The organism is Streptomyces sp. NPDC000348, assembly GCF_042898795.1.
GTDB lineage: Bacteria > Actinomycetota > Actinomycetes > Streptomycetales > Streptomycetaceae > Streptomyces.
On the sequence record NZ_JBIAZD010000010.1, the window covers coordinates 1 to 57,198 of the forward strand.

A 57,198-nucleotide genomic window follows, 5' to 3' on the forward strand; every position below is an offset into this window, starting at 1 on the left:
AACCTCGTCCCAGCTGATGCTGGAGACGGGGTATCAACATATCTGGCGTTGACTTTTGGCACGCTGTTGAGTTCTCAAGGAACGGACGCTTCCTTCGTACTCACCCTCTCGGGCTTTCCTCCGGGCGCTTCCCTTCGGTGTCTCCGACTCTATCAGCCTTTTTCCGTCTCCCTGACCACCGTCTCGCAGGCATGCAAGAGGTGACCCAAAGATAGGATCTGACAAGTTGGATTACTGCTGGGAGAGGGGCTTCTGCTCACGCCGCTCGTTCCCAAGCAGGGGTACAACCCTACACGGGGTCGCGGAGCGCACGCAAATCGATTAGAGTGATGGTCTAGACCTCTCGTCTAGACCACTGATCCGGACCTGCCCTCCGGAACCGGTACGTTGCATGACATACGCTGCTGAACAGCGCGCCGGAGACAGGCAGTGACGGCGGCGTACGTACAGATCTCCACGCCTGGGAGGCTTCCCATGACCACCGTGACGTCCCCGCTTGCAGGGCGGGCCATCGGACTGGCGTCCGTGCCCGACCCCGTCTTCTCCGGGGCCATGGTCGGCCCGGGTACGGCGATCGACCCCGCACGGGAGCCCTCCGAGGCCGTCTCTCCCGTCGACGGTGTGATCGTCTCCTTGCACCCGCACGCGTTCGTCGTCGTCGACGAGAACGGACACGGCGTGCTCACCCACCTCGGTATCGACACCGTGCAGCTCAACGGCGAGGGCTTCGAGCTGCTCGTCAACAAGGGGGACACCGTGTCGCGGGGCCAGGGCATCGTCCGCTGGAACCCGGCCGCCGTCGAAGCCGCCGGCAAGTCCCCGGTGTGCCCGGTCGTTGCCTTGGAGGCCACGGCGGACTCACTCTCCGAGCTTCGTGACGGCGGCGATGTGAAGGCCGGCGACACCCTCTTCCTCTGGAAGTGACACGGCGCCGTCCCATGACGGCAACCAGGACGACCAACGCGGCGGCGGAGCCCGCCGCTCTACCGGAGACGGGTGAGATGGAGACAACGCTGCGAGGCGTCGGTGTCAGCCACGGTGTGGCGATCGGCGAGGTACGGCACATGGGTACGGCGGTGCTCGAGCCGCCGGCCAAGCAGATCCCGGCGGAGGAGGCGGAGCGCGAGCAAGGGCGCGCCCGCAAGGCCGTGGAGGCGGTCGCCGCTGATCTGATGGCGCGCGGCAACCTCGCCGGGGGCGAAGCCCAGGCGGTTCTCGAGGCTCAGGCCATGATGGCTCAGGACCCCGAGCTGATGGTCGACGTGGAACGGCGCATCGCCGTCGGCAGCACCGCTGAGCGTGCGGTGTACGACGCGTTCGCCGCGTACCGCGAGCTGCTCGCGAATGCCGGCGAGTACCTGGCGGGCCGCGTGGCCGACCTCGACGACGTGCGGAACCGCATCGTCGCGCGGCTGCTCGGGGTGCCGATGCCGGGTGTGCCGGACAGTGACGAACCGTATGTCCTCGTGGCCCGTGATCTCGCGCCGGCGGACACGGCGCTGCTCGACCCGACGCTGGTCCTCGGCTTCGTGACCGAGGAGGGCGGCCCCACCAGCCACAGCGCGATCCTGGCCCGTGCTCTCGGTGTCCCGGCCGTGGTCGCCCTACCGGGTGCCGGTGAACTCGCCGAGGGCACGCTGATAGCGGTCGACGGCAGCACTGGGGAGGTCTTCGTGGACCCGAGCGAGGAGAAGAAGGACCGGCTCGAGGCGGCGGCGGCCGAGCGCAAGGCGGCGCTGGCGGCGTCGACCGGGCCCGGTGCGACCGCCGACGGTCACCAGGTGCCGCTGCTGGCCAACATCGGTGGTCCGGCGGATGTGGCGGCCGCCGTGGAGGCGGGCGCGGAGGGCGTCGGTCTCTTCCGTACCGAGTTCCTGTTCCTGGACGACGACAAGAAGGCTCCTTCCGAGGAGAAGCAGGTCGCGGCCTACCGTCAAGTGCTCGAGGCGTTCCCCGAGGGCCGTGTCGTGGTGCGGGTGCTGGACGCGGGCGCGGACAAGCCGCTGGACTTCCTCACTCCGGCGGACGAGCCGAACCCGGCGCTGGGCGTGCGCGGGCTGCGGACGCTGCTCGACCACCCCGAGGTGCTGCGTACGCAGCTGACGGCGCTGGCCAGGGCCGCCGAAGGGCTGCCCGTCCATCTCGAGGTCATGGCCCCGATGGTGGCGGACCGGGCCGATGCCAGGGCTTTCGCTGACGCCTGCCGGGAGGCGGGGCTGCGGGCGAAGTTCGGCGCGATGGTCGAGATCCCGTCGGCCGCGCTGCGGGCGCGCTCGGTGCTGCAGGAGGTGGAGTTCCTGTCGGTGGGCACCAACGACCTGGCTCAGTACACGTTCGCCGCGGACCGCCAGGTGGGTGCGGTCTCCCGGCTGCAGGATCCGTGGCAGCCCGCGCTGCTCGACCTGGTGGCACTGTCCGCCGAGGCGGCGAAGGCCGAGGGCAAGAGCTGTGGGGTCTGCGGTGAGGCCGCTTCCGACCCGCTGCTCGCGTGTGTGCTGACCGGTCTGGGGGTCACCTCTCTCTCCATGGGGGCGGCGTCCATTCCATATGTGCGCGCGTCGCTGGCGAAGTTCACGCTGGCGCAGTGTGAGCGGGCCGCGGCGGCGGCCCGGGCGGCGGACAGCGCCGCGGATGCACGTGACGCCGCCCAGGCGGTGCTGTCGGGCGAGTAGCCGGACCGGGCCGACGGCGATCGGTGTCCCCGAGGGGTGTTCCACCTGGAGGTGGGGCGCCCCTCGGGTGTTTCCGGCTCAGTGGCGGTGGGCCGGGCCAGGTCCCTCGCCGAGGTCGGGCGGCTCGCAGTAGTCGACATTGGACTCCGGGGAGATGAGGTCTCCGGACTCGGCGTCGGTGCAGTAGGCGTCGAAGACCTCGCCGGCGGTGAGGGGTTCGAGGCCGTGGGCGCGCAGTCGCCAGCCGTGGACGCGGTCGGGACTGCCGGGTTCGCTCGTCCGCATGACCAGTCCGCCGGGGTTCTCGGTGGCGAGGCCGACGGCCAGGACGGTGGTGAATTCGAGGGCTTCGGACTCGTCGAGTTCCATACGGCCGGCGATGTCGTCGGCGTGCAGGACGGCGATGAGCGTTTCGGGTGGTCCGGAGACGCTGCACACGAGGTGCCGCTCGCCGGGTGGGGCCGTGTCGAGGATGCGGACGAGGAGGTGCGAGGCGCGGATGAAGGCGGCACGGCCCAGGTCCTCGCCGCACGAGGCGCAGGCGCCGAGGCGGGCGAGGAGTGTGGCCGCGTACTCCCAGGTGGCGTGGCGGACGGCCTCGTTGACGAGGGTGGGCAGGAGGTCGGCCAGTGGGCGGCCGTCGTAGAGAACTGAGGGGCCGGTGGACGCGAGGGCGGCCGTGAACTGTGTGCGGCTGGTGTGGCTGTCGGGGTCGAGGCCCGCTTCCGCGCAGTACTCGGCGTAGTCCTCGGGGTCGAAGAGGGCCACCGTGGTGTGGCTGCCCTGCAGCGCGCGCGTCCTGAGGACGGCTTCCATGTGTTTGAGGTAGGTGGTGTGGTCGTCGAAGATGAAGCTGTCGTAGCGCCGCATGGCGCGGAAGTCGTGCTCGTCGGCCAGCAGGCCGACGGTGCCGGCGACTTCGCGGCGCAGGGCGCGTCGCAAGATTCGGTGGTCGGTGTACGCCATGTCTCCCCCTGTGCACAGTCGATCAATGCTCACTCACAGTAATCGGCGGCACTGACAACGGCGTCCGGCCGGGCGGGCCGAAGGGGGAGCCGGTCTCCTTCGCGGGACGGAGTCAGCCGCGCTTGCGGGCGATCTCCTCGTAGAAGGCGAGCAGGTCGAGGTTGTCGATGGAACCCGGGTTGACCGCCTTCTCCAACGGGGTTCCCTGGAGGAGACGCTTGACCGGAACCTCGATGCGTTTGCCGGTGAGGGTGTGCGGGACGCCGGGGACCTCGATGATCTCGTCGGGGACGTGACGCGGTGACAGGTGTTCGCGGATGGTCCGCTTGATGCGGCCGCGCAGGTCCTCATCGAGGGTGACTCCGGGTGCCAGGTGGACGAACAGGGGCATCCAGTAGCCGCCGTCGGGCTGTTCGATGCCGATGACGAGGGATTCCCTGATCTCGGGGAGGCGTTCCACGGCTTCGTAGATGTCGGCCGATCCCATGCGGACGCCCTGGCGGTTGAGCGTGGAGTCGGAGCGGCCGTGGATGACGACGGAGCCCCGGGAGGTGATGGTGATCCAGTCGCCGTGCCGCCAGACGCCGGGGTAGGTGTCGAAGTAGCTGTCGTGGTAGCGGGTGCCGTCGGGGTCGTTCCAGAAGCGGATCGGCATGGAGGGCATCGGGTTGGTGACCACGAGTTCGCCGACCTCGTCGGTCAGGGGATTGCCGTCGGCGTCCCAGGACTGCAGGTCCGTGCCCAGGCCGGGGGCCTGGAGCTCGCCGATGTGGACGGGGAGGGTCGGTACGGCTCCGGCGAAACAGGAGCACACGTCCGTCCCGCCGCTGACGGAGGCGATCCACAGGTCGGCCCCGCCGGCGGCGAACTCGTCGTGCAGCCAGCGGAAGCCGTCGGGGGGCAGGGGGGAGCCGGTGGTCGCGACGCACTTGACCGCGGAGAGGTCGAAGTCGCGCGAGGGGTGCACGCCGGCTTTGCGGCATGCCATGACGTAGGCGGCGGAGGTGCCGTAGAGGGTGGCGCCGGTGCGTTCGGCGATGCGCCACTGGGCGCCCGTGTCCGGGTGGCCGGGGCTGCCGTCGTACAGGACGATCGTCGTTCCGGTCAGGAGGCCGGAGACGAGGAAGTTCCACATCATCCAGCCGGTGGAGGTGTACCAGAAGAAGCGGTCCTCGGGGCCCAGGTCGCAGTGGAGTCCGAGTTGCTTGAGGTGTTCGACGAGGATGCCGCCCTGGGACTGGACGATCGCCTTGGGCAGTCCGGTGGTGCCGGAGGAGTAGAGCACCCACAGGGGGTGGTCGAAGGGCACCTGCTCGAAGACCGGTTCGGTGTCCGCGGCGGTGAGGGCGGACCAGTCCAGCACGCCGTCGGGGGCCTCGGTGCCGAGCAGGGGGATGTGCACGACGGCGCGCAGGGTGGGCAGTTCGCGGCGCAGCTCGGCGACGACGTCGCGTCGGTCGTGTTCCTTGCCGCCGTAGCGGTAGCCGTCGACGGTGAACAGGACGACGGGTTCGACCTGCTGGAAGCGGTCGAGGACGCTGCGGGCGCCGAAGTCGGGTGCGCAGGAGGTCCACACGCCGCCCACGGCAGCCGTGGCGAGGAGGGCGACGACGGCCTGCGGGATGTTCGGGAGGTATCCGCTGACGCGGTCTCCGGGGCGTACGCCGAGGGAGCGCAGCCCGGCCGCCAGGGAGCCGACCTGGCGGCTCAGCTCGGCCCAGGTGACGGGGCGCGGATCATGGGTTTCGTCGACGTACAGCAGGGCCGCTTCGTCCGCGCGGGAGACGGTCGCGCGCAGTGCGTGCTCGGCGTAGTTCAGCGTGGCTCCGGGGAACCACTGGGCGCCGGGCATCGAGCGGTCGCCCAGCACGCGCGTGAAGGGAGTCGAGAAGCGGACGTCGAACCACTCCGTGACCGCTTTCCAGAAGGTTTCCAGCTCGTCCACGGACCAGCGGTGGAGTGCCGCGTAGCCGCCCTCGGCGGGGGCGCCGTGGTGTTCGGCGGCCCACGTCTGGAACGTGGTGATCCGTGCCTGGGCGATCTGGTCCCGGCTCGGCTGCCAGAGCGGCTGGGGGTTCACGGTCGACATGGGGCGGCTCCCGGACTGTGCGCGTCGTGTGCGTCCTCCGCGCACGGGCTGGGGTGTGCGCGTGACGCGGCTGACAGGGACGATGCCATGTGATCGACTTCCGCACCAGGGCGTCCCCCACACAGTCCGTGTCGTGAAGATGTGGTCCGATCACGGGTGAACGGCAGTTGAACGACCCGCATGGTGAGCGCGGTCAATGGCAGGGTGATCAGCATGGACGGTCGTGACCTGGTGCGTTCGGTGAGATCGGTTGGTTCGATGGGGGCGGCTCAGGGGTTGCGTACCGTACGGGCAGCGTGGCGCAGGCGGCGGGCCGACGCCACCGGGCTGCCGCCGTGGGGGCCGGTGCGGGCGCGGGTGCCCGGGACCGTGCGGGAGGTGGAGCCGGGGCTCGGTGGCGGACTGCTCAGGTTCGACCGCTCGGAGTTGCGGATCTTCGTGGCGGTGAACGGGGTGGTCTTCTGGAGCTGGGACGGGGCGGCTCCGGAGCCGTCGTACGCGCTGGCCGGCCGCTGTCCCGATCCGGACCCGCGGGCCGCGCTGGAGCCGGACAAGGACGGTGGCTGGCGGGTGGTGGCCGAGCGGGTGACGGTGGTGGTCTCGCGGCACGGCGCGGTGGAGGTGCTCACCCCGGGGGGTGTGATGCTGCGGCGTGATCTGCCGCCGCGGTGGTGGGAGCCGGTGGGCGGTGGTGCCGCACGCTGGATGCAGCGGTCGGAGGTGCCGGCCGACGCGCGTTTCTTCGGGCTCGGAGGGCGTGCGTCGGGTCCCCGGCTGCGGGACGGCACGTACCGGTTGTGGAATGCCGCGCCCGGTCGTGCTGCCGGCCCCGGGGACTGTCCGCCGTCCGTCACGATGCCGGTGCAGATGGTGGTGGCGGACGCGGGCACGCATCTGGTGTTCCACGACAGCTCGTGGGACGGCACCGTGACGCTGCGGGAGGGCGAGGAGGGGGCCGGTTCCGGACACGACCGGGCCGGGACGAGTGAGCTGCGCATGGACGGCGGCCCGCTGCGCTGCTGGGTGATGGTGGGGGCTCCCGCGCGAGTGCTGCTCGCCTGGGCCTCCCTCACCGGTGCGCCGGTGCTGCCGCCCGCGTGGGCGCTCGGTCACCACCACGCGCGGGGGGTGTCCGGCGGCGAGGAGGAGGTGCGGCGGATCGTCGCGGGGCACCGGGAGCACGGGCTGCCGCTCGACGCCGTGCACCTCGGCGTCGGCCACTTCGATGCCCGTCAGGTGTTCACCGTGGACCAGGAGCGGTTCCCCAAGCTGCCGGTTCTCGCGGACGAGCTGCGGCGCGAGGGGATCAGGCTGGTGTCGGTCGTCGGCCCGGCGGTCGGCGCGGCGCCCGGCACCGCCGTGTACGACGAGGGGGTGGAGCGGGACGCGTTCGTGCGGGACGCCTCCGGGGCAGTCGTGGAAGGGGTCGGGTGGGCCGGCGAGGTGGTCTTTCCGGATTTCACGCACCCGCGCGTGCGCGCGTGGTGGGGCGGTCTGTACACGGAGCGGCTGGCACAGGGGTTCGCGGGTTTCTGGCACAGCATGGACGAGCCGACGTCCTTCACGGCCTTCGGCGAGCCGACGCTGCCCCGGTCGGCGCGCCACGCGCTGGACGGGCGCGGAGGCGACCATCGCGAAGCGCACAACGTGTACGGGCTGTGCATGGCCCGGGCGGCGTACGAGGGACTGCGGGAGCGGGCTCCCCAGGAGCGGCCGTTGGTGTTCTCCCGTTCCGGGTGGGCCGGTGTGCAGCGTCACGGCGGGGTGTGGTCGGGCGAGGTGATGACGGGGTGGCCCGGGGTGCGGGCGGCCTTGTCGCTGGTGCTGGGGCTGGGCCTGTGCGGTGTTCCCTACGCGGGCCCGGACATCGGCGGCTTCGACGGGGAGGCGTCGCCCGAGCTGTATCTGCGCGGACTCCAGTTGGGGGCCTATCTTCCGTTCTTCCGCACCCGTGGCGGTGGGCGCGCGGGCCGGGGGGAGCCGTGGGATCTCGGCGCGGACGTTCTCGGGCACGCGCGCGCGGCGCTCGTCGAACGCCGGCGGCTGCTGCCGTACTTCATGACGCTGGCGCATCTGGCCCGGCGTACCGGAGCGCCGTACGTGCGGCCGTTGTGGTGGTCGGCGCCCGAGGAACGCGCGTTGCGTGGCTGCGAGGACGCCTTTCTGCTCGGCGACTGTCTGCTGGTGGCGCCGGTGCTCGCTCCGGGTGTGGACCGGCGGGCCGTCCGGCTGCCGCGCGGGCGGTGGTACGACACGGCGACGGGGCGGGCGTACGACGGGCCGGCCCGGGTGTGGGTGGACGCGCCGCTGGAGCGGATTCCGGTGTTCGCGCGCGGAGGCGCCGTTCTTCCGGTGCTGGGGGAGGACGGCGGCCCGGAGCTGGAGGTGTGGGCACCGGCCCGGGGGCGGACCGGGGGCGGGCTGGTCGTACCGGATTCCGGCGAGGGGTGGGAGGAGCAGGAGATCGAGCGTTACACGGTGCGGTGGTCGGGTCCGCGGGTCGTCGTCGAGCGGGAGGGCGAGGACGGCGGTGTGGAGCCGTCCTGCCCGGTGCGCGTCCGCGGGGCGGGCACGGGCGGGGGTCAGATGTAGCGGCCCTCGAACCAGGCCCGTGCGGCCAGGGTGTGCAGGGGGAACGCGAGTTCCTCCGGGCTGCGCAGCAGGTGGCGGTCCTCGGTCTCGTCGGTGGCGGTGAAGGGCGGCAGGTCTTCCGCGGGGCGTTCCGGGAGGAGCCCGAACAGCAGCAGGTGTCCGTCGGGGGAGCTCATGGCGTCGGCGAGCCGTACGTCGCGGCTCGCCGCGTCGATGCCGGTTTCCTCCTTGAGCTCACGGACGACGGCCTGGCGCCAGTCCTCCCGGTCGTCCAGGTAGCCGCCGGGCAGGGCCGTGCGCCCGCGTGCGGGCGCGATGGTGCGGGTGATGACGACGAGGCCGGTGCCCTGGGTGTCGTAGACGGGCTGGAGGGCGACCGCGACCGGCAGCGGGTTGCGGTAGGCGACGGTGCCGCAGGACGGGCAGGTGCGGGGCCAGCCGGAGACGCCCTCTCCGAAGGCCGTGCCGCAGCTCGAACAGTGGGAGTCCGGCGCGGAGTTGGGAGCCATGGCATGAGTTTCGGACACGCGCGGACTGTATCCGATCACGGTGGGGGTGTCTTGGGGGGCCGGTCAGTTGTGGCCGGTGAGTGACCTCCGGGACACCGGGAAGTCGAAGTAGGTGTCCGGGTGGGCCTCCGGCTTGAAGGTGTAGTGCCACCATTCCTCGGCGAGGTTCACGAAGCCGAGGTCCTCCAGGGTGCTCTTGAGGAGCAGCCGGTGGGCGCGTTGTTCGCCCTGGACACGTGGGTCGAGGGTGTGGCTGAGGGTGTCGAAGCAGTCGTAGCCGGTGCCCATGTCGACGGAGGTGTCGGGGAACCGCTCGTCCTCGGGGGCGAAGCAGGGGGTGAGGGGCTGTCCGGGGCGGTAGGGCCTTGTCGGCTCCGTGGGGAGTTCCACGAGGGTGAGGTCCACGGTCGAGCCACGGCTGTGACCGGATTTCTCCGCGATGTAGCCGTCGGCGAACAACCGGGCCTTGTCGACGTTCGGGTAGAACTCGGCCTTCATCCTCTGGTCGTCGAGGTTCTCGGCCCAGCGCACGAAGTGGTCCACCGCACGCTGTGGCCGGTAGCAGTCGTACACCTTCAGGGAGTAGCCCTGGCGCAGCAGCTTCCGCTGCGCCGTGTGGAGGGCCTCGGCGGCGGGACGGGTGAGGATGCACAGCGGCTGCCGGTAGCCGTCGATGGGCTCGCCGACGAAGTTGTGCGGGGTGAAGTAACGGATCTCCTGGATGATCGTCGGGTCCACGCTGTTCAGCGCCACGAAGTCGCGGGGTGCCTTGGGTTCGGGCTTCGCCCGGGCGGTGGCGGAGGCGGCTGTCGTGGCGAGCAGGGCGGCGACCGCGGTGACCAGACCGCGTACCGCGAGGGAGAGTCGTGTCATGTCTCCTGCATCTATCAGGAGTCGGCTCTTCCGGGGAAGGGCCCGCCCCTTGGCCGCCGCGCGCCCGCGCCACCGCGGAGGTGGTGCTCCCGGCCGGGTGGCCGAGAACCGTTGCGGCCGGTGGCCTTGACGCCCCCGAGTGCCGGTGAACACTTCCCGGTGCCGGCCGACATCACCGTACGTCCCGGCGCATTCCGGTGCGCCGCCGCTGGGGTCCTCCTGCGGCGGCGCGGCCCACTCCCCCGCGGGACGGCACGCGCGTCACGGACGCCGGGCGGGGCACGGATCCTCCCTGCAAGCGGCTGAAGTCGCCGGACGGGGGCACGACGAAGAAGAACCCGCTGATGCAGCCGGACGGAGGAGGGCGACGGCTGACCACGCGCGCGTGGTGCGTCGTTCTCCGGGTCCGAGGCCCGGGCTCGGTCGGTGGGAGCACGGGCCGCGGACCTGTCGGCGTATCAGGTGCCGACCGTCTGGCGTCGCTGTGCGCTCCGGGCCATGGCGTGCTGGACGACGCCGACGAGGGTCTCCTTGACCGACTCGCGGTCCCGCGCGTCGCACATCAGCAGCGGTACGTGGTCGTCGAGGTCGAGGGCGCGGCGGACGTCGTCGGCCGGGTAGCGCGCCGCTCCGTCGAAGCAGTTGACGCCGACGAGGAACGGGATGGCCCGTCGCTCGAAGTAGTCGATGGCCGCGAAGCAGTCCTCCAGGCGCCGGGTGTCGGCGAGGACGACGGCTCCGAGGGCGCCCTCGGACAACTCGTCCCACATGAACCAGAACCGCTCCTGGCCGGGCGTGCCGAAGAGGTAGAGCACCAGGTCCTCGCGGAGCGTGATGCGGCCGAAGTCCATGGCCACGGTGGTGGTGTTCTTGGCCTCCACACCGGAGGTGTCGTCGACCGGGCGCCCGGCCTCGGTGAGGAGTTCCTCGGTGCGCAGCGGCCTGATCTCGCTGACCGCGCCGACGAGCGTGGTCTTGCCCACGCCGAAGCCGCCGGCCACCAGGATCTTGAGCGTGACGGGCTCGACCGGGGGCTTGCCGCGCTCAGAACGCCCGAAGATCATCGATCTCTTCTCCTGCTTGATGGGGGTCGGGCGGCGGGCCGTATCCCCCGCCGCCGGGGGTTTCGACGACGAGTACGTCGCCGGGTCCGACGTCCGCCGAGTCGCTTCCGGCGAGCCGGGTGACCGTGCCGTCCGCTCGTTCGATCCGGTGGGCGCCCGGTGCGCCGGGTTCGCCTCCGGCCATGCCGTACGGGGGGACCCTGCGGTGCTGGGACAGTGTGGAGACCGTCATGGGTTCCAGGAAGCGGATGCGGCGCACGGCTCCGTCCCCGCCGCGCCACCGTCCGGCGCCGCCGCTGCCGCGGCGGACCGCGAACTCCTCGAGGCGCACCGGAAGGCGCCACTCCAGGATCTCGGGGTCGGTGAGCCGCGAGTTGGTCATGTGGGTCTGTACGACGGACGCTCCCGGGAAGCCGTCCCCGGCGCCCGAGCCGGAGGCGACGGTTTCGTAGTACTGGTGGCGGGCGTTGCCGAAAGTGATGTTGTTCATGGTGCCGGAGCCCTCCGCCTGGACGCCGAGGGCCGCGTAGAGGGCGCCGGTAATGGACTGGGACGTCTCCACGTTGCCCGCGACGACGGCGGCGGGCGGCTCGGGAGCCAGCATGGAACCCGGCGGCACGATGACGTCCAGCGGGCGCAGACAGCCGTCGTTGAGCGGGATGTCGTCGGCGACCAGGGTGCGGAAGACGTACAGGACGGCCGCGTTGACGACGGAGTAGGGGGCGTTGAAGTTGGTGGGCAACTGGGCGGAGGTGCCGGTGAAGTCGATGGTCGCGCGGCGGTTCTCACGGTCCACCCGGACGCGTACGCGGATGACGGCGCCCGAGTCGGTCTCATAGGCGTAGGCGCCGTCGTCGAGGGCGTCGATGACGCGGCGCACCGCCTCTTCGGCGTTGTCCTGGACATGCTTCATGTAGGCCTGGACGACGTCGAGGCCGAAGTTCTCGATCATGCGGCCGACCTCGTCGACGCCCTTGTGGTTGGCGGCGATCTGGGCGCGCAGGTCGGCGAGGTTGGTCTTCGGGTTGCGGGAGGGGTGGGGTGCCCCGGTGAGGAGGCGGAGGGTCTCCTCCTCGCGGAAGCGGCCGTCCTCGGAGAGCAGCCAGTTGTCGAAGAGGACGCCCTCCTCGTCGATGGTGCGGCTGTCGGCCGGCATGGAGCCGGGGGCGATGCCGCCGATCTCGGCGTGATGGCCGCGTGAGGCGACGTAGAAGAGGACCTCCCGGTCACTCTCCGTGTCTCCGGAGGGTCCGGCGCCGAAGACCGGCGTGATCACGGTGACGTCGGGCAGATGGGTGCCGCCGTGGTACGGGTCGTTGACGGCGTAGGCGTCCCCGGGGCGCATGGCCGGGCCGCGGCGCCGGATGACCTCCTTGACGCTCGTGCCCATCGAGCCCAGGTGGACGGGGATGTGCGGGGCGTTGGCCACCAGGTTTCCGTCGGGGTCGAAGAGGGCGCAGGAGAAGTCCAGGCGTTCCTTGATGTTGACGGACTGGGCGGTGGACTCGAGGCGGGCACCCATCTGTTCGGCGATGGACATGAAGAGGTTGTTGAAGACCTCGAGCAGCACGGGGTCGGCTTTTGTGTCGGCTCGGGAACTCTGCGTAACCGCGACGCGTTCCATGACCAGATGCCCGTCGTCGGTCGCCGCGGCCCGCCAGCCGTCGTCGACGACGGTCGTCGCTCCGGACTCGGTGATGATCGCGGGGCCGGTGACGGATTCGCCGGGGGGAAGGTCCTCGCGGCGGTGGAGGGCCGCGTCGCGCCAGGTGCCGCCGGTGTGGAGGCGGACGGTCCGCGGGGCGGCGGTGCGGTGTCGCGGGGTGCCTTCGTAGGGAGCGAGGGCGGAGAGATCGGGGGGTTCGGTGATGCCGGTGGCTTCGACGGAGAGGGCTTCGACGACGATCGGGCGGTCGAGCGTGAAGGAGTACGTGGCGCGATGACGTTCTTCGAAGGCGTGCCGCATCGTGCCGGGCTCGGTCAGCTCGACGGTGAGGGCGGTGTCGGTGCCGTCGTAGCGGAGCTGGGCGCGGCGGGTGACCTCGATGCGCTCCTCGGGGACGTCCTCGGCGAGGAGCTCCGCGCGGGCCGCCGCCTCGAGATCGTCGGCGGTCTTGTGGACGCGGGGCATGGAGGACGGTTCCAGGGGGGCCTCGACGGAGCGTTCCCGCATGGCCGTGGTGTCGGCGAGGCCGATGCCGAGCGCGGACAGGACGCCGGCCATGGGCGGGACGAGGACGGTGCGAATTCCGAGGGAGTCGGCGACCATGCACGCGTGCTGTCCGCCCGCTCCGCCGAAGGTGGTGAGGGCGTACCGGGTGACGTCGTGGCCTTTCTGCACGGAGATCCGCTTCACCGCGCCGGCGATGTCGGCGACGGCGATCCGCAGGTAGCCCTCGGCGACCTGCTCGGGGGTGCGGTCGTCGCCGGTCTGCCCGCGGATCTCACCGGCGAGGGCGGTGAAGCGGTCGCGGACGAGCGCGTCGTCGAGGGGCCGGTCGCCGTCCGGGCCGAACACCGCAGGGAAGTGGGCGGGCTGGATACGGCCGAGCATGACGTTGGCGTCGGTGACCGTGAGCGGGCCGCCGCGCCGGTAGCAGGCGGGTCCCGGGTCGGCGCCCGCCGAGTCCGGCCCCACGCGGTAGCGGGAGCCGTCGAAGTGGAGGACCGAGCCGCCGCCGGCGGCGACGGTGTGGATGTCCAGCATGGGTGCGCGCAGCCGGACTCCGGCGATCTGCGTGGTGAAGACGCGTTCGTACTCGCCCGCGAAGTGCGAGACGTCGGTGGAGGTGCCGCCCATGTCGAAGCCGATGACGCGGTCGAAGCCGGCGAGCTGCGACATGCGGGCCATGCCGACGATGCCGCCGGCCGGCCCGGACAGAATGGCGTCCTTGCCGCGGAACTGGCCGGCCTCGGTGAGGCCTCCGTTGGACTGCATGAACATCAGCCGTACGCCGTCGAGCTCGTCCGCGACATGGCGGACGTAGCGGCGCAGCACGGGCGAGAGGTAGGCGTCCACGACGGCGGTGTCGCCACGCGGGACGAGCTTCATCAGGGGGCTGACCTCGCTGGACAGCGAGATCTGCGGGAAGCCGATGCGGGCGGCGAGTTCCCCGACCGCTTGTTCGTGGGCGGGGTGGAGATGGCTGTGCACGCAGACCACGGCGACGGCCCGGATGCCGTCGTCGTGGGCCTGTCGCAGCGGTCCGGTGAGGGCGTCCAGGTCGGGGGCGCGCAGGACGGTGCCGTCGGCGGCGATGCGTTCGTCCACCTCGACGACCCGTTCGTGCAGCAGCTCGGGCAGGTCGATACGGCGGGCGAAGATGTGCGGGCGGTTCTGGTAGGCGATGCGCAGCGCGTCGCGGAAGCCGCGGGTGACGACCAGCAGGGTCCGTTCGCCCTTGCGTTCGAGGAGGGCGTTGGTGGCGACGGTGGTCCCCATGCGCACGGCGTCCACGGGATCGTCGGACCCGGCCAGCAGTGCGCGGACGCCCACGACCGCCGCGTCGGTGCCGCGTGTTCCCCCGCTCCCGCGGTGCCCGGTGTGTTCCGGAGCCGGATTGTCGGAGAGCACCTTGTGCGTCAGCAGCCGGCCGTCGGGGCGCCTCGCGACGATGTCGGTGAAGGTGCCGCCTCGGTCGACCCAGAACTGCCAGCCTGTCACGTCAGTATCCCGCTTCCGCGCCGGTCACAGCGCCCGGAGGCCGTTGATCACGTCGCGCAGAATACTCTCGTCCGGCAGCTCGGCCGGGGGTACCGGCCGGTTCACATGGACCAATTCCGATTCCACGAGATCTCCGACGAGGACCCGGACCACTCCGATCGGCAGATCGAGTTCGGCGGAGAGTTCGGCGACCGTCTGCGAGGTGTCGCGGCACAGTTCGACGATGTCCACATGTTCCGGGGAGAGCGTGGGATCGGCTTCCGGATCGTCCGCGTGCGGCTCCGTGACGACCACCGCGATCAGGTCGAGGCGGTGCTGGACCGCACTGGTGGTGCGGCCCCGCGTCATGGCGTACGGACGGACGACCGGTCCGGCCTCGTCGTCGAACCAGTGGCTTCTACCCTGACCGTCAGCGCTCATGTCCTTCCACTACCCGCCCGAGGGCAGATCGGTGCGCGGTGCGGCGCCCAGATGCACACCGACCCGCTTCACGAGAAGCGTCATCTCGTAGGCGACCTGTCCGACGTCCGAGTCGGCGTCCGCGAGGACGGCGAGGCAGCTGCCGTCGCCGGCGGCGGTGACGAAGAGGAAGGCCTCGTCGAGTTCGACGACGGTCTGACGGACGTCGCCGGCCTCGAAGTGGCGGCCCACGCCCTTGGCGAGGCTGTGGAAGCCGGAGGCGACCGCGGCCAGATGTTCGCTGTCCTCCCGGGTGAGGTCCTTCGACGCGCCCGTGGCCAGGCCGTCGCCGGAGAGCACGATCGCCTTGCGGATGCTGGCGACGCGGTCCACCAGGTCGTCGAGGAGCCAGTTCAGCTCCCCCTTGTCGGTCGTGGTGTGGCCGGTGGCCCTCGGTGCGGTCATCGACCGTCCCCCTCTGTCGTTCGTCGTGGTGCTGTGCCGCTGTCGGCTTCGTCGCCGGCTGCGTTCTCCTCGCGGCCGCGCTGCCAGCCGCGCTGGAGCGAGGCCATACGGTTGCGGACTTCGTCGGCGTCCCGTTCAACGGGCCGGGCCCTGTCCTCGTTCCGAGGTTCGGCGTTGCGCTTGAGCTGCGGGGCGAGGCTGGCCTGCCGGACGCGCCGGGGCAGCGATCCGCCGCCGGGTCGTACGGCGCCGGTGTCCGCGCCGCCCGCGGCCGGTGAGGAGTCGTCGGGGCCGCTCGCCCCATGGGCGGGGCGGCGGGTGCGCCGGGGAAGGCCGGCAGGAGGCTCCGGCGGGCCGTTGCGCACGGGGCTTGAGGGCGTCGGAGTGTCGCTCCGGTCCCCGGCTCCGGCCCTGGGCCGGGAGGGGTCGGGGCCCCGCCTGCGGGCGGGCAACGGGGGCAGTGACTCCGCGTCCGGTTGTTCGCGCTCGGTGGCGGAGGAGAGCCGTTCGGTCCGGCGGCGTGCGGGGAGCGGGGACAGCGCCTCCATACCCGGGCGGCCTGGGCCCCGGCGTCCCGAGGAGTCCTCGTCGCGGCGGTGGGCCGGCAGCGGAGACGCCGCTTCCAGCTCGGGCCGGGTGGGCGCGGCGGACGCGCCCTCCTCGTCCGTGCGCTCCGCACGGGTGCGCGCGTCGCGGACCGGGCGTCCGTGGGAGCTGACCAGCTTGGGTCCTCCCCTGCGGACCAGGGGGACCGGGGCGCTCCGGTCGTCCCCGCCCCGGTCCGTTCCCTCGGGCGTGCCGGAGGTCTGCCGATGGGACTCGGGGCCGGGCCGCTCCTCCTGGGCGCCGGTGCGGGGGCGGAAGGGGCCGCCGCGCCGGCTGTCCTCGTCGCCCGGGGCGCCGGGGAAGCCGTCGAGTCCGTTCAGGTCGACGGGGGCTTCCAGTTCGACCGGTCCGTCCAGCAGCGAGGCGGGGAGCCGGGGCAGCTGGACGGGCACCTGGGAGAGCGCGGCGCGGCGGCTCTCCTCCGGTTCGCGGTCCGTGGAGCGCTGGGAGCGGTCGAGGCGGAAGCCGACGCCGTTGGTGTCCGGAACGTCGTCCGTCAGCAGCGCGTCGGGGATGAAGACGACCGCTGTGGTACCGCCGTACGGGGAGGGCTGCAGCGAGACCCGGACGTTCTGGCGCTGGGCGAGGCGGCTGACCACGAACAGTCCGAGCCGGTCGGTGTCGGAGAGCTCGAACTCAGGGGTCTCGGCGAGTCTGAGGTTGGCGTCCAGAAGCGCGTCGGCCGCCATGCCGAGTCCGCGGTCGTGGATCTCCAGGGTGAAACCGTTGGCCACACGCTCACCGAGGACCTGGACGGCGGTGTGCGGCGGGGAGAACACCGTGGCGTTCTCCAGCAGTTCGGCCACGAGGTGGGTGAGGTCGGCGACGGCCGGACCGGTGACGGCGACCCTGGGCAGCCTGCGGACCTCGATGCGCTCGTAGTCCTCGACCTCGGCGACGGAGGCGCGTACGACGTCCATGAGCTGGACGGGTTTGCGCCACTGCCGGGAGGGAGCGGCGCCGGACAGGATCACCAGGCCCTCGGCGTGCCGGCGCATGCGGGTGGTGAGGTGGTCCAGCCGGAACAGGTCGGCGAGTTCCTCGGTGTCCTCGGTCCGGCGTTCCATGGTGTCCAGCAGGGTGAGCTGTTTGTGCAGCAGGACCTGGCTGCGGCGGGCGAGGTTGACGAACACCTCGGAGACACCGGCGCGCAGTTCGGCCTGTTTGACGGCGGCCTCCACGGCGGCGCGCTGGAGGGTGTTGAGGGCCCGGCCGACCTCCCCCAGCTCGTTCTTGTCGTACTCCAGACGCGGAACCTCGGTCTCCACGTCGACCTGTTCGCCCGCCGAGAGGCGGCGCATCACGCTGGGCAGCCGCACGCCGGACGCCTCGTGGGCCTCCAGGCGCAGCTGCCGCAGGTCCCGGACGAGTCCGCGGCCCACGCGTACGGAGAGGACGAGGGAGACCAGGAGGGCGATCAGTCCGAGGACACCGGCGATGACGGCCTGGGTGATGACGCCCATGGCGACGGGACGGACGCGGTCCTGGTAGCGGTCGGCGGCCCGGTCGTTGAGGGTGCCGAGTTCGGAGAGCACCTTGCCTGCTGCGATGTCCCAGCTCTTGGCCGTGATCCCGCGGGGCGCCCTGGCACCCGAGGAGACGACGGCCTCCTCGCCCACGCGCAGCGGGGCGGACGCGGCGTTCTTCCAGAAGGTCTCGTAGAGGTCGCGCTCGGACGCGGGCAGCTGCGGCAGTCCGGCGTCGTACATCAGGGTGCGCTGGGCCACGAGGTCCGAGATGTCCCGCACTTCGGCCCGGGACAGTTCGCCGACGATCAGGGCGGAGCCGAGCAGGGCGTCCTCGCGGGAGAGCAGCTCGCGGGCGCGGGCGAGACCGACGAGGGCGCGGTACTGCTTGTCAAGCTCGACGTCGTCGACCACATGCAGATTGGCCAGCAGGATGTAGCACGGGTCGACCAGCCGGTTATAGAGGTCGAGGGCCTGAGAACGGTTGACCGTGCCGTCCTCGACGCTGCGGCGCAGGGACTCTATGCCCTCGAAGGAGTCCAGCACCGCGCTCAGTTCGCCGGAGTCTCCGTGCATGGCCTCGCGCACATCGGCGTTCGCCGCGTTCCTGCGGACGTCGGCGACCGCCTCGTCGGTGGCGGTGCGACTGCGCCGGAGTGCGGCGAGGCCGTCGGAGGCGCGGGGGTCGGCGAGATAGACGAGGGTCTGCCGGCGCTCCTGCTGAAGGACGCGGACGGTGTCCTCGACGGGGTAGCCGACATCCTCCATCACCGACGACACGTCGAACAGATGGCTTGCCTCGCGGCCCGTGAGCACCGTGGTGAAGGCCCAGATCGTCGTCAGGGACACCAGCGGCACGAGGAGCAGCGCCACGATCTTCCGGCGGATGGACTTCCCGCGAAAGCGCATGGCCTCCCCCAGCTCGGCCCCCGGCCGGCCGGGGGCACACACGTGCGTCAACAAACGGCGCGAGCCTACTACCGGGCCGGGGTGAACTCTAAGAGCCGTCCGGAAGCTGTAGTTCCGCGCCAGGGGCGGGAGATGGCGAGTTGTCCGGGCATTGCGGGAGATTGCCTCCCGGAATCGGGGGTGCGTCCCTCGGGCCGATCTCCCGGACGCGCGGGCAGGGTTGGCCGATTCCTTTCCCGGTCGGGAATCTTCGCGGCACGCCGTTCGTCCTTCTCTGTGGGAAATGGGGGCGGAATCGGCCACAAGAGCCGTGTTCCGCATCTGGGCGGCGTAGAAGAGCGCAAGCCGGGCAGCCACTGGAGAACCGGGTCTTCGGACAGGAGCGAGCGGTCTGCTGGCGGTGGGGAGTGACACGTTGATGGGCACGGCGGAGCGGCGCGAGGCGCCCGAGGAGGGCGCGGCGGCGCAGGTGACGACGCGGTCGGACGCCGGGGCGCCCGAACCCGGTGCAGCCGCGTCCGGGGGCGGGACGGACGGCGAACGCGGCGGCTTCGGCGGGAGGGCCTCCTACCGGCCGCTGTGGGTCGAGGAGCCGGCCCGGCGGCGCCGGTTGCCGGACCCGGTGCGGACGGCGGCCGTGCGGGCGGTGCTCGTCATCTCGGTGACGCTGATTCAGGCCATGGTGGCCCTCCTGTGCACGCTGGCCGGGTCCTGGCTGGCGTTCCCCATGGTCATCAGCAGTGTCGTCAGTACGATCCTGGCGACCTGGGGAGTCCTGGACGTCTGGGTGACCCGCCAGGTCTGGAATCAGCGCAATGGCGTGGTGTCCGCGCCCAGCAGCACCGCGCGGGCCCTGCGGCGCGAGCGACGCCGCGCCCGCCGTCAGCAGCGGGCCGCCCAGCGGGCGCAGGCGCGAATACGCCGGCGGGGCGGAGCCGGGCAGCTGTCGCACCCCTGACGGCGCACCCACCGGAACACGGGCTCTCGGTAGGCTCAGGGCGCGCGTGTCGCGCCTACGGGCGCCGCGCGCACCAGTTCCCGGGCGGGTGCCCGTCGCAGCGAGGGCGGCCGGCATCGGCCCGCACCGGGCCGACAGATGGTGAGAGCCGAGCCATGACCGGCGAGCGGAAACAGCCCGGGAAGAACGGGAGGGGCACGACGAGTGCCGTGCAGTCGGTGGACCGTGCGGTGAGCGTGCTGGAGATCCTGGCACGGCACGGCGAGGCGGGTGTCACGGAGATCGCCGGTGAACTGGGCGTGCACAAGTCCACGGCCTTCCGGCTGCTCGGTGTCCTGGAGAACCGCGGGCTGGTGTCCCAGACGAAGGACCGCGGCAAGTACCACCTGGGTGCCGGTGTGCTGCGTCTCGCGGGGGCGGCTGCCGTGCGGCTGGACATCTCGCAGGAGGGTGTCCCGGTGTGCCGGGAACTCGCCGACGAGCTGGGCGAGACGGTGAACATAGCGGTGCTGGACGACGATGCCGCCGTCAACATCATGCAGGCCCGGGGTACGGCGTCGGTCACCGCGCAGAACTGGCTCGGCAGGCGCACTCCGCTGCACGCCACCGCCGGCGGCAAGGTGTTCCTGGCCCACCTGCCACCCGCGGTTCGTGAGGGCCACCTCGCGCGCCCGCTGCTCCGGTTCACGGAACGGACGGTCACCACGGCATCGGAGTTGCGCGGTGAGCTGGAGACGGTGACCGGGCGCGGGTACGCCGCCACGCTCGAGGAGCTGGAGCTGGGGCTCGCAGCCGTCGCGGCGCCGGTCCGCTCGCACGACGGCACGGTGATCGCAGCGATCAGCGTCTCGGGGCCGGTGTACCGGCTGCGTGCGGACCGGCTGCCCGAGCTGGGCAGCCGGACGGCGACGGCGGCGGCCGAGCTGTCCCGGCGCATGGGCTACGGCTTCTGAGCCGCCTCCGGGGCGACGCCTGATCAGCCGCTCGCCGCCGCGGGCCGTTTGAACATGCGGGTCGCCGTGATCTCGCTGTGCGCCTCCTCGGCCGGGTCCTGCTGGGGAAGTCCCGGCCGGAGGTGCTCCTCCACACTGATGTACTTCAGGCCGGCCCGCAGGTCGGCGTCGTTCCGCAACCGGATGACCAGTGGGAACTCCGCGAGCGCCGTCGTGTCGAACAGACCGGTGGTGTAGAGGAGCTGGACGCCGAGCGCGTCGGCGACCGCGCGCTGGAGCTCCAGGAGGTACGTGGCGTTGGCGCGGCCGATGGGGTTGTCCAGGAACAGCGTGCCGGCATGGCGGTGCCTGTCCCGGCCGCGGTCGTTGGAGCGCAGCGCGGCCATCGTGCAGTACAGGGCGATGGCCGCGGTGAGCAGCTGGCCGCCGGAGAACACGTCGCCCATCTGGCCGACGGGTACGCGTTCGGCGCGCAGTACCGCGTCGGGCTTGAGGATCTCGACGGCGACGCCCTTCGGCTGGAGGGCGGCGGCGACCCCGCGCAGCAGCAGGGACATGCCGTCGCGCCGCAGGTCGGAGTTCTTCTTGACGGCCGCCCGGGTCGCCTCGTCGACGACCTCGCCGAGCCGCTCGGTGAGGGTGGCCTGGTCGGGTTCCTCGAAGCGGATGCGCAGGAACTCCTGTCCGGACCACTCGCCGAGGCCTTCCGGCAGCCGGGACAGCCGCTGAGCGGAGCGGAGGGTGGCGAGGGCGGACTCGACCAGGCCCCGCAGCCGGTCCACGATCGAGTCGCGGTTGCGCTCCAGCTGCTCCAGCTCGTCGGTGAGGACCCGCAGCCGGGGTGCGAAGGCGTCCGCCCACTTCTGGGCGTGCTCGGGCAGCGCGGAGGCGGGCAGCTCACGGATCTGCTGGCGCGCGGGCGTGCGAACCTGCTCGTAGCGCGTGGAGTTGGCGTGGCGGACGAGGATGTCGCTCGCCTCGCGCACGGCGGACTCGGCGGCGGACAGGTCGGCGGCGCAGCCGCGCAGCGAGCGGCGGGACTCGGCGGCGGACTGCCGGGCCTCGTCCAGACCACCCGGGTAGGGCTCGGGCTGCTCCTGCTCCTCCTCGGGGGCGTGTTCGCGCAGCAGGTCGCGGAGCATGGCGGCGATCTCGTCGAAGCCGCCGGCCGCCTCCTCGGCGGCGCGGTGCGCGTCGAGGAGTTCGGCGTGGGCCTCCTGGGCCTGGCTCAGGGCCTCGCTGCGGGAGGCGAGTTCGGTGGTGGCGGTGCGCAGGAGGGCCTGTGCGTGCTCGGCGTCACGCGGCACCAGGTCCTCGGGGAGCCCGGTGTGCGCCTCGCCGTCCTCGGGCGCGAGCCGTTCGGCCTCGCCGCGCAGCCGTCCGAGCTGCTCGCTCGCACTGGACATGCGGGTCTCCAGGAGCTGCACCAGCTCATCGGCGCGGGCGGCGGCGGCCTGCCGGCTGGGTCCGTCGGCGCCGTCGGGCGACTGGAGCAACTGCTCGGCGCGGGTGCGGACCTTGTTGCTGAGCCGGTCCAGCTCGGCGCGGGCAGCGCTCTCGTCGCTCTCCGCACGGGCCTGTTCGGCGCGCAGATCGGCGCCGACGCCGACTTTCTCGTACACCTGGGAGGCGGCGCGGTAGGCCTCGCGCAGAGCGGGCAGGGACGCCTGCGGCGCTCCGGTGCCGTCCTCGGGCACGTCGTCGGGGGCGCCCGCGATCTCGGAGCGCTCGGCGCGCAGCGCGCGGGCGGTGCGCCGGGCGTCGTCGGCGGCACGCTGGGCGCCGCGCCGGTCCTCGTCGGCGGCGCGCGCCCGTTCCAGACAGGTCTGGGCGCGGGCTTCCGCCTCGGTCGCGTCGTCGGCGAGTTCGCGCAGCTTGACCTGCCAGCCGGCCCGTTCGCGCAGCCGGAAGGCGAGTCCGGCGAGGGCGTCGGCCGCGCGCCGGGCCTTCTGCGCGGCTTCCTGCCGCTCGTCACGGACGCCGACGGCCTCGGCGGCGGCCTCCTCGGCCTCCGCCCTCACGGTGCGCGCCTCGGTCAGCTCGGCCTCGGACTCCTCGGCGAACGCCCGCGCCTCGTGGGCCGTACCGGCCAGCTCCGTGAGCCGCCCGGCGGGGCAGCCGGTGCGCCAGGAGGCGAGCCGCGCGGCCAGCTCACGGTCCTTGCCGAGCCGGGCGGCGAGCGCGCGGATCTCCTCGTCCCGCTCGGCCGCCCGGGCGCGCAGCGCCTGCCGCTCCTCGTCGGCGGCGTACTCGTCGTGCATGGCCGGGTTCGGTGGTACGAGGAAGACGTCCCCGGTGTCCGTGCCCGGCGCGGGGGTGGGGGCGAGCAGGGCGGCGGCGGTGCCGACGGCGACGGCGGACCGGGGCAGCAGGGCGGCGTCGCTCAGTGCCTCGCGGGCACGGAGGTGGGAGTCCGGGTCGGTGATGATGACACCGTCGACCAGCTCGGGGCGGGCGGCCAGCACGCGCGCGTGGTCGGCGGGGTCGACGGCCTGGGCCAGGTAGCGCCACCCCGGGAGTGCCGGGATGCCGTGCTCGCCCAGGAACTCGACCGTCGCCAGCACGTCCGGGCCGGGCGGCAGCAGCCCGCCGTCGCCGAGGGCGCCGAGGATGCGGGCGTCGTCCGCGGCGGCGGTGCGCAGGTCGAACAGCTGCCGTTCGGCGGAGGAGACCGCGTCGTCGAGCAGTTCGCGCAGTTCGTCGGCGAAGCGGTCGAGTTCCTCGGCGGTCAGGACGCCCTCGCCGGAGGAGGGCCCGGCCTCGGAGCCGCCCGCGGCGCGGTCCGTGTCCGTGCGCTGTCCCGGCACACCGGCCGGCCGCCGGCCGGAAGCCCCCGGCAGGCTCAGCAGTTCCGCCAGCCGTTGTTCGGCGGCGAGGGCCTCGGCCGTGCGGCGCTCACCCTCGTGGGCGCGCTCGGCCGCCGTGGCCGCGTCCGCCGCGCGGGCCGCGGTGAGTTCCGCGCGGCTCTCGGCGGCGGCCGCCTCCCGCGCGTGTTCGGTGGCCCGGCGGGCCGCCTCACGGGCGGTGTCCCAGGCGGCGACCGCCGTCTTCTCGGCGTCGCTGGCCGCGAGGGCGGCCCTGGCGGGGTCTGCGTCCGGGGCGCTGTCGTCGAGCCAGCCGGCCCGCACGGCCTCGGCGGTCTCCTGCTCGACCTCGGTGAGCCGCTGCCGCAGGTGCCCGACCTCGCTGCGGGCCCGCTGCGCCTCGGTGGCGGCGGTGGTGGAGTCGCGGTAGGCGCCGTCGCTGACCTCCTGGAGGGCGGCGGACCGCTCCTCCTCCTCGTTGGCGAGGTTCTCGGCGTTCTGCGCGGCCACGTGCAGGGCGCGTACCAGGTCGACGGCGGCCTTGGCGCGCGCGGCCAGCGCGGGGGCCGCGTCCCGCTCGGCCTCCTGGATCGCGGCGGAGACCCGGGCGACGCGGTCGGCGGCGGCACGGTGGCGCAGTACGGCCTCGGCGGCCTGCCAGGCCGCGTACAGGGTGCGCGCGTCGGCGAGTTCGCGCTTCTGGGCGGCGGCGGACTTCTCGGCGGCGGCGAGCGCCAGGGAGGCGTGCCGGTAGGCGAGTTCGGCGGAGATCAGCGCGCTGTGCCCGCGTGCCGACTCCGCGTGGGTGACGGCGTGCGCGGCGGCGGTGACCCGCCCGGCCAGGTCGGCCGCGCGGACGCGTTCCCGGGCGCCGCGTGCGGAGAGCCGGCGGGCCAGGGTGCGGGTGCGGCGCTCGGCGGCGGTGTGGATCTCCCGTGCCCGGGTGCGGGTCTCGGCGGCCTCGACGATCCGGCCCAGCAGATCGACGGACCCGGCGGTGAAGTCGCGTTCGGCGATCAGCTCGGCGCGCCGGCCCAGCTTGTTGCCGAAGCCGCCGACCAGGTCGGCGAGTCCGTCGGTGTCCCGGGTGTCGGTGACGGCGCGCAGCAGCAGGTCGGTGAAGTCGGAGTCCTTCTTGACCGCGAAGAGGCCGGCGGCCTCGCCCTCGTCGGCGTTCATCTCCCGCTGGTAGCGGAAGAGCTCGGGGTCGAGTCCCAGGTCGCCGAGGTGTTCGGTCCAGCGCTCGTGGGTCTCCTCCCAGTGCACCTCCAGGTGGGGGTAGTTCTTGCCGGCCTCCGTGAGGGCGTCCCGGAAGCCCTTCATGGTGCGGCGGCGTCCCCGCGCGCCCGACTGGCCCTCGACGGGCGGCCGTACGGCCGTGGACTCGGCGACGGGGAGGTTGTCCAGGCTGAGGCCGGGGCCGGGCCGGAAGGAGTACCAGGCCTCGGCGAACTTCCTCGGGTCGTTGGAGACCTGGCGGCCCCGCCACTCGCTGGCCTTGCCGACGACGACGCACTCGCCGGTCTGCACGTGCTGCCACTCCAGCGCCACATGGCCGCAGTCGTCGGCGAGCAGGAACTTGCGCAGCACACCGGAGCTGGCGCCGCCGAGGGTGTTGCGGTGGCCCGGGAGCATCACGGAGAAGATCAGCTTCAGCAGGACCGACTTGCCGCCGCCGTTCTCCAGGAAGAGCACCCCGGCGGGTGCGGGCCGGCGCGGCGGGCCGACGGGCTCCTCCTCGAAGAACTCCGCCTGCGTCGGCGCGGGCTCCGGCACGACCCCGCCGACACCGCGCAGGTCGAGCACGGTGTCGGCGTAGCGCGCACCGGCCGGCCCGATGGAGTAGAGGCGGACCCGGGACAGCTCGTACATGGCGGACTCTCGTGAGGCTTCGTGAGACGGGGGTTCAGGCGGAGTGGAACGGCAGGCCGGCGTCGGCGACCAGCTCGAGGTCGTCGCCGTCCTCGGGCGGCAGCAGGGTGGGTGTCCCGTCGGTGACCGGGACGACGCCCAGCTCCAGCAGTTCGGCCATGGCGGCGCCGCCCGCCATGTCCCGGACCTGGAGCTGATAGCGGGCCGTGGTGCGGTACGTGCCGCCGTTGTCGTCGCCGGTGCGCTGCAGGAAGCCGGAGTCGGTGAGGAAGCCGACGGCCTTGGCGACGATGCCGGTGGTCGATCCCGCGAGCCGGCGCGCGTCCTTGGTGGCGCCGGTCGAGCTGCGTCTGGACCAGATCCGCCACGCGGCCTCCAGGCCGGGGGCGTCGCTGGCCGGGTCGGTGTTCTCGCCCTGCTCCGCGGCGCGCTCCTCCAGCCGGTGGCAGGCCTGGCGGACGAAGGCGTCGACGCCGTTGACCGTGACGCGCCCGATGTAGCCGTCGTCGGCGAGGTCCTCGGGGCGCGGGAAGGCCATGGCGGCGACGGCGAGGTGGGCGAGCCCGTGCAGGAACCGGTCGCCGCCGTCGGCGGAGGTGCGGCGCGCGTAGTCGCCCATGCGGACGGCGAAGACGGAGTCCTCGGCGGCGGTGACGGCCATGCCGGCGCGCGGGGACACTTCCAGCACGATCAGTCCGAGGCCGGTGGCCACGGCGTCGGCGAGCCGCGCGAACGGCGGGTCCTCGCGGTAGCGGCGCAGCAGGTCGGCGTACTCCTGGTCGCGGGCGGGCTGGAGCTTGGGCTGGAGGCCGAAGGCGACGAGCCGTGCCGCGTCGGCGGCGTCGGCGGGCGTGACGGCGGCGCTCGCCGGTGCGGCCGCGGCCTCCGGCTCACTCCACTCGACGTGCTCGGTCACGGTCGGGGCTCCTTGCTCTGGGACATCTCGGTGCGGGCTTCTTCCTCCGTCATGCCGCCTCCGACCGGTCCGCGGCCATCCCCGCCGCGTCCAGCAGGGCCGTGCCGACGATGAGGTCGGCGCCGCCGAACTCGGGGTCGTCGAGGTCGGTTCCGTCGTCCACGGCGAACAGCAGCTTCCGCTCGCCCTGGCGGTAGGCGGTGCCGACCGGAGGGCTGGCGGCGTGGATGGCCAGCAGGGCGACCAGGTAGGGAAGTTCGGGGTCCCGGCGGCGGGCGTCGGCGAGCAGTCCGGACAGCCGGCGCGGTGCGTCGGCCGGCAGGTCCAGCAGCTCCGTGGCGGCCGCCAGCTGCTCCTCGCTGAAGCGGCTGTCGTCGGGCGTGGCGATCAGGTCGGGCTCGGGCATCTCGGCACCGAGGTGTTCCCGCTCCACGGGCGGTGTCAGCAGGATCTCGACGAGATCGGCGACCCGGACGGACACCGGGGTGCGCAGTCCGGTGCCGTGGGCGAAGAAGGCGTCGGTGACCCGGGCCGCCCGCTCCACCGGCAGCGGCAGCAGGGGCGCGAGGAGGTGGCCGTAGAGGTCGGTGCCCGAGGCCGACGTGGGGGTGGCGAAGGCCTGCCGGTCCTGTTCGGCGCGGAACAGCGGGCCGGCCTCCAGCAGCCGGGACTGCAGCTGCGTGTGGCGCCGGATGCAGTCCTTGACGATGTCCACCAGCTCGGCCGCCCGGCGCTTGTGCTCGGGTTCCTCGGTCTCGTCGCGGGCCCTGCGGATGTTGGTGAGGATCGCGTTCTCGTGGCGGTAGCGGTCCGCCACGTGGTCCAGGGCCTCGGCGATCAGGTCGGGCACGGCGCTCAGCCAGTCCACCGCGCGGACGTTGCGGCGGGTGGCGTCCAGGGCCCGGCGCAGGGTCTCGGAGTACTGCACGGTCCGGTAGCGGGCCTGCTCGGCGGCGAGCTGGGCGTCGGCGAGCCTGCCCCGGCTGATCAGCACCTCCAGCTTGACCTCGGCGGCGATCTGCGCGCTGGTGACGTCGGTGTCCAGGGCGCCGACCAGGACGTTGACGGCCTCGTCGGTCGTTCGCAGGTACACCGTGCCGCCGGGGCCGGGGACCTCCTCGATCAGCTTGAAGTCGTAGTCGCGGCGCACATAGGTGCCGTCCGCGCCGAACACGCCGTACACCGCGCGGAAGCCGCGGTCGACGCTGCCGACGTTGATCAGGTTCTCCAGGACCCAGCGGGCCACCCGCTCGTGCTCGGCGGCGGGGCGGCGCGGGGCCTGGGCGGCGATGCGCGGGACGAGCCGGGTGACCACCTGGTCGTGGTCCGCGCCCGTGTCGAAGTCCATGTTCAGGGTGACGAGGTCGATGGCCGCGAGGGCGATCTCCGCCATGCCGTACACCGAGTACTCGCCGGCGAGATTGGCCTTGCGCACATCGAGGTCGTGCAGCGGCGCGGTGCACGCGAGCGCGCGCAGCCGCCGCGCCAGCCCTTCGTCGGCGGCCGGGCCCGGCGCGGGCCGCGGCCCCGCGCTGAGCTGGGGCGGAACGCTGTCCGTCGATGCAGGCGAAGTCACGGTGCACAGACTAGGTCCTCGGTCCGACAACCACCCAAACGACCGTGTTCTGCCCCGGCGCGACGGTCGTCACACCGCCGGCCGGCCGTCCTCGCCGTCCCCGCCGACCCTCCGCCGGTACACCTCGACGACCCGTTCCAGCGAGACCTCGAGGTAAGCCGCCAGCAACGCCTCGGCCTTGTCGCGGTCCCCGTCCTGCAAGGCCTGAAGAATCCCGACATTGCGGGCGATGTACGGTTCGTGCAGCCGCTGTGGCTCGTCCACGACGTGGAAGGCGAGCCGCAGTTCGGCGAAGACGCTGCGCATCAGCTCGTCCGTGCGCTCACTGGCGGCGAGGGCCACCAGTTCCCGGTGGAAGTGGATGTTGGCCGTACCCACGCCTTTCCAGTCACCTTCGCGCGCCGCCGCGCGCCCCTGTTCCACCATCTCGGCGAGCGCGCCGAGCGCGTAGGGCGGGTCGCCGAGCCCGCGCACGACGGCGCACTCGACGAGCCGGCGGGTGCGGTAGATGTCCTCGACGTCCTCGACGGTCAGCACGCGGACGAACACGCCCCGGTTCAGCTCGTGGACGAGCAGCCGTTCGTGCGTGAGCAGCCGGAACGCCTCGCGCAGCGTGTTGCGGGAGACGCCGAGCGCACCGCCGATGCCGTCCTCCGACAGCCGCGTTCCGGGCGGGAAGTACCCCTCGGCGATGCGGCTCCTGAGGATGTCCGCGACCCGCTCGGCGGTGCTGGTACGGCCCAACAGGGCACGGTCGTCGGCCAGTCCGTTCAGCTGCTCTGCCATGCCGGAATTCAACCGCACGCAAAAGGACGGGACAACACGGGTATTGAAGGATCGTTCAACGATCCTCTACCTTGCTGGGCAGTGGCACGGCTCACTCCTTCCCGCACCCTCCGTCCTCCCTCTGCGAGGTGCCCATGAGCACGCCCCCTCCACCGAGAGCCCTGACCGGCACCCCACGCCCCGCACCGCCCGGACAAGCCTCCGACGACGGGGCGTTCGGCTGGCTGCGCGCACTGGGGCCGCGCGGCCGACGCGCCTTCGGCGGCGCGTTCGGCGGCTATGCCCTGGACTCGTACGACTACTTCACGCTGCCGCTGACGATGGTCGCGCTGTCGGCGTACTTCGGTCTGAACAGCGGCCAGACCGGCCTGCTCACGACCGTCACCCTGGTGGTCTCCGCGGTCGGCGGCGCCCTCGCCGGCGTGCTGGCGGACCGCGTCGGCCGGGTCAGGGCACTGCTGCTGACCGTGATCACGTACGCGGTGTTCACCGTGGCCTGCGGCTTCGCGCCCACCTACGAGACGCTGCTGGTGTTCCGCGCGCTGCAGGGCCTCGGCTTCGGCGGTGAGTGGGCGGTCGGCGCGATCCTGGTCGCCGAGTACGCGAGCGCCCGGCACCGCGGCCGCACCCTCGGCGCGGTCCAGAGCTCCTGGGCCGTGGGCTGGGCGCTGGCCGTGATCGTGTACACGATGATCTTCTCGCTGGCCGACGACGACCTGGCCTGGCGCGTGATGTTCTGGACCGGCGCGCTGCCGGCGCTGCTCGTGGTGTGGGTGCGGCGCAGTGTGCGGGACGCGCCCGGGGCGGCCGCCGCGCGGGAGAAGAGCGCGCAGAAGGGGTCGTTCGGGGCGATCTTCCGGCGGAGCCGGCCGGGATCGCCGGGTCTGCTGCGCACCACGCTCTTCGCCGTGCTGCTCTCCACCGGCGTCCAGGGCGGTTACTACACCCTCGCCACCTGGGTGCCGACCTATCTGAAGACGGAGCGCGACCTGTCGGTCGTCGGCACCGGCGGCTATCTGGCGTTCCTGATCTCGGGTGCCTTCGCCGGCTATCTGACCGGCGGCCACCTCACCGACCGGCTGGGCCGCCGGCGCAACATCTGGCTGTTCGCGCTGCTGTCCGCGTTCTGCATCCTGGCGTACGCGAACATCCCGAGCGGCGCCGACACCGTGCTCCTCGGGCTCGGTTTCCCGCTCGGGTTCTGCATGTCGGCGATCTTCAGCGGCTTCGGTTCCTATCTGAGCGAGCTGTACCCGACGCCGGTGCGCGGTACGGGGCAGGGCTTCACGTACAACACCGGACGTGCCGTGGGCGCCGTCTTCCCCACGACGGTCGGCTTCCTGGCCGACGGCTGGGGCGTGGGCGGGGCGCTGGTCTTCGGCGCGGTCGGCTACGGCATCGCGGCGCTGGCGCTGCTGGGGCTGCCGGAGACGCGCGGGAAGGAGCTGGAGTGAACCGCACCGACGACCGTGCGCCGGCCGTGGTGGACGACCGCCCCGTGCCCCTCGTCGACGACCGCGCGCACGGGTGGAGTCCGCGAACGGCGCGCGCCCGCTTCCGGGAGGGGCTGGCCGGCCCCACGGCCGGCGTGGCCGCGGGGCACACGCAGGCCAATCTGATCTCGGTGCCCGCCGACTGGGCGTACGACATGCTGCTGTTCTGCCAGCGCAACCCCAAGCCCTGCCCGGTCCTGGACGTCACCGACGCCGGGTCCACGACCACCGTCCTCGCCGCGGACGCGGACCTGCGGACCGATCTGCCGCGCTACCGCGTGTGGGAGCACGGCGAGCTGGTGGACGAGCCGACGGACGTGCGGGCGTACTGGCGCGGTGACCTGGTGTCGTTCCTGATCGGCTGCAGCTTCACGTTCGAGTGGGCGCTGACGGCGGCGGGCGTTCCGGTCCGGCACGTCGAGCAGGGCCGCAACGTTCCCATGTACGTGACCAGTTGGCAGTGCCGTCCGGCGGGGCGGCTGCGCGGGCCGATGGTGGTGTCCATGCGGCCGGTGCCGCCGGCGCACCTCGCCGCGGCGATCCGGGAGAGCAGTCTGCTGCCGGCGGTGCACGGCGGGCCCGTGCACTGCGGCGACCCCTCCGGGCTGGGCATCGGCGACCTCGGCAGCCCGGACTTCGGCGACCCGGTGGACCTCGAGCCGGACGACATCCCGGTGTTCTGGGCCTGCGGGGTGACCCCGCAGGCGGCCGTCATGGCCTCCCGTCCGCCGTTCGCCATCACGCACGCACCGGGACGGATGTTCCTCAGCGACGCCCGCGACGAGCAGTTCCGCGTGGCCTGACCGACCTGCGCGGCACGAGCAGGAGAAACGAAGGATCCATGACCTCGATCGATCTGAACGCCGACCTCGGCGAGGGCTTCGGCCGCTGGCGGCTCACCGACGACGAGCGGCTGTTGTCCGTGGTGACCAGTGCCAACGTGGCGTGCGGTTTCCACGCCGGGGACGCGGCCACCATGCGCCGGGTGTGCGAGCTCGCGGCCGGGCGCGGGGTGCGGATCGGCGCCCAGGTCTCCTACCGGGACCTGGCCGGGTTCGGGCGGCGCGCGATGGACGTGCCGCCCGCAGAGCTGGCGGCCGAGGTCGCCTACCAGATCGGCGCCCTGGAGGTCTTCGCCCGCGCGGCGGGCTCCCGCGTGGCGTACGTCAAACCGCACGGGGCGCTGTACAACCGGGTGGTGCGCGACGAGGAGCAGGCCGGCGCGGTCGTGGACGGGGTGCTCCTGGCGGACGCCACGCTGCCCGTGCTCGGCCTGCCCGGCTCCCGGCTGCTGGAACTGGCCCGGAAGGCGGGGCTGCCGGTGGTCACGGAGGCGTTCGCCGACCGGGCGTACACCGACGGGGGGACGCTGGTGCCACGCCGTCAGGAGGGAGCCGTGGTCACCGACCCGGAGTCGGTGGTGGCCCGCTCGGTGGACCTGGCCCGCCGCGGGGAGGTCGACGCGCACTCGGGACGGCGTATCGCGGTGCGGGCGCGCTCCCTGTGCCTGCACGGTGACACGCCCGGCGCGGTGGACCTGGCGCGACGGGTGCGCGACGCGCTGGAGGCGTCCGGGGTCCGGGTGGAGGCCTTCGCATGAGGGTGCTGTCCGTCGGCGAGGACGCCCTGCTCGTCGAGGTCTCCTCGGGCGACGAGGCCCAGGCGCTCCACGCGGAGCTGCTGCGGCGCCGCGCGGAGGGCTCGCTGCCGGTCGGCGAGATCGTCCCGGCGGCGCGCACGGTGCTGCTCGACGGCCTGTCCGATCCGGCCCAGCTGGCCGCCGAGCTGACCTCCCGCGAGCTGCCGCCCGTGCCCCCGCGGGCGCGGGAGACGGTCGAGATCCCGGTGCGCTACGACGGCCCGGACCTCGCGGACGTCGCCGCGCACTGGGGCGTCTGCGCGCGGGAGGCGGCCCGTGTCCACGCGGGCACCGAATTCCGCGTCGCGTTCTGCGGATTCGCGCCGGGCTTCGGCTACCTCACCGGTCTGCCGGCGCGCTACGACGTGCCCCGCCGGGCCACTCCGCGCACCTCGGTCCCGGCCGGCTCGGTGGCGCTGGCGGGTCCTTACACGGGCGTGTACCCGCGGTCCTCGCCGGGCGGCTGGCAGCTGATCGGCACGACCGACCTCGTGCTGTGGGACCACGCGCGCGTGCCCGCGGCGCTGCTCTCCCCCGGCACGCGGGTGCGCTTCGTCCCGGTGGCCGCGACGGGGCCCGCGGCATGACGGACCGTGCGCTCGCCGTCGTCCGCGCGGGAGCCCTCACCACCGTGCAGGACCGGGGCCGCCCGGGGCACGCCCACCTCGGTGTGCCCCGCTCCGGGGCGCTGGACGGGCCCGCGGCGGCGCTCGCCAACCGGTTGACCGGCAACCGGCCGGACGCCGCCGTCCTGGAGACGACCCTCGACGGCTGCTCCCTGCGGCCCCGTTCCCCGGTCACCGTGGCGGTCACCGGGGCTCCCTGTCCGGTCACCGTGGACGGCCGGCCGGCCGCCTGGGGTGCGCCGGTGCGCGTGCGGGCCGGATCCGTGCTGGACGTCGGGGCGGCGGCCTTCGGAGTGCGCGCCTATGTGGCCGTCTCCGGTGGGATCGCCGTCGAACCGGTGCTCGGCAGCCGCTCCACGGACCTGCTCTCCGGTCTCGGCCCGGCCCCCCTCACGGACGGTGCCGTGCTCCCCCTCGGCACTCCGCCGGAGGGCCACGCGCGCGTGGACGTCGCCCCGCAGCCGGCGCCCCCGGGCGAGCTCGTGCTGCGGGTGACGCCGGGCCCGCGCGACGACTGGTTCACCCCGGCCGCCGTACGGCTGTTCACGTCCGGCACCTATCGCGTGTCGCCGGCGAGCAACCGCATCGGGCTGCGCACGGCCGGGCCGGCCCTGGAACGGGCCCGGCGGGACGAACTCCCCAGCGAGGGCATGGTGCTGGGCGCGGTCCAGGTGCCGCCCGACGGGACGCCGGTGGTCTTCCTGGCCGACCATCCGACCACCGGGGGCTACCCGGTGATCGCGGTCGTCCGCCCCGTCGACCTCCCGGCCGCCGCGCAGGCACGCCCCGGCACGCCGGTCCGCTTCGTCGCCGTACGCCGCCGACGCTCCTAGGTCCTGCCGTCACCTTCCCTTCGTCGCCCGCAGGGCGGCCCTGCGGCGCCATCCGCCGCCGGCCCGGTCCCCGGCCCCCTCGGCCGGCGAGTCCCCGTGGGCCACGAACCGCAGCGGGGTCACGAGAGCCCCCGGGACACCATCGGCCGTGTTGGAGGCACCCCCCTGCCCGCCGCCTCCGGCACCGTCACCGTCGCGTCGTGCGCCGCGAGGAACGCCGTCACCGCCGGCCCCCATCCGAAACGCTCCGCACGCGCGCGTGCCGCCTCGCGCCGGTCCGTCTCCGCGCGCTCCAGCAGCAGTTCGACGGCGTCCGCGAAGGCCTCCCCGCGGTTCCCGGCGACCGCGCCCGCCGTGCCGATCACCTCCGGAAGCGCCGAGGACGCGCTCACCACCACGGGCGTGCCGCACGCCATCGCCTCCAGTGCGGCGAGCCCGAAGGTCTCGGCGGGCCCCGGGGCCAGGCACACGTCGGCGGACGCCTGAAGTGCGCCCAGCGTCCTGCGGTCGCGCACGTGCCCCAGGAAGGTCACCGGCAGCCCGCGTTCCCGCGCGCGCTGTTCGAGCCGCGCCCGCAGCGGCCCGTCCCCGGCGACCAGCAGCACCGTCCGCCGCCCGCGCCGCAGCAGCGCCTCCAGCGCGTCCAGCGCGGTCCCCGGCCGTTTCTCCGGGGACAGCCTGGAGCACATCACGAGCAACGTCTCCGGCACGCGCGCGTACCGGGCACGCACTCCCGGGTCACGCAGCGCGGGGTGCCGTTCCCCCAGGTCGACGCCCAGCGGGGCCCGTACGACGTTGCGAGCCCCGATGCGCGTGAACTCCCGCTCGGCGAACCCGGTGGTGCACACCACGCGCGCGTACGTGTACGCGGTGCGGGTGTTGAGGGCGTCCGCGGTACGCCGGGCGGCCCGCTCCGGCAGTCCCCAGGTGCGCAGCACCCCGTCGGCGGTCTCGTGGGAGACCATGACCGCCGGGACGCGGGCCCGCCGGGCCCACCGGCCGGTCCAGCGCAGGGTCGTGCGGTCGGACACCTCGAGCCGGTCGGGGGCGAGATCCTGGAGCAGGCCGGCGATCCGCCGCCTGTCGGTGAGGACGCGGTAGCCGCCGGTGCCGGGCAGCAGCGGGCCCCGGAGGGTGATCACCCGTCCCTGCTCGGTCTCGTGGTCGCTCTCCCGTTCGCCGGGGACGATCAGCACGGGCCGGTGCCCCGCACCCAGGTAGCCCCTGCCGAGCTCCCGCAGGGCGGTGCGCAGACCTCCGGACGCGGGCGCCACGAAGTTCGCCAGCCGCACGATCCGCAGCGATGCGCTCATGCCGCCACCGCCGTCCTGCGCCCGGCGAGCACATCGGCGTAGTACCCGATCAGCCGGTCGCCGACGGCCGCCCAGGTGCGTTCCTCGACCGCCGCTCGCCCGGCCGCCCCGTACGCGGCCCGCAGGGCGGGATCGGCGGCCACGGACCACACCGCGTCGCGTACGGCGGCGGCGTCGCACGGCGGGACGAGCAGCCCGGTGCGGCCGTGCGCGACCAGGTCCAGCGGGCCGCCCGCCGCGGGCGCGACCACGGGCACCCCGCTCGCCATCGCCTCCTGCACGGTCTGGCAGAAGGTCTCGAACGGTCCGGTGTGCACGAAGACGTCCAGCGAGGCGAAGATCCGTGCGAGCTCCTCGCCGGTGCGGCGGCCGAGGAAGGCCGCGCCGGGCAGCGCCCGTTCCAGCGCCGGCCGGCTGGGCCCGTCGCCGACGACCACGACCCGCACTCCGGGCAGCGCGCAGGCGGCGGCCAGGAGCTCGACCCGCTTCTCCGGGGCGAGCCGGCCGAGGTAGCCGACGACGAGCTCGCCGTTCGGGGCGAGGCTGCGGCGCAGTGCCTCGTCGCGGAGGCCGGGCCGGAAGCGGGCGGTGTCCACGCCGCGCGGCCACAGCCGGACCCGGGGCACGCCGTGCGCCCGGAGGTCCCGCAGGGCGGCGCCGGACGGGGCCAGGGTGAGGTCGGCGGCCGTGTGCACGGAGCGGATGCGCCGCCAGGCCGCCGCCTCGCCGGCGCCCATGTACGTACGGGCGTATCCGGCGAGGTCGGTCTGGTAGACGGCGACGGCGGGCAGACCCAGGCGGGCGGCGGCCGCCATGCCGCGCACGCCGAGGACGAAGGGGCCGGCCAGGTGGACGACGTCGGCCCGGTGCCCGGCGATCGCGGCGGCCGGGCGCCGGCTGGGCAGGGCGACGCGGACCTGGGGGTAGCCGGGCAGCGGGAAGGAGGGGACGCGGACGACGGGGCAGGGCGCCCCGCCGTCGGGATCGCCGGCCGCGACGGCGGGGGCGACGACGAGGGGGGCGTGACCGCGGTCGACGAGGTGTCGGGCGGTCTGGAGCGCGCAGTGGGCCACGCCGTTCACATCGGGGGGAAAGGACTCGGTCACGATGACGACACGCATACCGGTGTTGTCGCCGCGCCGGACGTGGTCACGTCAAAGTGGATCTTTCCTGGCGGGGAACGCGCCATGAGCGTTGCCTCCCCCACCCGTGCGGGCCGGACGGCATCCACCCGCACCCGGCCCGCGGGGCGTCCGCCGTTCGCACCGCCCGCGCGGAAGGGGTCACACGGCGGGCTCCTCGGGACCGATCCGGCTGCGTACGGCGGTCTGCACCTCGGCCTCCTCGGCCGGGTCCGCGGCGAGCCGGCGCAGGCGCTCGACGACCCGGGCGTCCCCGGTCTCGGCGTGCCGGGCGGCGATCTCGCGGGTGGACTCCTCGCAGTCCCACAGGCACTCGACGGCGAAGCCGGTGCCGTAGGAGGGGTCGGTCACGGCGAGGGCACGGGCGGCACGGCCCCGCAGATGGGACGAGGCGGTCTCGCGGTAGACGTGGCGGAGCACGGGGGCGGCGCAGGCGATGCCCAGGCGTCCGGCGCCGTCGACGAGGGTCCACAGGGTCGGCGCGTCGGGGCCCTCGCCCCGTACCGCCTCCCTCAGCGCCGCGAGGACCAGGTCACGGTCCTGGACGCCGCCCCGGCAGGCGAGGACACGGCCGGCGGCGGCGCCCAGCGGATCGGGCCGGCGGGCCCAGCCGCGCGCCCGGTCGACGGCGGCGAGACTGCGCATGCGTTCGAAGGCGTCGACGGCGGCCTCCACGACGGCCGTCGAGCCGGTGGCCACGGCGCCCTCGATCAGGCCGAGGGCGTCGGGGTCGTTGCCGTCGGCGAGATACCGCAGGGCGGTGCACCGGGCTCCCTCGGCGCCGTCCCGGGCGGCCCGGACGATCTCGGGCCGGTCCTCGGGGCCCGCCACGGCGGTGAGGCAGCGGGCGGCCGGCACATGGAGCGCGGCGCCGCGCTCGACACCCTGCTGCGCCCACTCGAAGACCGCCCGCACGCTCCAGCCGGGACGGGGCCCGGTGGGGCGCATCTGCCGCTGCCAGCGGTCGAAGGACCCGGCCTCCCGGGCGGCGCGCACGCGCCTGGCGACGGACTCGCGGGGATCGTCGGCCCACAGGCGCCAGGGCCGTGGTTCGAAGGCGTCACGGACGGTGGCGGCGAGCTCCGCCTCGCCCTCGGCGTCGGTGGCGAACCGCGCGAGGACCGGGGCGGCGAGGGCGCGCAGGCCCGCGTCGTCGTCCCGGAGGGCCAGCTCGTCCAGGGCCCAGGCCCAGTTGGTGCCGTGGGCGGCGTACCTGCGCAGCAGGTCGAGGGCGTCCCGCCTGCCGTAGGAGGCGAGGTGCCCGAGGACCGAGAGGGCGAGTCCGGTGCGGGACTCGTCGGTGTCGAGGACGTCCTCGGGATCGAGGAGATGGGCCTCGATCGCGTCCAGTTCGCCGTGCAGGTCGAGGTAGAGGCGGGCGTAGTAGAGGGAGCGGTTCTCCACCTGCCAGTCGTGGCGCGGGTCGCGCAGCACACAGTGGTTCAGCGCCGCGAGCGCTTCGGAGCGCGGGGCGGTGAGCGCGTGCAGCGTGCCGTCGCCACGGCCCCGCTGGAGCAGGCCGAGCAGCGTACCGCTGGGCGCTATGACCGGATCGAACATGGGAAACAGCCTCACATCAAGCGTCGACGCAACCGGGGACGTGCATTACCTGGCCGCGTGACAACACGTCGGTGCGCCCGCCGTTTCCTGCTTGCTGTAGACCATTTCCCTCTGCCTCTCGTCGGTGGCCCATGCGGACCGCATCACGGCCCGCGCGGTGCGGCAACACCTGCCCAGCCATCGCGTCCGTGAATCACGTCGTCATGATGACCCGGCGGTCACATCTACCGCGACCGAAATTTCGGCGGCCCTGTACCGCCTCCCCCGTTTTCCGTGTCGTCGCTGGTCAGAGCGTTTCGCTCAGCGCTCGCCGAACAGATCGAGCAGTTCCGTGCGGCCGAACATCCGGGCCGTGTCGACGGCCGAGGGGGTGCCCGCGGACGGGTCCGCGCCCCCCTTCAGGAGGGCCTGGATCACCTCGGCCTCACCCTTGAAGACCGCTCCCGCGAGTGGTGTCTGGCCCCGGTCGTTGACGCGGTCGGCGTCGGCGCCGCGCTCCAGCAGCGCGCGCACCGCCTCGGCGTGACCGTGGTACGCGGCGAGCATCACCAGGGAGTCGCCCCGGTCGTTGGTGAGGTCGGCCGGCACGCCCGCGTCGACGTAGGCCACGAGCTCCCCGGTCCGGCCGCGCCGGGCCAGGTCGAAGATCTTGGTCGCCAGCTCCACGACCTCGGGGTCGGGGGCTTCAGTCATCGCCGGACCGCCTCTCACTGCACGTGCTTCACGCATCGGGGACAGGACGTACGTCTGCGAGCGGTGCAGAGCCGTACGGGTGAATCGCCAGGGTACTGGCTCGCCGGACACATGACCCGTCACGCCCGAGGCAATGATCACGGCAGACCCATGCGGGTTAAAAGACGAGAATCGACCCAGTTGCACCTTTTATCGTATAGATACATTCTGTGAGCCTGGAAGTACTCATGGTGACTGTCCCCGCGAACCAGGAGAACTCACATGATCATCTCGATCTCATGCGTGGTACTGCTCGGCATCGTCGTCTTCATCTTCTTCCGCAAGGACGGGCTGAAGGCGTCGCACGCCCTGGTGGCCATGCTCTTCGGCTTCTATCTGGCCAGTACGGCCATCGCACCCAGCATCAAGGCGGGCGGCGAGAGCCTGGCCGGCCTCCTGGGCGGATTCAAGTTCTGATCCGCCCGGCACCGCACCGCCCACCCGTACGCACCCTCTGGAGACAGCAGTGGCCCGGCGCCCACTCCCCCGCATTCTGAGCAACGGCGGCGCACAGCTCGCCCGGAGCCGGGAGCTGGCCAGGACAGCGGCCGACAGCGCCACCGACGTCCTCCACCCGCTGATCACCATCACGCGCGGTCTGCGCCGGCTGGCCTCGGCCGGGCGGCGCAGGTGGGCCGACACGCCCAGGGACCGGCGCGGCGCGCTGCTCTTCCTGATCACGTCGGTCCTGCTGGTCGTGGCGCTCGCGCCGTACGGTCCGCTGCTCGCCGTCATCACCCTGATGGCCACGGCGGCCTGGCAGGGCCGGGACCGCGCCCCGTCGGCGCCCGCCGGACCCGACGCGTCACAGCTCCAGCGCCTGACGTCGCTCTACGAGGCCCTGGTGCCGTACTTCTCCGCCGCCGAGGACCCCGAACCGCTCTACGCCCACGGCGGCGACTGGGGGAAGGTCTTCTCCGAGTACGAGTTCGACTCCACCGGCCGGGTCACGCACCTGGTGATCGGCTATCCCGCCTACTTCACCGACGGCGAGCCGGAGTCACGGGCACGGATCGAGCACCTGCTCGGCGCGAAGTCGGGACGCGGCCGCGAATACCACTTCACGTGGGACGAGGAGGCCAACCAGCTCACGGTCCGCGTCCTCGCCCCCCTGCCCACCGACATCACCGCCCAGCCCTTCGTCACGGCCCCCGGTGAGACGGTCCTCGGCTTCACCGACCCCACGGGGGTGCAGCGGACGCTGCCGCTCACCCACGGCGTCCACGGCGAGGGACAGCGTGATGTCCCGCCCGTCGTCTGGCGCACCGGCATCCGTTCCACCGAGCCCCATCTGCTCGTGGTCGGCCAGCCGGGCAGCGGCACCTCGACGCTGCTGCGCTCGATCGCCCTGCAGGCCCTCCACCACGGCGACGTGGTGATCGTCGACGGGGGCGGCACCGGGGAGTACGCCTGCCTGACCGGCCGGGACGGCGTGCTCGCCGTGGAGTGCGCGCTGACGGGGGCGCTGACGAGCCTGGAGTGGGCCGCGCACGAGACGGAGCGCCGGCTGGTCGCGGCCAACCGCGCGCACCAGGCGGGCGACCCGCCGCCCGAGGACACCAGGCGTCCCCTGTGGCTGCTGCTGGACAGGCCGAGCACGTTCACGCACCTGGCCGCCGCGGACGGCCGCGAGGATCCCCAGTCGCTGCTCCAGGTTCCGCTGCGGCACGGCCGCCCGGCGAACGTCACCGTGGTCGTCGCCGAGCAGTTCGACGGCCTGGAGGGCCTCAGCGATCCGGTACGGCAGCACACGCGCGCGCGTGTCGTCCTCGGGCCCGCGACGGCGGAGCAGCTGGGGGCCGTCCTGGGGGCGCCGCCGCACACCACGCCGGTCGACCGGGTCCCGCCGGGGCGCGGGTACGCCCGGCTGGGCTCGGGACCGGTGCACCGTCTCCAGGTTCCGGCGACGCCGGACCCGTACGACGACGCGACCAGCGACGCGGAGCGGCAGGCGGTGCTCGACCTGCTGCCGCCCCGGACGACACCCGCGGACGAGGAGCCGGAGCGGCTGGGGGCGGGGGTGGCGGAGGCCGTGCGCCTCGACAAGACGAGGGGGGAGAAGGTGGCCGCGACGGCGGCCGGCGCCGGGACCGGAGAGCCGGCCGGGGCGCCCTCCGAAGCCGTCGGCGCCGAGGCGGCGGTGGCGGAGCCCACCACCTGACCCACCACCTGACCCACCACCTGGCCGACCGCCGGCGCCCAGGGCCGAACCGGCGCCGGCACCCTGGTCACGCCACGAACGTGCGGGGGGTCTCCGCGCCGGACGTGCCGCCGGTCTCGACGACGCGGGCCGCTGCGGCCAGGCGTGCCGCCGCCTCCTCCGCCACCGCGCCGCCCACCGTGAAGGGCAGCCGCACGTAGCCCTCGAACGCTCCGTCGACGCCGAAGCGGGGGCCGGACGGCACCCGTACGCCGACCCGTTCGCCCGCCTCGGCCAGGCGCGAGCCGGAGAGGCCGCCGGTGCGCACCCACAGCGTGAGCCCGCCCCGCGGTACCTCGAACTCCCAGTCGGGCAGCTCCCGCCGTACCGCGGTCACCAGCTCGTCCCGGTTCCGCCGGGCCTGGGCGCGCCGCACCTCCACCGCCTCTTCCCAGCCACCGGTGCCGAACAGCCAGTTCACGGCGAGCTGTTCCAGCACGGGGGTGCCCAGATCGGCGTACGCGCGCGCGGCGACGAGGCTGCGGATCACATCGGGGGCCGCGCGGACCCAGCCGATGCGCATGCCCGCCCAGAAGGCCTTGCTCGCCGAGCCGACCGTGATCACCGCGGACCCGGCCGGGTCGAAGGCGCACACCGGGCGCGGCATCTCCACGTCCGCGTCGAGCCACAGCTCGCTCATCGTCTCGTCGGCGACCAGCACCGTGCCCGCGGAGCGCGCCGCGTCGACCAGGCGGCGGCGCTGGTCCTCGTCGGCGAGCGCGCCGGTCGGGTTGTGGAAGTCGGCGACGACGTACGCGATACGGGGTGCCGCCTCGCGCAGCACCTGGCGCCAGCGGTCCATGTCCCAGCCGGTCAGCCCCTCGGCCATGACGACGGGGACGAGCCGGGCGCCGGCCTCCCGCATCAGCTGGAGGATGTTGGCGTAGGACGGCGACTCGACGGCGATGCGCTCGCCGCGTCCCCCGAAGAGGTGACAGATGGCGTCGATGGCGCCCATGGCGCCGGTCGTCACCATGATCTGCTCGGGCATGGTCGGGATGCCCCGCGCGGTGTAGCGGTCCGCGATCATCGAGCGCAGTGCGGGCAGCCCGGCGGGATAGTCGCCATGGGTGTGCGCGTACGGCGGGAGCTCCTCCAGCGCGCCCCGGACGGCCCGGGTGAGCCAGGGCTCGGGCGCGGGCAGCGCGGCGCAGCCGAGGTCGATCACCGAGCCGAGGGCCTCGGGCGGCAGCGGTTCCAGTCCCCGCGCGGGCACCGGGTTGCCGGCCGGGACCGCGGTCCAGCTGCCCGCGCCGCGCCGTGACTCCAGGAACCCCTCGGTGCGCAGCGCCTCGTAGGCGGCGGCGACAGTGGTGCGGCTGACGGAGAGCGCGAGGGCCAGCTCCCGCTCGGCGGGCAGCCGCGCGGCCACCGGTACGCGTCCTTCCAGCACCAGCAGGCGGACGCCGTCGGCGAGCGCGCGGTAGGCGGGCGGGCGGCGGGTCCCGGGACCGGCCGGGCGGTCCTGCTGGGAGGTGAGCAGCCGGGCGAGCTGCGCCGCCCCCACTGCGGAGGTCCACTGCGCCATGAGAATCAGTCCACCTTCCCCGGATTGGCCATGGATGACATCACCGGCCAAGCCACAGGGTGTCATGCGTCGGTCCACTTCCACCACAGGGGGGCACGTTTTGGCCAGGTACTCGTCCCGGCACGGGCATCTCGCACGGCGGCTGTTCCAGCTGTACGCGGGGCTGGCGCTGTACGGCGCGAGTTCGGCGCTGCTGGTGCGGTCGGGGCTCGGCCTCGAACCGTGGAACGTGCTGCACCAGGGCCTGTCCGAGCGGACGGGGCTGTCGATGGGCGTGGTGCTCACCCTGGTGGGCGCGGCGGTGCTGCTGCTGTGGATCCCGCTGCGCCAGCGGCCGGGCCTGGGCACCGTCTCCAACGTGCTGGTGATCGGCGCGGCGATGGACGCGGCCCTGGCCGTGGTCCCCGACGCGCACGCCGTGGCCGTACGCGTACCGCTGATGGCGGCGGGCGTCGTGCTCAACGGTGCGGCGACCGGACTGTACATCGCGGCGCGCTTCGGCCCGGGTCCGCGCGACGGACTGATGACGGGCCTGCACCGGCGCACCGGGGTGTCGGTCCGTCTGGTCCGCACGGCCATCGAGGTCACCGTCGTCGTCACCGGCTTCGTCCTCGGCGGCACGGTGGGCGTCGGCACCTTGCTGTACGCGGTGACGATCGGCCCGCTCGCCCAGCTGTTCCTCCGGGTCTTCGCCGTCCCCCCGGCATCCGACGGCAGCACGGTCGTCGCCGCACATCAACCACGGCGCGCGATACTGCGTCCGTGACCCCGCGGATACGCCATCCCTACCTCGATCACCCCGGCCCGATCGCCTTCGCCCACCGGGGCGGGGCGGCGGACGGCCTGGAGAACACCGTCCGGCAGTTCCGGTGCGCCGTCGAGGCGGGCTACCGGTACCTCGAGACCGACGTCCACGCCACGCGCGACGGCCGGCTCGTCGCCTTCCACGACGCGACCCTCGACCGGGTGACGGACGGCGCGGGCCGGATCGCCGACCTGCCGTGGCGGGACGTGGCGCACGCGCGCGTGGCGGGCGAGGAGCCGGTCCCCCTGTTCGAGGAGCTTCTGGAGACCTTCCCCGAGGTGCGCTGGAACGTCGACGTGAAGGCCGAACCGGCCCTCCTGCCGTTCCTGGACCTGGTCGGGCGTACCGACTCCTGGGACCGGATCTGCCTCGGCTCGTTCTCGGAGGCCCGGGTGGTGCGGGCGCAGCGGCTGGCCGGCCCGCGGCTGGCCACCTCCTACGGCACCCGGGGCGTGCTGAACCTGCGGCTGCGGTCCTGGGGACTGCCGGCCGCGGTGCGCCGGTCGGCCGTCGCCGCCCAGGTCCCCGAACAGCAGTCGGGCATCCAGGTGGTCGACCACCGGTTCGTGCGGGCCGCCCACGCGCACGGGCTGCAGGTGCACGTGTGGACGGTCAACGAGGCCGAACGGATGCACCGGCTCCTGGACCTCGGGGTGGATGGCATCATGACCGATCACATCGGCACACTGCGCAAGGTCATGGAGGACCGCGGCACCTGGGTCTGAGACCCCGTGCCCGACCGCCTCCGCGCGCTCACGGGGAAGCGAGGGCACGGGTGGACACCGACACCGTGCGGTCACCGGCGCCGGACGAGGCCGCCGACCGGCGGCGCGAGCAGCGCGGCTGGTACTTCTACGACTGGGCGTGCTCCGTGTACTCCACGAGCGTGCTCACCGTGTTCCTCGGCCCCTACCTGACGTCGGTCGCCGAGTCGGCGGCGGACGCGGACGGGTTCGTCCACCCGCTGGGCATACCGGTGCGCGCGGGGTCCTTCTTCGCCTACGCGGTCTCCCTGTCGGTGATCGTGGCCGTGCTGGTGATGCCGCTGGTGGGCGCCGCCGCCGACCGCACCGGCCGCAAGAAGCCGCTGCTCGCGGCCGCCGCCTACACCGGGGCCGCGGCCACCGCGGGCATGTTCTTCCTGGACGGCGAGCGCTATCTCCTCGGCGGCGCGCTGCTGGTGGTGGCGAACGCGGCGCAGTCGGTCGCGATGATGCTCTACAACTCCTACCTCCCGCAGATCGCCCCGCCCGGGGAACGCGACGCGGTCTCCTCGCGCGGATGGGCCTTCGGATACGCGGCCGGGTCCCTGGTCCTCGTCGCGAACCTCGTCCTCTACACCGGCCACGACGGCTTCGGCGTCTCCGAGGGCATGGCGGTGCGCATCTGCCTGGCGTCGGCCGGCCTGTGGTGGGGCGCCTTCGCGCTGGTCCCGCTGCGCCGGCTGCGCGACCGCCGTGCCCCCGCGCGGGAGGCGGCCCTGCCGGGCTTCCGGCAGCTCGCGGCGACCGTCCGCGACATGCGCCGGCACCCGCTGACGCTGGCGTTCCTGCTGGCGTACCTCGTCTACAACGACGGCATCCAGACGGTGATCACCCAGGCCTCGGTGTACGGCTCGAAGGAACTGGGGCTCGGACAGTCGACGCTCATCGTGGCCGTGCTGCTGGTCCAGGTGCTGGCGGTGGCGGGCGCGCTGGCGCTGGGCCTGCTGGCCCGGCGGTACGGCGCGAAGCGCGCGATCCTCGGCTCCCTGGTCGCCTGGACCCTCACCCTGGCCGCCGGGTACTTCCTGCCCGCCGGGGCCCCCGTGTGGTTCTTCGTGCTGGCGGCCGGCATCGGTCTGGTCCTCGGCGGCAGCCAGGCGCTGTCCCGCTCGCTCTTCTCCCATCTCGTGCCGCCCGGCAAGGAGGCCGAGTACTTCTCCGCGTACGAGGTGAGCGACCGCGGGACGAGCTGGCTCGGGCCGCTGCTGTTCGGCCTCACCTACCAGCTGACGGGCAGCTACCGGGACGCGATCATCTCCCTGGTGGGCTTCTTCGTCCTGGGATTCGTGCTGCTCGCGCGGGTTCCGGTACGGCGGGCGATCACCGAAGCGGGCAACCCGGTTCCCGAAAGGATTTAGCACTCGGCGCGAAAGGGCTGTAGTGTACGCGTTTGGCCTGCCAGGCGTACCGTTACTGCGCGTCAAAGATGCCGAACGCTGAGTCGTATCTCCTTATGGATGTGACAAACCGGACGCCGGGGGGTACTGCACTGGTTGACAAGGCCGCGGCCACGACGGCGACGCATGACCCGGATCGGGGCTCCGGACGGGAATCTTTACCGCCGACCGGACGTTGACCGGATGACGACGACAGCGACACCTGTCCTGTGGGCGACAAGCCCGGGAGGCACGATTCATGAGTGAGCGAGCTCTTCGCGGCACGCGCCTCGTGGTGACCAGCTACGAGACGGACCGCGGCATCGACCTGGCCCCGCGCCAGGCCGTGGAGTACGCATGCGAGAAGGGGCACCGCTTCGAGATGCCCTTCTCGGTCGAGGCGGAGATCCCGCCGGAGTGGGAGTGCAAGGTCTGCGGTGCCCAGGCACTCCTGGTGGACGGCGACGGCCCCGAGGAGAAGAAGGCCAAGCCCGCGCGTACGCATTGGGACATGTTGATGGAGCGGCGAACCCGAGAGGAACTCGAAGAGGTCCTCGAGGAGCGTCTCGCCGTTCTGCGCTCCGGTGCGATGAACATCGCGGTTCACCCCAGGGACAGCCGGAAGTCGGCCTGATCCCGCGGGGAACCTGGGCGGAGCCACACACGCACAGCGGTACAGGACCGCGGGCGCCGTACATCGCGTACGGCGCCCGCGGTCCTGTGCGCGCGTGGGGGCCGGCCGCCCTCAGCGGGTGAGCGGCGGGCGCGGTCCCTGTGGAGTGTCCTCCGGAGCGCTTCCGGACTCGTCCCGGACGACCTCGCCCTGGACGACCTTGCCGTCGGGCCGGTGGATACGGGCCTGCTGGAAGGCGTCCCCGAGAGAGCCCCGCGCGGCCTCGCGGAGCTTGCGGTCGAAGGTGCGCTCGGCGTAACGGCTCACGGCCTTCTGCACCGGCGGCACCAGCAGGAGCAGCCCCGCCGCGTCCGAGATCACACCGGGGATGATCAGCAGCAGGCCGCCCAGCATCGTCAGGCCGTTGCCCTCGCTGTTCGGCCGGGCTTCGGACAGCACCCCGCCCTGCTGCTGTTGCAGCGTCTCGGTCAGGTTCTTGAAGGCCCGCCGGCCGGCCCGCTTGATGACGACCGAGCCGAGGACCAGGCCGGCCACCAGGACCAAAAAGACCACCAGTCCGTTCGACGCCCCGGCGACCATGGTGAGCAGCCAGATCTCCAGCACGAGCCATGCGGCGACACCCAGCGGCAGGAAGGTGCGCAGCCGGGAGCGCCGGGGCCGGGCGGGATACGGGGTCTGAGCGCCAGTCGTCATGCTCCCAGTGTGCCTGGGACCTGCTCAGCACGGGATAAGCGGGCGCACCGGGGCGAACGGGCGGTCGTACGCCTACGGCTCGGACCGCTTGGCGTCGGGGTCGGCCTGCTCGACATCCGGCTCGGACCGCTTGGCGTCGGGGTCGGCCTGCTCGACATCCGGCTCGGACCGCTTGCCGTCCGGCTCGGACCGCTTGGCGTCCGGCTCGGCCTGCTGCTTGTCGTCGCCGCGCCCGAGGACCTTGCCGACCCGCTCCCCCACGCCCCACGCCGTGACCCGCCACAGCGCCTCGACGAGGATGTCGCGGCTCATCTTGGAGTCGCCGAGTTCGCGCTCGACGAAGGTGATGGGAACCTCGACGACGTGGTAACCGGCCTTCACCGCGCGGCGGGCCAGGTCGACTTGGAAGCAGTACCCCTGGGAGGCCACTTCCTCGAGGCCGAGGCCCTCCAGCGTCTCGCGGCGGAAGGCGCGGAAACCACCGGTGATGTCACGCAGGGGCAGATCGAGCGCCATGCGCGAGTAGAGGCTGCCCCCGCGCGAGATGAACTCGCGGGACTTCGGCCAGTTCACCACCCGGCCGCCGGGCACCCAGCGCGAACCGAGCACCAGGTCGGCGCCCTTGAGGGCGGTCAGCAGACGGGGCAGTTCCTCGGGCTGGTGGGAGCCGTCGGCGTCCATCTCGACGAGTACGCCGTAGCCGTGCTCCATGCCCCAGCGGAAGCCCGCGAGATAGGCCGCGCCCAGGCCCTCCTTGCCCCTGCGGTGCAGCACCTGGACGTGGTGGTCCCCGGCGGCCAGTTCGTCGGCGAGCTTGCCCGTGCCGTCGGGGCTGTTGTCGTCGGCCACGAGGACGTGCGCCTCGGGAACGGCCTCGCGCACCCGGCCGACGATCGCCTTGATGTTCTCCGCCTCGTTGTAGGTCGGGATGATCACCAGAGCCGTGCCGAGCGGGCCGAAGTTCCTCCCCTGGGATCCTGCCGCGAGGGTCCCGTCGCCGTCGTTCACTGCTGCCCCTTCATGTCCTGTGCGCAGGATCCCACCATAGTGGGCACGGCCTGCGCCGACGTGACAGGACGTTCATATGGTGGTGTCGTTTACCGAAGATCGGGTAGGAACACACTTTTTGGGTGTGCGAGAGGAGCGACAGCGGGTGGGGCCCGGTGCCCTTCGGGCCGGCCCGGGACCCGCCGGCTGCGGATCGACCTGAAGCCGTTGTCTACTGAGCGCCCGGGCCCCACCCGGGGTCGCACCTCCCCGGCCGGCCGGAACGTCCCTCGGTACCGCGCCGCCGCTGAGCCTGGCTCCCAGTGGCGGTGCCCCGGTGCGGCACACCGTCCCTGACCCAGCGGCGCCGACACGAGTGGCCGGACGTTCTCCGATCGGGCGTCCGGTGGTGGACCCGGCCGAACCTACCGGCCCCCCGCGGCCGCCTGTCAACAGTCGTCCGACCTGCGTGATGTGGTTCAAACGCCTGGTCAGCGGCGAGGACGCGCAGGTCGCGAGACGGAGGCGCGGCGCATGATCGTCACCGCGCCGCCCTCGTAGATCACTCGCCCGGCCGTACGAACACCGTGCGCCCGCCGACCACGGTCCGCAGGCAGACCGGCAGGTCACGGCCGGGGGCGAGGTCGGGCAGGCCGGGGGTGCCGGAGCGGGGGTCGGTGGACCAGCGCGCCACCCGGTCGTCGGGGGCCTGGACGACGAGTTCACCGGTGCGCCAGAGGGCGTAGTCGGCGGGTGCGCCGGGCACCAGGACGCCCGCGTCGTCGCGGCCGACCGCCCGCCAGCCGCCGCGCGTGTGCGCGGTGAACGCGGCGCGCACGGAGACGCGGTGCTCCGGTGTGCGGTGGAAGGCGGCGGCCCGGACCGTGCCCCAGGGGTCGAGCGGGGTGACCGGGCTGTCGGAGCCGAAGGCGAGCGGGACACCGGCGCGCAGCAGCGCCGCGAAGGGGTTCAGGGAGCGGGCCCGCTCCGGTCCCAGGCGCCGCGCGTACATGCCGTCCTCGCCGCCCCACAGGGCGTCGAAGGCGGGCTGGACGGAGGCGGTCAGACCGAGTTCGGCGAAGGCGGCGACGGTCTCGGGGGTGAGCATCTCGGCATGCTCGACGCGGTGCCGGGCGGCGCGGACGCGGGCGAGGCCGAGGGTGGCGGCGGCGGCCCGCACACCGTCGACGACGGTGCTCACGGCGGCGTCGCCGATGGCGTGGAAGCCGGCCTGGAGACCGGCCTCGGTGCAGGCGACGACGTGGGCCGCGACGGCGGCCGCGTCCAGGTGCGCGGTGCCGGTGTGGCCGGCGTCCGCGTACGGCTCGTGCAGGCACGCGGTGTGCGAACCGAGGGCGCCGTCGGCGAACAGGTCGCCCGCGGCGCCGATCGCGCCCAGCTCCCTCGCCTTGGCGACGTCCTGTTCGGCCCAGTAGCCGACGACGCGCGGACCGCTCCCCTCGGCGGCGAGCCGCAGCAGTCCGGTGAAGTCCTCCTCGGAGGAGATCTCCGGTCCCCCGCACTCGTGGACCGTGCCGATGCCGAGGGAGGCCGCGTGGGCGAGGGCGGCGCGCTGGGCCTCGGTGCGCTGGCCCGGCGTGACGGCGGCCAGGGCGGCGGCGCGCACCGCGTGGTGGGCCTCCCCGGTGAGCGGGCGGTCCTCGCGGGCGACCACGGCCGGGACGAGGTCGAGGAGCGCCGTGGTGACGACCGCGGAGTGGACGTCGATCCGGCTCAGGTAGAGGGGGCGGTCCCCGGCGGCCTCGTCAAGCTCGGCACGGGTCGGGGGACGGCCGCCGGGCCAGCGGGCGGCGTCCCAGCCGTGACCGAGGAGGACCCGGTCGTCCGGGCGGGCGGCGGCGAACTCCCGCACACGGGCCAGCGCGGCCTCGAGCGAGGGGGCGGTGGACAGGTCGAGGCCGGTGAGGGCGAGGCCCGTGGCCGTGGTGTGCACGTGCGCGTCGGTGAACGCGGGGGTGACCAGTGCGCCGTCGAGGTCGACCACCTCGTCGACCCCGTCCGCGAAGGCGTCGGCGGCCCCCTCGGAGCCCACCCAGGCGACCTGACCGCGCTCGACGACCATCGCGGTCGCGAAGGGGTCGGCGGGGCTGTGGACCTCCCCGCGGCGGAGCAGGACGGTGCGGGACGGGACGGCGCGTTCACTCATGCCCCACAGTCTCGCGCGTCGCCCGGTCCGCCCCGCACGCAGGTCCGCCCCACCGCGGCCGGGCCGCCCCCGACGGTCCCCCTCCGGGCGTCGGCGTCGGCGCCCGTCCGCCGCCCGCACGCCGTCCCGCCCGGGCCTCGGCTCGGTCGTTGCCCCCGGCGGGGTCGCCGGCCCCATGGGATCCCCCGTGACCGCCCCCGCCGCCCCTTCCCCTCCCCGTTCCCTGGGGGCGCTGCCCCGGGCCCCCGGTACGCGGAGTTCAGATGCGCGGCGGGCGGGACTCGTACGGTGTGGAGAGGACCACCGTCGTGCGGGTGGAGACGCCTGCCAACGAGCGCACGCGGGCGAGCAGTTCCTCCAGTTCGTGCGGTGTGGACACGCGCACCTTCAGGATGTAGTTCTCGTCGCCCGCGACGCTGTGGCAGGCCTCGATCTCGGGGACGCCGGCGAGGCGGTCCGCGATGTCGTCGGGGGCGCTGGGGTCGAAGGGTTTGACCGAGATGAAGGCGGTCATGGGCAGGCCGACGGCCTCGGGGTCGACGACCGCGGCATAACCGCGGATGACGCCGCGCTGTTCCAGCCGGCGCACCCGCTGGTGCACGGCCGACGTGGACAGGCCCGTGGCCTTGCCCAGGTCTGTGTAGCTCATCCGCCCGTCCTTGACGAGCAGCTGCACGATCTGTCGGTCCAGCTCCTCCATGGCGCAAGAACCTACAGGGCGCTCGATTCCCTCGGACACCGAGCCGCCCAGGTCATGCCCGGTTCGTGATGTGCCGGGAGCCGCCGCGCGCGGTCCTGGGGGGACAAAGCCCCCGCGCGGGACACCCGCACATGACATGTGACGAACACCACACCTTTCGAGCGGTCTCCGTGATGTTCCCGTGATTACGCCGGAGGGGGGGCGGGAAGTGCTTGCTGTGGTCGAGGCCGCAGTGCCTTCACGGCCCAGCCCGAGGGGGAGAACCCAATGCAGAGTCTTAAGCGCCTTGGTCGTACCACGTCCAAGCGGCAGCAGCCGGTCGTCGAGCTCGATCCGGAGTACGTCGAACCCGACGCCCCGGACGAGGAACTCGACGCCTACGACACCTTCGAGATGTACCGGGTCGTCTGCCCGGACTGCGCGCAGCCCATCGCCCTGCTCGCGGACGAGGACGTCCTGCCGGAGCACGCGCTGTGCGCCTCGCCGTGGAACCCGTTCGGGCTCACGGTCTGCACCGGCACCGGCCGCCGGGCCTCCGAGGCGCGGCCGGCCGACGAGTCCGTCACTCCCCAGGAGCAGGACACCGCCCTGCTGTTGACGCTCCCCCAGGGACTCGACTGGCGCACCCAGCCCTTCTCGCACGTCGGCGGTCCGGGCTCGCGCCCGATCCGGGTCCCGGCGATGCGGCGGCACGCCGCCTGAGCGCACGACGGCACGGGGGCGGCGCGGTCCGCCGCCTCCCGTCCGCGCGGGACGGCCGCGAACGCACGCCCTATTCCGGGGGGCGGTGACCCGCCCGGTCGCTCCCGCGTTGCCCGGGCATGACGACCCCCACGCACTCGACGACCGGGCGTCGACGCCGTGCCTTCGTGCCGCCGCCCGTGGACGCGGCCGCGCCGCCCCGGCTCCCGGATCCGCCGATCTACCGCGATCTCGTGCGGACCTGGGCCGACCGGGGCCGCACGCTGCCCGGGCGGCAGGACCCGGAGTGGACCCGGCTCACCGCGCCCTGGCGGGGGCCCGACCCGCTCAGCGGGTCTCCGGGCCCACGAGGTGGCGGGCGATGACCATGCGCTGGATCTGGTTGGTGCCCTCGACGATCTGCAGGACCTTGGCCTCGCGCATGTAGCGCTCGGCGGGGAAGTCCGCGGTGTAGCCGTAGCCGCCGAGGATCTGCACGGCGTCGGTGGTGACCCGCATCGCCGTGTCGGTGCAGTGCAGTTTGGCCATGGCGGCCTGCTTGACGAACGGCCGCCCCGCGTCCCGCAGCCGGGCCGCCGCCAGATACAGCGCGCGCCCCGCCTCGATCTGCGTGGCCATGTCGGCGAGCATGAAGCGCAGTCCCTGGAAGTCGGCGATCGGCTTGCCGAACTGCCGCCGCTCGGTCGCGTGGCCGACCGCCGCGTCCAGCGCCGCCTGGGCCAGACCGATCGCGCAGGCGGCGATGCCGAGCCGGCCGCCGTCCAGCGCCGACAGGGCGATCGCGAAGCCCTGCCCCTCCTCGCCGATCCGCCGCGCGTCGGGGACCCGGACGCCGTCGAGATGGACCTGGGCGGTCGGTGACCCCTTCATCCCCATCTTCTTCTCCGGCACGGCGGCGCTCAGTCCCCCGGCGTCACCGGGCACCAGGAAGGCGGTGATGCCCCGCGGGCCCTCCTCGCCGGTACGGGCCATGACGGTGTAGAAGTCGGCGATGCCACCGTGGGTGATCCACGCCTTGGTGCCGTTGATCACCCAGTCGTCCCCGTCGCGCACCGCCCTGGTGTGCAGGGAGGCCGCGTCGGAGCCCGAGGCGGGCTCGGAGAGGCAGTAGGCGCCGAGCAGGCCGCCGCCGAGCATCGCGGGCAGGTGTTCGGCCTGCTGCTCCTTGGCGCCGTAGGCGGCGAGCGCGTAGCAGGCCAGGGTGTGCACGCTGACGCCGAGGCCGACGGTGAGGCGGGCCGCGGCGAGCTCTTCGAGGACCTGGAGGTAGACCTCGTACGGCTGGTCGCCGCCGCCGTGCGCGGAGTCGTAGGGCAGGCCGAGCAGGCCGGACTCGGAGAGCAGGGTGAACAGTTCGCGGGGGAAGCGTCCCGCGTCCTCCTCCTCGGCCGCCTGCGGGGCGACCTCGCGCTGCGCGATGTCGCGGACGAGCGAGATCAGGTCCCGGGCCTCGTCCGTGGGCAGTTGCCGGTCCACCGGCTGCGGGGCGCGGTCGGGCATGGCGACGCTCTCCTCCCTGTTGGGGCACATCGGCGTGCGCCTTGTGTGGGGGCGGCTCCGCCGGGGTCGTATCGGTGCCTGGCCGATGCTCGCACTCCCGGGTCTCGGAAGCTGTTGACCAGCGGCTGTGCGCTGCGAGTATGCCCGATCGGCCGCACCCAGTCACTAGTTAACGACCGCTCACTCCAAGAAGTTTCCGCGCGCCCGCCGAACGGGACGTGCACACGGAGGAGAGCGCGACGAGACGGGAACGCCGAGCCTCCTTCACGGCCGGGAAGGCGACCGGTGCGGTCATGACACCCCGGCCATCTCCCCGAGATCACTGAAAGGAGCAGCAGGGTCCGGGGGCACGTCCTCCGGGATCCGTCTCAGGCGTCGCGGCGGGCGGGCTCCGGGGCCGGGTGCGCGGGGTCGAGCTCCTCGATGGCGCGCATGGCTCCGCCGAGCGTCTTCAGCAGCAGCTCGCTCATGGTCTCGCGGGACAGTTCACCGCGGTCGATCCAGGCGAGCGCGGCGCCCTCCACGCTGCACACCCAGGCCAGCAGCCCCATCCGCGCCACCGGCGCGATGTCCGTACGGCCGTAGGCGCCCTCGGCGATGGTCGCGACGATGGCCTCGCGCACCCCGTCCCGGATCGCGTGCACCTCGGTGTCGAAGCCGACACCGCCGCTGACGATCGCGCGGTAGGCGGCCTGGTTGTGCTCGGCGTACCGCAGATAGCTGTCGATGGTGCGGTGCACCCGCTCCACGGGCGGCAGTCCGGCGCCGCCGGCGGCGAAGGTGACCAGGCCGGCCACCGAGTCCTCGATGATCGCCAGGTAGTAGCCGCGCTTGGAGTGGAAGTAGTAGTAGATCAGCCCCTTGGCGACCTGCGCCTGGCGTGCGATGTCGTCCATCGAGAGCGCGTCGTACGACGTGTCCGCGAACAACCTCCGCCCGATGGCGATGAGTTCGGCCCGCCGCGCGGACGAACGCTCGGTACCGCGCGCCGCGGGGCGTACGGCGGACTGCCGGCTGATGTTCAATGTCGACCCAGGTCTTCCTGCGGGCGGTGGGAGGTCCCGCCGCAGTATGTCAGGTCGTCCGGAAGGCCCGGACCGGCATCCTCGTGGCCCGGGGTTACAGCAGTCCCAGTTGGGTCACGAGCATCGCGAGGACCACGACGAGGGTCCATCCCATGGCGTGCTCGAAGATCTTCGGGCCGTCCTCCCGGGGGCCGCCGGTGCGGGCGCGGGTGACGGTGGCGGTGTTCGCGGTCATGGCTTCTCGCTGCTCTCCGTGGTGCGGTGGACTCCCCCTGCGGCTGACGTCCACCTTGCCACCGTGAACGGCTTCCGCGGCCGAGAGGTCGGTCACACGCGACAGCGGGCCCCGGGCGACCGGGGCCCGCCGGCCGGACCGGCTCAGCGCACGCCCACCGCCGCGAGCGCCTTGCGCTGCCGCGGGGTCGGCCGTGCCGGGAAGTAGAGGTAGCAGACCCCTCCGGTGCCGGAGACGACCCTCCCGGAGGCGTTGTACCGCTTGGTCCGCAGCCAGATGTTCTCCCACTCGCGCCGCCGGTAGACCCGGCGCACGGCCTCGTTGTCCTCCGAGGCGGGGTCGTTGGCGATCACGTCGCCGTCGGCGGTGAAGCCGATCACCGTCATCAGGTGCCCGGAGGTGCCGTACCCCGCCCCGGTCAGCTCCTCCTCCAGGAACGACTGCGACGTGATGACCGGGATGCCCGCGGCGATCAGCGTCTCCAGGTCGGTGAGGGAACCGAGGCGGGTGACCACGCCCTGGAGGTCCTCGAAGGTGGCCGCGTAGGCGGCGTTGAACGGCCAGTTGCCGCAGCCGGCGTATTGATGGTCGTACGTATACCGGGCCGCGTGGCAGACCTGCGGGTCGGCGTAGGAGGGATCGACCCAGGACAGCTGCTCCTCGGTGAGCCGCCCACCCCAGTACTCGATGACCATCTGCGAGGAGGTGGGGCTGCACCAGGCCTCGCCGCCGTTGTCGTACTCCGGGTACCGGCCCTTGTGGATCTCCTGCGAGTAGCGCGGGACGATCAGCTCCGCGGCCGGGCCGGGCTCCGAGGCGGGGACGGTGAACCGGTCGGGGATGTCGGAGCCCATCGCGCCGAGCCGCCACACCGTCGGGGTGAGCCGGGTGCCGGGGCGGCGGTGGAGGGTCAGCCGCAGCCGGTACGAGACGACGCGCAGACCCGAGGCCGCGTCGTCCACGGAGAGCGTGTCCGTCCAGACCGTGCTCTTCCCGTCACCCTGGTCGTCCACCGAGGTGCGCCGGATGTCCTGGTCGCCGGCGGCCCAGCGGCCCATGACGTACCAGGGGGTGTCCGTGCCGTCGGAGTACGTGCCCTTCAGCTCGATCTGGAGCCAGGTGCCCTCGGGGGTGTGCGCGTTCCAGGAGGCGATGACCTCCGTCGCCGGGACCCCGGGACGGTGCACGGGTGAGGTCCAGGTCGCGTACTCCCAGGCGGTCGTGCGGCCGGTGTGCGGGTCGGTGTGGTCCGTGGTGCCGGCGGGCTTCGTGATCACGAGGCCGGGGCGGGCGCCGGCGACGGCGCGGGTCCCGTCGGCGGTGCCACCGCGCCAGTCGGTGTACGAGGTCCAGGCGCGGTTGTCGACGGGACGGACGGCGGTCCGGCGGGGCCCGGCGGGGCCGGGGGCGCGTCCGGTCGGGACGCCGGCGGACGCCGGGGCCGCGCTCCCGGCGACGGCGGCGACGACCGCCGCGGCCAGGAGGGATCTGCGGGACGGCAGTTCGGCTCTGCTCATGGGTGGAAGACCCCCAAGGTGTCGGAGTCGGGACGGGACCGGGGCACGGCCGGCCGGACGGCGTACGTCCGGCCGGGTGGAGCGGGTGTGCGCCAACTATGAACGCAGCCGGGCGGATCCTGCCAGCACCCCGGCCGTACCGCGCCCGGCCGGCACGGGACTCGCCCCGCGGCGGGTGCCGCGGTGGGCCCGTCCGGCCCAGGGCCCGGGAGCCCGGTGGCCTCTCCGTCCGGGCGCCCGGGGCTCGTCCGTCCGGGGCCTAGAGTGCTCCGGTGAGCCCTCCCCCTTCCCGCACCCGGGAACCAGCCCTTCACGATCTCGCCTCCCGCATCCGCCGGCTCGCCCCCTCGTGCGGCCCGGTCCGGCTCGTCGGTGTCGACGGGCACGCCGGCTCGGGGAAGTCGACGTTCGCCGTACGGCTGGCCGAGGCACTGGGCGGCGCTCCGGTGCTGCGGCTCGACGACATCGCCAGCCACACCGAACCGTTCGACTGGACCGGACGGCTGCTGAGCCAGGTGATCGAGCCGCTCGGCCGCGGCGAGACCGCGCACTACTCCCCCTACGACTGGCTCACCCGCCGCTTCGGACCGCCCCGCCCCCTGCCGCCCGCCCCCGTGATCCTCGTGGAGGGCGTCGGCGCGGGACGCCGGGCCCTGCGCCCGCATCTGGCGCTGCTGCTGTGGATGGACCTCCCCCGGGAGGAGTCCTGGTCGCGGGGACGGGCCCGCGACGGAGCGGAGCAGCGGGAGTTCTGGGACGGCTGGATCCGCGCGGAGCTCGAGCACTTCGCCGGCGACCCCTCACGGCCCTTCGCCGGTCTTCTGGTACGGCAGCGGCCGAAGGGATACACGCTGCTTCCCGGGCCTGCCGGGGCGGGTGAATCACCCCCTTCCCCTCACGCACGGTGACGGGCCACCCGCGGTGTGGTGAACCTGTGAAGAGTGGTCCCGGACAACTTGCCGGAGTACCCCAACTCGGCTTGACCGGGGGCGCGTACAGGTCTTACGTTCTCAATGTGCGGCCCTTCGGAGCCGCCGGCAGACGCGAAGCCCCCGGTTGTTCCCCCGTGACCGGGGGCTTCGTTCTGCCCACTTCACGCTTTTCGGGCGCTCAGCGGCATATGACGATCACCCTGGGTCACCGCACGTGGTCCGCGCGCCCCCTCCCACCTCGCCCTTCGGCGTGTACGGCACCCTACGGACGCGACGCCGCCGCAGGTACGATGCCCTCGGTGCGACCTACGGAAGCTGCTTCGCGCACCTTGCAACTCCGGTCCGCGGCACAGCGGTTCGACCGACGGGAGCCGACGGGCGAGGACCGGCCGGCACACCGACGGGGGCACGGTTCGTGGGGGACGTGATGGACTTCGGCACGCAGGACCCGCCGGCCCCGGCCGACCTCGCCTGGCTGCGGGGCGTGGACGCCTACACGATGGGCGCCTACCCGCAGGCGGAGGAGGAGTTCCGGGCCGCGGTGCGGATCGACCCGGGGATGGCCGACGGCTGGCTGGGGCTGCACGCGCTGCGCGTCGACACGACGACCGCGCTGCTCAGGATGTTCCGGCACCGGGAGCGCTTCGGCGAGCAGCGCGCCCGGCACCGCCGCACCCTCAACTCCTGGTACTGGCTGGGCTGGTGGGTGCAGCCGGTGCTGGAGAGCCCCCGTGATCTGCTGCTGGCGCACGCCTCCCACTGGCTGGACGGGCGCCACGTCCCCGAGCTGGACCGGGCGCTCGCCGGGCTGCCCCCGGTGGACACCGATCCGCAGGTCCGCTTCCTGCACGCCTGCCGTGCCTACCTGGTCAAGGACTGGGAGCAGCTGGTCCGGCACACGGACTCCCTCGTCGAGGACCCGGTGCTGGGCATCGAGGCCGGTCTGTTCGGCGGCATGGCGCGGGTGCGACTGGAGATGTACGGGCAGGCCGAACCGCTGCTGTCGGCGGCGCTGATGCGGTGCCGCAGTGAACAGCCGCAGCGCAAGGAGCTGCGCTACTGGCTGGCCCGCGCCCACGAGGGGACCGGCCGCAGCGCCGCCGCGCTCCCCCTGTACCGGGCCGTGCACCGGGTCGATCCGGCCTTCATGGACACCTCCGCCCGGCTCGCCGCGATCGCCGAGGGCGACGGGTACGACGACTCCGCCGATCTCGCCGCGATCACGCTCACCGGGGCCGGGCAGGACGTCGTGGACGGTCCCGACATGCTCGATCCCCTGTTCGGCATCGAAGGGCGTGACCTGCGGCTGTCCGAACCCGAGCCCGTGCCGGGTCCGCTGTCCGCGGTCACCGCTCCGGGCGTACGGGAGCGGGCGGGCGCCGGGGCGTCACCGCTGCCCACCGGACCCACGGACCCCGCGTTACTGGAGGAGGCGCTCGCCGAGCTGGAGCGCATGGTGGGCCTGGAGCCGGTGAAGCGGCAGGTCAAGGCGTTGTCGGCGCAGCTGAACATGGCACGGCTGCGGGCCGGGCAGGGGCTGCCGGTGCAGCCCCCGAAACGCCACTTCGTCTTCTCCGGACCCTCCGGGACCGGCAAGACCACGGTGGCCCGCATCCTCGGCCGGGTGTTCTACGCCCTCGGGCTGCTCGGTGGTGACCATCTGGTGGAGGCCCAGCGGGCGGACCTGGTCGGTGAGTACCTGGGGCAGACCGCGGTGAAGGCCAACGAGCTGATCGACTCCGCGCTGGGCGGGGTGCTGTTCGTGGACGAGGCGTATGCGCTGTCCAACTCCGGTTACGGCAAGGGGGACGCGTACGGGGACGAGGCGCTTCAGGTGCTGCTGAAGCGTGCGGAGGACAACCGGGATCACCTGGTGGTGATCCTCGCCGGGTATCCGGAGGGGATGGACCGGCTGCTGGCCGCGAACCCGGGGCTGTCGTCGCGGTTCACCACCCG

The 57,198-nt window shown here is 73.3% G+C and carries 45 protein-coding genes (1 of these 45 only partly in view); 19 read left to right on the plus strand and 26 right to left on the minus strand.

From position 1 onward, the window contains the following. Positions 1 to 474 precede the first annotated feature (474 nt). Positions 475 to 924 carry a PTS glucose transporter subunit IIA gene (locus ACFY3N_RS20430; protein WP_390818104.1) on the plus strand — a complete coding sequence of 150 codons (450 nt, stop codon included), beginning with the start codon at positions 475 to 477 and terminating at the stop codon, positions 922 to 924. Between the two features lie 77 nt (positions 925 to 1,001). Continuing rightward, positions 1,002 to 2,672, plus strand: a complete 1,671-nt coding sequence (ptsP, locus tag ACFY3N_RS20435) for a phosphoenolpyruvate--protein phosphotransferase (protein ID WP_390818324.1) — start codon at positions 1,002 to 1,004, stop codon at positions 2,670 to 2,672. A 78-nt stretch (positions 2,673 to 2,750) separates the two neighbouring features. On the opposite strand, the gene ACFY3N_RS20440 is transcribed toward ptsP, so the two are convergent. Continuing rightward, the gene (locus ACFY3N_RS20440; protein WP_390818105.1) at positions 2,751 to 3,638 is read right to left on the minus strand and encodes a hypothetical protein; all 888 of its coding nucleotides are present in this window, start codon (positions 3,636 to 3,638) and stop codon (positions 2,751 to 2,753) included. A 112-nt stretch (positions 3,639 to 3,750) separates the two neighbouring features. After that, entirely contained in the window at positions 3,751 to 5,727 is a 1,977-nt protein-coding gene (locus ACFY3N_RS20445; RefSeq protein ID WP_390818106.1) for an acetoacetate--CoA ligase, read from the minus strand. 213 nt (positions 5,728 to 5,940) lie between these two features. Between ACFY3N_RS20445 and ACFY3N_RS20450 the strand changes: the two genes are divergently transcribed. Beyond that, on the plus strand, positions 5,941 to 8,319 hold the full coding sequence (locus tag ACFY3N_RS20450) for a glycoside hydrolase family 31 protein (protein ID WP_390818107.1): 2,379 nt from the start codon (positions 5,941 to 5,943) through the stop codon (positions 8,317 to 8,319). On the opposite strand, the gene ACFY3N_RS20455 is transcribed toward ACFY3N_RS20450, so the two are convergent. The 7 genes from ACFY3N_RS20455 to ACFY3N_RS20485 form a co-directional block, all read right to left on the minus strand. Continuing rightward, on the minus strand, positions 8,310 to 8,846 hold the full coding sequence (locus ACFY3N_RS20455; RefSeq protein ID WP_390818108.1) for an NUDIX domain-containing protein: 537 nt from the start codon (positions 8,844 to 8,846) through the stop codon (positions 8,310 to 8,312). The two genes, ACFY3N_RS20450 and ACFY3N_RS20455, sit on opposite strands and share 10 nt — an antisense overlap. Positions 8,847 to 8,891: 45 nt before the next feature. Continuing rightward, positions 8,892 to 9,701 carry a M15 family metallopeptidase gene (locus ACFY3N_RS20460; protein ID WP_390818109.1) on the minus strand — a complete coding sequence of 270 codons (810 nt, stop codon included), beginning with the start codon at positions 9,699 to 9,701 and terminating at the stop codon, positions 8,892 to 8,894. 458 nt (positions 9,702 to 10,159) lie between these two features. After that, positions 10,160 to 10,765: an ATP/GTP-binding protein gene (locus ACFY3N_RS20465; RefSeq protein ID WP_390818110.1), complete on the minus strand. Its 606-nt coding sequence runs from the start codon at positions 10,763 to 10,765 to the stop codon at positions 10,160 to 10,162. Then, positions 10,746 to 14,429: a hydantoinase B/oxoprolinase family protein gene (locus tag ACFY3N_RS20470; RefSeq protein WP_390818111.1), complete on the minus strand. Its 3,684-nt coding sequence runs from the start codon at positions 14,427 to 14,429 to the stop codon at positions 10,746 to 10,748. Before ACFY3N_RS20470 ends, ACFY3N_RS20465 begins: the two co-directional genes overlap by 20 nt. Positions 14,430 to 14,453: 24 nt before the next feature. Beyond that, positions 14,454 to 14,849 (minus strand): DUF742 domain-containing protein, encoded by a 396-nt coding sequence (locus tag ACFY3N_RS20475; RefSeq protein ID WP_390818112.1) that lies wholly within the window; start codon positions 14,847 to 14,849, stop codon positions 14,454 to 14,456. A 9-nt stretch (positions 14,850 to 14,858) separates the two neighbouring features. Continuing rightward, positions 14,859 to 15,293, minus strand: coding sequence for a roadblock/LC7 domain-containing protein (locus tag ACFY3N_RS20480; RefSeq protein ID WP_390818113.1), 435 nt, complete (start codon positions 15,291 to 15,293; stop codon positions 14,859 to 14,861). After that, complete coding sequence (locus tag ACFY3N_RS20485) at positions 15,290 to 18,274, minus strand: nitrate- and nitrite sensing domain-containing protein (RefSeq protein WP_390818114.1); 2,985 nt, start codon at positions 18,272 to 18,274, stop codon at positions 15,290 to 15,292. The genes ACFY3N_RS20480 and ACFY3N_RS20485 overlap by 4 nt, the downstream gene beginning before the upstream one ends. Positions 18,275 to 18,692: 418 nt before the next feature. On the opposite strand from ACFY3N_RS20485, the gene ACFY3N_RS20490 reads away from it, so the two are divergent. Both ACFY3N_RS20490 and ACFY3N_RS20495 read left to right on the plus strand, forming a co-directional pair. Continuing rightward, the gene (locus tag ACFY3N_RS20490; RefSeq protein WP_390818115.1) at positions 18,693 to 19,232 is read left to right on the plus strand and encodes a hypothetical protein; all 540 of its coding nucleotides are present in this window, start codon (positions 18,693 to 18,695) and stop codon (positions 19,230 to 19,232) included. 155 nt (positions 19,233 to 19,387) lie between these two features. Next, positions 19,388 to 20,185 carry an IclR family transcriptional regulator gene (locus ACFY3N_RS20495; protein ID WP_390818116.1) on the plus strand — a complete coding sequence of 266 codons (798 nt, stop codon included), beginning with the start codon at positions 19,388 to 19,390 and terminating at the stop codon, positions 20,183 to 20,185. Positions 20,186 to 20,208: 23 nt separating this feature from the next. Here the strand turns inward: ACFY3N_RS20495 and ACFY3N_RS20500 are convergent, their stop codons facing one another. The 4 genes from ACFY3N_RS20500 to ACFY3N_RS20515 all read right to left on the minus strand — a co-directional run bounded on the left by ACFY3N_RS20500 (position 20,209) and on the right by ACFY3N_RS20515 (position 28,139). Then, positions 20,209 to 24,861, minus strand: coding sequence for a hypothetical protein (locus ACFY3N_RS20500; protein ID WP_390818117.1), 4,653 nt, complete (start codon positions 24,859 to 24,861; stop codon positions 20,209 to 20,211). A 34-nt stretch (positions 24,862 to 24,895) separates the two neighbouring features. Then, positions 24,896 to 25,777, minus strand: coding sequence for a hypothetical protein (locus ACFY3N_RS20505; RefSeq protein WP_390818118.1), 882 nt, complete (start codon positions 25,775 to 25,777; stop codon positions 24,896 to 24,898). A 49-nt stretch (positions 25,778 to 25,826) separates the two neighbouring features. Then, a complete protein-coding gene (locus ACFY3N_RS20510) occupies positions 25,827 to 27,353 on the minus strand; it encodes a hypothetical protein (protein ID WP_390818119.1) in 1,527 nt (508 codons plus the stop codon). A gap of 69 nt (positions 27,354 to 27,422) precedes the next feature. Further along, positions 27,423 to 28,139 (minus strand): GntR family transcriptional regulator, encoded by a 717-nt coding sequence (locus ACFY3N_RS20515; protein ID WP_390818120.1) that lies wholly within the window; start codon positions 28,137 to 28,139, stop codon positions 27,423 to 27,425. 134 nt (positions 28,140 to 28,273) lie between these two features. Between ACFY3N_RS20515 and ACFY3N_RS20520 the strand changes: the two genes are divergently transcribed. Genes ACFY3N_RS20520 through ACFY3N_RS20540 form a run of 5 tightly spaced genes read left to right on the plus strand, consistent with a single transcriptional unit; the run spans position 28,274 to position 32,730 of the window. Further along, complete coding sequence (locus tag ACFY3N_RS20520) at positions 28,274 to 29,593, plus strand: MFS transporter (protein WP_390818121.1); 1,320 nt, start codon at positions 28,274 to 28,276, stop codon at positions 29,591 to 29,593. Beyond that, on the plus strand, positions 29,590 to 30,435 hold the full coding sequence (locus ACFY3N_RS20525) for a putative hydro-lyase (RefSeq protein WP_390818122.1): 846 nt from the start codon (positions 29,590 to 29,592) through the stop codon (positions 30,433 to 30,435). The genes ACFY3N_RS20520 and ACFY3N_RS20525 overlap by 4 nt, the downstream gene beginning before the upstream one ends. 38 nt (positions 30,436 to 30,473) lie before the next feature. After that, entirely contained in the window at positions 30,474 to 31,232 is a 759-nt protein-coding gene (locus ACFY3N_RS20530; RefSeq protein WP_390818123.1) for a LamB/YcsF family protein, read from the plus strand. After that, on the plus strand, positions 31,229 to 31,858 hold the full coding sequence (locus ACFY3N_RS20535) for an allophanate hydrolase subunit 1 (protein ID WP_390818124.1): 630 nt from the start codon (positions 31,229 to 31,231) through the stop codon (positions 31,856 to 31,858). The genes ACFY3N_RS20530 and ACFY3N_RS20535 overlap by 4 nt, the downstream gene beginning before the upstream one ends. Further along, complete coding sequence (locus ACFY3N_RS20540) at positions 31,855 to 32,730, plus strand: biotin-dependent carboxyltransferase family protein (protein WP_390818125.1); 876 nt, start codon at positions 31,855 to 31,857, stop codon at positions 32,728 to 32,730. Before ACFY3N_RS20535 ends, ACFY3N_RS20540 begins: the two co-directional genes overlap by 4 nt. 119 nt (positions 32,731 to 32,849) lie before the next feature. On the opposite strand, the gene ACFY3N_RS20545 is transcribed toward ACFY3N_RS20540, so the two are convergent. The 4 genes from ACFY3N_RS20545 to ACFY3N_RS20560 form a co-directional block, all read right to left on the minus strand. Beyond that, complete coding sequence (locus tag ACFY3N_RS20545) at positions 32,850 to 34,043, minus strand: glycosyltransferase (RefSeq protein ID WP_390818126.1); 1,194 nt, start codon at positions 34,041 to 34,043, stop codon at positions 32,850 to 32,852. Further along, positions 34,040 to 35,164, minus strand: coding sequence for a glycosyltransferase family 4 protein (locus ACFY3N_RS20550; RefSeq protein ID WP_390818127.1), 1,125 nt, complete (start codon positions 35,162 to 35,164; stop codon positions 34,040 to 34,042). Before ACFY3N_RS20550 ends, ACFY3N_RS20545 begins: the two co-directional genes overlap by 4 nt. A 162-nt stretch (positions 35,165 to 35,326) precedes the next feature. Further along, positions 35,327 to 36,745: a HEAT repeat domain-containing protein gene (locus ACFY3N_RS20555; RefSeq protein WP_390818128.1), complete on the minus strand. Its 1,419-nt coding sequence runs from the start codon at positions 36,743 to 36,745 to the stop codon at positions 35,327 to 35,329. A 300-nt stretch (positions 36,746 to 37,045) separates the two neighbouring features. Continuing rightward, entirely contained in the window at positions 37,046 to 37,438 is a 393-nt protein-coding gene (locus ACFY3N_RS20560; protein WP_390818129.1) for an ankyrin repeat domain-containing protein, read from the minus strand. Between the two features lie 261 nt (positions 37,439 to 37,699). On the opposite strand from ACFY3N_RS20560, the gene ACFY3N_RS20565 reads away from it, so the two are divergent. Together ACFY3N_RS20565 and ACFY3N_RS20570 are read left to right on the plus strand one after the other, a co-directional pair. Further along, the gene (locus tag ACFY3N_RS20565) at positions 37,700 to 37,894 is read left to right on the plus strand and encodes a hypothetical protein (RefSeq protein WP_190167020.1); all 195 of its coding nucleotides are present in this window, start codon (positions 37,700 to 37,702) and stop codon (positions 37,892 to 37,894) included. Between the two features lie 49 nt (positions 37,895 to 37,943). Next, positions 37,944 to 39,638 carry a hypothetical protein gene (locus tag ACFY3N_RS20570; protein ID WP_390818130.1) on the plus strand — a complete coding sequence of 565 codons (1,695 nt, stop codon included), beginning with the start codon at positions 37,944 to 37,946 and terminating at the stop codon, positions 39,636 to 39,638. Between the two features lie 67 nt (positions 39,639 to 39,705). Here ACFY3N_RS20570 and ACFY3N_RS20575 read toward each other — a convergent pair whose 3' ends face one another. Next, positions 39,706 to 41,205, minus strand: a complete 1,500-nt coding sequence (locus tag ACFY3N_RS20575; protein ID WP_390818131.1) for a PLP-dependent aminotransferase family protein — start codon at positions 41,203 to 41,205, stop codon at positions 39,706 to 39,708. Positions 41,206 to 41,269: 64 nt separating this feature from the next. Here ACFY3N_RS20575 and ACFY3N_RS20580 point away from each other — a divergent pair, with 64 nt between their 5' ends. The 4 genes from ACFY3N_RS20580 to ACFY3N_RS20595 all read left to right on the plus strand — a co-directional run bounded on the left by ACFY3N_RS20580 (position 41,270) and on the right by ACFY3N_RS20595 (position 44,784). Further along, on the plus strand, positions 41,270 to 41,971 hold the full coding sequence (locus ACFY3N_RS20580; protein ID WP_390818132.1) for a YitT family protein: 702 nt from the start codon (positions 41,270 to 41,272) through the stop codon (positions 41,969 to 41,971). Then, positions 41,968 to 42,735, plus strand: a complete 768-nt coding sequence (locus ACFY3N_RS20585; protein WP_390818133.1) for a glycerophosphodiester phosphodiesterase — start codon at positions 41,968 to 41,970, stop codon at positions 42,733 to 42,735. The genes ACFY3N_RS20580 and ACFY3N_RS20585 overlap by 4 nt, the downstream gene beginning before the upstream one ends. Positions 42,736 to 42,785: 50 nt before the next feature. Beyond that, a complete protein-coding gene (locus ACFY3N_RS20590) occupies positions 42,786 to 44,132 on the plus strand; it encodes an MFS transporter (RefSeq protein WP_390818134.1) in 1,347 nt (448 codons plus the stop codon). Positions 44,133 to 44,409: 277 nt separating this feature from the next. Continuing rightward, entirely contained in the window at positions 44,410 to 44,784 is a 375-nt protein-coding gene (locus ACFY3N_RS20595; RefSeq protein ID WP_003977404.1) for an RNA polymerase-binding protein RbpA, read from the plus strand. 111 nt (positions 44,785 to 44,895) lie between these two features. On the opposite strand, the gene fxsA is transcribed toward ACFY3N_RS20595, so the two are convergent. From fxsA to ACFY3N_RS20615, 4 genes are all read right to left on the minus strand, one after another. Next, positions 44,896 to 45,477, minus strand: coding sequence for an FxsA family membrane protein (fxsA, locus tag ACFY3N_RS20600; protein WP_390818135.1), 582 nt, complete (start codon positions 45,475 to 45,477; stop codon positions 44,896 to 44,898). 72 nt (positions 45,478 to 45,549) lie between these two features. Further along, positions 45,550 to 46,485 carry a polyprenol monophosphomannose synthase gene (locus ACFY3N_RS20605; protein ID WP_390818136.1) on the minus strand — a complete coding sequence of 312 codons (936 nt, stop codon included), beginning with the start codon at positions 46,483 to 46,485 and terminating at the stop codon, positions 45,550 to 45,552. A 541-nt stretch (positions 46,486 to 47,026) separates the two neighbouring features. Beyond that, positions 47,027 to 48,631 carry an amidohydrolase gene (locus ACFY3N_RS20610; RefSeq protein ID WP_390818137.1) on the minus strand — a complete coding sequence of 535 codons (1,605 nt, stop codon included), beginning with the start codon at positions 48,629 to 48,631 and terminating at the stop codon, positions 47,027 to 47,029. 259 nt (positions 48,632 to 48,890) lie between these two features. After that, positions 48,891 to 49,331 carry an Lrp/AsnC family transcriptional regulator gene (locus tag ACFY3N_RS20615; protein WP_142196567.1) on the minus strand — a complete coding sequence of 147 codons (441 nt, stop codon included), beginning with the start codon at positions 49,329 to 49,331 and terminating at the stop codon, positions 48,891 to 48,893. Between the two features lie 267 nt (positions 49,332 to 49,598). On the opposite strand from ACFY3N_RS20615, the gene ACFY3N_RS20620 reads away from it, so the two are divergent. Further along, positions 49,599 to 50,033: a hypothetical protein gene (locus ACFY3N_RS20620; protein WP_390818138.1), complete on the plus strand. Its 435-nt coding sequence runs from the start codon at positions 49,599 to 49,601 to the stop codon at positions 50,031 to 50,033. A 327-nt stretch (positions 50,034 to 50,360) separates the two neighbouring features. On the opposite strand, the gene ACFY3N_RS20625 is transcribed toward ACFY3N_RS20620, so the two are convergent. The 4 genes from ACFY3N_RS20625 to ACFY3N_RS20640 form a co-directional block, all read right to left on the minus strand. Continuing rightward, a complete protein-coding gene (locus ACFY3N_RS20625) occupies positions 50,361 to 51,533 on the minus strand; it encodes an acyl-CoA dehydrogenase family protein (protein ID WP_390818325.1) in 1,173 nt (390 codons plus the stop codon). A gap of 368 nt (positions 51,534 to 51,901) precedes the next feature. After that, positions 51,902 to 52,558, minus strand: a complete 657-nt coding sequence (locus ACFY3N_RS20630; RefSeq protein ID WP_390818139.1) for a TetR/AcrR family transcriptional regulator — start codon at positions 52,556 to 52,558, stop codon at positions 51,902 to 51,904. Between the two features lie 94 nt (positions 52,559 to 52,652). Continuing rightward, complete coding sequence (locus ACFY3N_RS20635; protein ID WP_390818140.1) at positions 52,653 to 52,793, minus strand: SCO1431 family membrane protein; 141 nt, start codon at positions 52,791 to 52,793, stop codon at positions 52,653 to 52,655. A gap of 143 nt (positions 52,794 to 52,936) precedes the next feature. Beyond that, positions 52,937 to 54,310 (minus strand): peptidase C39 family protein, encoded by a 1,374-nt coding sequence (locus ACFY3N_RS20640; RefSeq protein WP_390818141.1) that lies wholly within the window; start codon positions 54,308 to 54,310, stop codon positions 52,937 to 52,939. A 272-nt stretch (positions 54,311 to 54,582) separates the two neighbouring features. Between ACFY3N_RS20640 and ACFY3N_RS20645 the strand changes: the two genes are divergently transcribed. Continuing rightward, positions 54,583 to 55,218 carry a uridine kinase gene (locus ACFY3N_RS20645; RefSeq protein WP_390818142.1) on the plus strand — a complete coding sequence of 212 codons (636 nt, stop codon included), beginning with the start codon at positions 54,583 to 54,585 and terminating at the stop codon, positions 55,216 to 55,218. A 451-nt stretch (positions 55,219 to 55,669) separates the two neighbouring features. After that, positions 55,670 to 57,198: the 5' portion of an AAA family ATPase gene (locus tag ACFY3N_RS20650; RefSeq protein WP_390818326.1), read on the plus strand. Its footprint extends 334 nt past the window's final position; the window shows 1,529 of its 1,863 coding nt (coding positions 1–1,529); it begins with the start codon at positions 55,670 to 55,672; its stop codon lies off the right edge, out of view.

Bases quoted from the DNA above. Each gene is read 5' to 3' on its own strand.
- ACFY3N_RS20430 (WP_390818104.1), top strand. From the start codon at position 475: ATGACCACCGTGACGTCCCCGCTTGCAGGGCGGGCCATCGGACTGGCG.
- ptsP (WP_390818324.1), top strand. From the start codon at position 1,002: ATGGAGACAACGCTGCGAGGCGTCGGTGTCAGCCACGGTGTGGCGATC.
- ACFY3N_RS20440 (WP_390818105.1), bottom strand. From the start codon at position 3,638: ATGGCGTACACCGACCACCGAATCTTGCGACGCGCCCTGCGCCGCGAA.
- ACFY3N_RS20445 (WP_390818106.1), bottom strand. From the start codon at position 5,727: ATGTCGACCGTGAACCCCCAGCCGCTCTGGCAGCCGAGCCGGGACCAG.
- ACFY3N_RS20450 (WP_390818107.1), top strand. From the start codon at position 5,941: ATGGACGGTCGTGACCTGGTGCGTTCGGTGAGATCGGTTGGTTCGATG.
- ACFY3N_RS20460 (WP_390818109.1), bottom strand. From the start codon at position 9,701: ATGACACGACTCTCCCTCGCGGTACGCGGTCTGGTCACCGCGGTCGCC.
- ACFY3N_RS20465 (WP_390818110.1), bottom strand. From the start codon at position 10,765: ATGATCTTCGGGCGTTCTGAGCGCGGCAAGCCCCCGGTCGAGCCCGTC.
- ACFY3N_RS20475 (WP_390818112.1), bottom strand. From the start codon at position 14,849: ATGAGCGCTGACGGTCAGGGTAGAAGCCACTGGTTCGACGACGAGGCC.
- ACFY3N_RS20480 (WP_390818113.1), bottom strand. From the start codon at position 15,293: ATGACCGCACCGAGGGCCACCGGCCACACCACGACCGACAAGGGGGAG.
- ACFY3N_RS20485 (WP_390818114.1), bottom strand. From the start codon at position 18,274: ATGCGCTTTCGCGGGAAGTCCATCCGCCGGAAGATCGTGGCGCTGCTC.
- ACFY3N_RS20490 (WP_390818115.1), top strand. From the start codon at position 18,693: ATGGGCACGGCGGAGCGGCGCGAGGCGCCCGAGGAGGGCGCGGCGGCG.
- ACFY3N_RS20495 (WP_390818116.1), top strand. From the start codon at position 19,388: ATGACCGGCGAGCGGAAACAGCCCGGGAAGAACGGGAGGGGCACGACG.
- ACFY3N_RS20500 (WP_390818117.1), bottom strand. From the start codon at position 24,861: ATGTACGAGCTGTCCCGGGTCCGCCTCTACTCCATCGGGCCGGCCGGT.
- ACFY3N_RS20515 (WP_390818120.1), bottom strand. From the start codon at position 28,139: ATGGCAGAGCAGCTGAACGGACTGGCCGACGACCGTGCCCTGTTGGGC.
- ACFY3N_RS20520 (WP_390818121.1), top strand. From the start codon at position 28,274: ATGAGCACGCCCCCTCCACCGAGAGCCCTGACCGGCACCCCACGCCCC.
- ACFY3N_RS20530 (WP_390818123.1), top strand. From the start codon at position 30,474: ATGACCTCGATCGATCTGAACGCCGACCTCGGCGAGGGCTTCGGCCGC.
- ACFY3N_RS20535 (WP_390818124.1), top strand. From the start codon at position 31,229: ATGAGGGTGCTGTCCGTCGGCGAGGACGCCCTGCTCGTCGAGGTCTCC.
- ACFY3N_RS20540 (WP_390818125.1), top strand. From the start codon at position 31,855: ATGACGGACCGTGCGCTCGCCGTCGTCCGCGCGGGAGCCCTCACCACC.
- ACFY3N_RS20545 (WP_390818126.1), bottom strand. From the start codon at position 34,043: ATGAGCGCATCGCTGCGGATCGTGCGGCTGGCGAACTTCGTGGCGCCC.
- ACFY3N_RS20550 (WP_390818127.1), bottom strand. From the start codon at position 35,164: ATGCGTGTCGTCATCGTGACCGAGTCCTTTCCCCCCGATGTGAACGGC.
- ACFY3N_RS20555 (WP_390818128.1), bottom strand. From the start codon at position 36,745: ATGTTCGATCCGGTCATAGCGCCCAGCGGTACGCTGCTCGGCCTGCTC.
- ACFY3N_RS20560 (WP_390818129.1), bottom strand. From the start codon at position 37,438: ATGACTGAAGCCCCCGACCCCGAGGTCGTGGAGCTGGCGACCAAGATC.
- ACFY3N_RS20565 (WP_190167020.1), top strand. From the start codon at position 37,700: ATGATCATCTCGATCTCATGCGTGGTACTGCTCGGCATCGTCGTCTTC.
- ACFY3N_RS20575 (WP_390818131.1), bottom strand. From the start codon at position 41,205: ATGGCGCAGTGGACCTCCGCAGTGGGGGCGGCGCAGCTCGCCCGGCTG.
- ACFY3N_RS20580 (WP_390818132.1), top strand. From the start codon at position 41,270: ATGCGTCGGTCCACTTCCACCACAGGGGGGCACGTTTTGGCCAGGTAC.
- ACFY3N_RS20595 (WP_003977404.1), top strand. From the start codon at position 44,410: ATGAGTGAGCGAGCTCTTCGCGGCACGCGCCTCGTGGTGACCAGCTAC.
- fxsA (WP_390818135.1), bottom strand. From the start codon at position 45,477: ATGACGACTGGCGCTCAGACCCCGTATCCCGCCCGGCCCCGGCGCTCC.
- ACFY3N_RS20610 (WP_390818137.1), bottom strand. From the start codon at position 48,631: ATGAGTGAACGCGCCGTCCCGTCCCGCACCGTCCTGCTCCGCCGCGGG.
- ACFY3N_RS20615 (WP_142196567.1), bottom strand. From the start codon at position 49,331: ATGGAGGAGCTGGACCGACAGATCGTGCAGCTGCTCGTCAAGGACGGG.
- ACFY3N_RS20620 (WP_390818138.1), top strand. From the start codon at position 49,599: ATGCAGAGTCTTAAGCGCCTTGGTCGTACCACGTCCAAGCGGCAGCAG.
- ACFY3N_RS20625 (WP_390818325.1), bottom strand. From the start codon at position 51,533: ATGCCCGACCGCGCCCCGCAGCCGGTGGACCGGCAACTGCCCACGGAC.
- ACFY3N_RS20635 (WP_390818140.1), bottom strand. From the start codon at position 52,793: ATGACCGCGAACACCGCCACCGTCACCCGCGCCCGCACCGGCGGCCCC.
- ACFY3N_RS20640 (WP_390818141.1), bottom strand. From the start codon at position 54,310: ATGAGCAGAGCCGAACTGCCGTCCCGCAGATCCCTCCTGGCCGCGGCG.